The sequence below is a fragment of the Bradyrhizobium sp. AC87j1 genome, from assembly GCF_002936975.1.
Lineage (GTDB): Bacteria > Pseudomonadota > Alphaproteobacteria > Rhizobiales > Xanthobacteraceae > Bradyrhizobium > Bradyrhizobium shewense.
Genome location: NZ_PTFE01000015.1, coordinates 57672 through 104017 on the forward strand (window position 1 = coordinate 57672; position 46346 = coordinate 104017).

At 65.0% G+C, this 46346-nt stretch carries 39 protein-coding genes (1 of these 39 only partly in view); 17 read left to right on the plus strand and 22 right to left on the minus strand.

Annotated features, from left to right (window positions below; translation table 11 throughout):
- The 8 genes from CV770_RS11005 to hpaR form a co-directional block, all read right to left on the minus strand.
- Positions 1-70, minus strand: partial view of an alpha/beta fold hydrolase gene (locus CV770_RS11005; protein ID WP_091953403.1) — the 5' end (the start) only. Its footprint begins 821 nt before the window's first position; only the first 70 of its 891 coding nucleotides appear in the window; it begins with the start codon at positions 68-70; the stop codon falls past the left edge of the window.
- A gap of 113 nt (positions 71-183) precedes the next feature.
- Positions 184-1011, minus strand: coding sequence for an HD domain-containing protein (locus CV770_RS11010; RefSeq protein WP_091953406.1), 828 nt, complete (start codon positions 1009-1011; stop codon positions 184-186).
- Between the two features lie 214 nt (positions 1012-1225).
- Positions 1226-2104, minus strand: coding sequence for a transglutaminase family protein (locus tag CV770_RS11015; protein ID WP_104462342.1), 879 nt, complete (start codon positions 2102-2104; stop codon positions 1226-1228).
- Positions 2101-4623, minus strand: coding sequence for a circularly permuted type 2 ATP-grasp protein (locus CV770_RS11020; RefSeq protein ID WP_104462343.1), 2523 nt, complete (start codon positions 4621-4623; stop codon positions 2101-2103). The genes CV770_RS11015 and CV770_RS11020 overlap by 4 nt, the downstream gene beginning before the upstream one ends.
- 27 nt (positions 4624-4650) lie before the next feature.
- The gene (locus tag CV770_RS11025; RefSeq protein WP_104462344.1) at positions 4651-7920 is read right to left on the minus strand and encodes a transglutaminase family protein; all 3270 of its coding nucleotides are present in this window, start codon (positions 7918-7920) and stop codon (positions 4651-4653) included.
- A gap of 252 nt (positions 7921-8172) precedes the next feature.
- Positions 8173-9696, minus strand: coding sequence for a UxaA family hydrolase (locus tag CV770_RS11030; RefSeq protein ID WP_104462345.1), 1524 nt, complete (start codon positions 9694-9696; stop codon positions 8173-8175).
- A gap of 96 nt (positions 9697-9792) precedes the next feature.
- The gene (locus tag CV770_RS11035) at positions 9793-10569 is read right to left on the minus strand and encodes an HpcH/HpaI aldolase family protein (protein ID WP_008549964.1); all 777 of its coding nucleotides are present in this window, start codon (positions 10567-10569) and stop codon (positions 9793-9795) included.
- A gap of 396 nt (positions 10570-10965) precedes the next feature.
- Positions 10966-11484: a homoprotocatechuate degradation operon regulator HpaR gene (hpaR, locus tag CV770_RS11045; protein WP_104462346.1), complete on the minus strand. Its 519-nt coding sequence runs from the start codon at positions 11482-11484 to the stop codon at positions 10966-10968.
- Positions 11485-11595: 111 nt separating this feature from the next.
- Between hpaR and hpaH the strand changes: the two genes are divergently transcribed.
- The 6 genes from hpaH (at position 11596) to CV770_RS11075 (ending at position 17986) form a co-directional block, all read left to right on the plus strand.
- On the plus strand, positions 11596-12402 hold the full coding sequence (gene hpaH / locus CV770_RS11050) for a 2-oxo-hept-4-ene-1,7-dioate hydratase (RefSeq protein WP_104462347.1): 807 nt from the start codon (positions 11596-11598) through the stop codon (positions 12400-12402).
- Between the two features lie 30 nt (positions 12403-12432).
- Complete coding sequence (locus CV770_RS11055; RefSeq protein ID WP_104462348.1) at positions 12433-12831, plus strand: 5-carboxymethyl-2-hydroxymuconate Delta-isomerase; 399 nt, start codon at positions 12433-12435, stop codon at positions 12829-12831.
- Positions 12824-14362: a 5-carboxymethyl-2-hydroxymuconate semialdehyde dehydrogenase gene (hpaE, locus tag CV770_RS11060; RefSeq protein ID WP_104462349.1), complete on the plus strand. Its 1539-nt coding sequence runs from the start codon at positions 12824-12826 to the stop codon at positions 14360-14362. Before CV770_RS11055 ends, hpaE begins: the two co-directional genes overlap by 8 nt.
- 123 nt (positions 14363-14485) lie before the next feature.
- On the plus strand, positions 14486-15469 hold the full coding sequence (gene hpaD, locus CV770_RS11065; protein WP_104462350.1) for a 3,4-dihydroxyphenylacetate 2,3-dioxygenase: 984 nt from the start codon (positions 14486-14488) through the stop codon (positions 15467-15469).
- Entirely contained in the window at positions 15469-16338 is an 870-nt protein-coding gene (locus CV770_RS11070; protein WP_104462351.1) for a fumarylacetoacetate hydrolase family protein, read from the plus strand. The genes hpaD and CV770_RS11070 overlap by 1 nt, the downstream gene beginning before the upstream one ends.
- A 19-nt stretch (positions 16339-16357) precedes the next feature.
- Positions 16358-17986: a thiamine pyrophosphate-dependent enzyme gene (locus CV770_RS11075; protein ID WP_104462352.1), complete on the plus strand. Its 1629-nt coding sequence runs from the start codon at positions 16358-16360 to the stop codon at positions 17984-17986.
- Between the two features lie 86 nt (positions 17987-18072).
- Here CV770_RS11075 and alkB read toward each other — a convergent pair whose 3' ends face one another.
- The 4 genes from alkB to CV770_RS11095 form a co-directional block, all read right to left on the minus strand.
- Positions 18073-18726, minus strand: a complete 654-nt coding sequence (alkB, locus tag CV770_RS11080) for a DNA oxidative demethylase AlkB (RefSeq protein ID WP_091953938.1) — start codon at positions 18724-18726, stop codon at positions 18073-18075.
- Between the two features lie 8 nt (positions 18727-18734).
- A complete protein-coding gene (locus tag CV770_RS11085) occupies positions 18735-19481 on the minus strand; it encodes a 2OG-Fe(II) oxygenase (protein ID WP_104462372.1) in 747 nt (248 codons plus the stop codon).
- 329 nt (positions 19482-19810) lie between these two features.
- Positions 19811-20497, minus strand: coding sequence for a DUF2848 domain-containing protein (locus CV770_RS11090; RefSeq protein WP_104462353.1), 687 nt, complete (start codon positions 20495-20497; stop codon positions 19811-19813).
- Positions 20490-21839 carry an amidase gene (locus CV770_RS11095; protein WP_104462354.1) on the minus strand — a complete coding sequence of 450 codons (1350 nt, stop codon included), beginning with the start codon at positions 21837-21839 and terminating at the stop codon, positions 20490-20492. Before CV770_RS11095 ends, CV770_RS11090 begins: the two co-directional genes overlap by 8 nt.
- A gap of 193 nt (positions 21840-22032) precedes the next feature.
- On the opposite strand from CV770_RS11095, the gene CV770_RS11100 reads away from it, so the two are divergent.
- The 4 genes from CV770_RS11100 to CV770_RS11115 all read left to right on the plus strand — a co-directional run bounded on the left by CV770_RS11100 (position 22033) and on the right by CV770_RS11115 (position 25860).
- Entirely contained in the window at positions 22033-22446 is a 414-nt protein-coding gene (locus tag CV770_RS11100) for a Zn-ribbon domain-containing OB-fold protein (protein ID WP_038957112.1), read from the plus strand.
- A 3-nt stretch (positions 22447-22449) separates the two neighbouring features.
- Positions 22450-23589 (plus strand): thiolase C-terminal domain-containing protein, encoded by a 1140-nt coding sequence (locus CV770_RS11105; protein WP_104462355.1) that lies wholly within the window; start codon positions 22450-22452, stop codon positions 23587-23589.
- A gap of 127 nt (positions 23590-23716) precedes the next feature.
- The gene (locus CV770_RS11110; protein ID WP_104462356.1) at positions 23717-24631 is read left to right on the plus strand and encodes an SDR family oxidoreductase; all 915 of its coding nucleotides are present in this window, start codon (positions 23717-23719) and stop codon (positions 24629-24631) included.
- Positions 24632-24747: 116 nt separating this feature from the next.
- The gene (locus CV770_RS11115; RefSeq protein WP_104462357.1) at positions 24748-25860 is read left to right on the plus strand and encodes an SMP-30/gluconolactonase/LRE family protein; all 1113 of its coding nucleotides are present in this window, start codon (positions 24748-24750) and stop codon (positions 25858-25860) included.
- Positions 25861-25979: 119 nt separating this feature from the next.
- On the opposite strand, the gene ppc is transcribed toward CV770_RS11115, so the two are convergent.
- Complete coding sequence (gene ppc / locus CV770_RS11120) at positions 25980-28772, minus strand: phosphoenolpyruvate carboxylase (RefSeq protein WP_104462358.1); 2793 nt, start codon at positions 28770-28772, stop codon at positions 25980-25982.
- Between the two features lie 1322 nt (positions 28773-30094).
- Between ppc and CV770_RS11125 the strand changes: the two genes are divergently transcribed.
- Positions 30095-31012, plus strand: coding sequence for an NADP-dependent oxidoreductase (locus tag CV770_RS11125; protein WP_104462359.1), 918 nt, complete (start codon positions 30095-30097; stop codon positions 31010-31012).
- A gap of 79 nt (positions 31013-31091) precedes the next feature.
- Here the strand turns inward: CV770_RS11125 and CV770_RS11130 are convergent, their stop codons facing one another.
- From CV770_RS11130 to CV770_RS11145, 4 genes are all read right to left on the minus strand, one after another.
- Positions 31092-31496: a YccF domain-containing protein gene (locus CV770_RS11130; RefSeq protein WP_104462360.1), complete on the minus strand. Its 405-nt coding sequence runs from the start codon at positions 31494-31496 to the stop codon at positions 31092-31094.
- A 159-nt stretch (positions 31497-31655) separates the two neighbouring features.
- A complete protein-coding gene (locus CV770_RS11135) occupies positions 31656-32450 on the minus strand; it encodes an enoyl-CoA hydratase/isomerase family protein (RefSeq protein WP_201759797.1) in 795 nt (264 codons plus the stop codon).
- A gap of 133 nt (positions 32451-32583) precedes the next feature.
- Positions 32584-34128 (minus strand): acyl-CoA synthetase, encoded by a 1545-nt coding sequence (locus CV770_RS11140; RefSeq protein WP_104462361.1) that lies wholly within the window; start codon positions 34126-34128, stop codon positions 32584-32586.
- Between the two features lie 135 nt (positions 34129-34263).
- The gene (locus tag CV770_RS11145; protein WP_104462362.1) at positions 34264-35073 is read right to left on the minus strand and encodes a crotonase/enoyl-CoA hydratase family protein; all 810 of its coding nucleotides are present in this window, start codon (positions 35071-35073) and stop codon (positions 34264-34266) included.
- A 116-nt stretch (positions 35074-35189) separates the two neighbouring features.
- Here CV770_RS11145 and CV770_RS11150 point away from each other — a divergent pair, with 116 nt between their 5' ends.
- Positions 35190-36062, plus strand: a complete 873-nt coding sequence (locus CV770_RS11150; RefSeq protein WP_104462363.1) for an SDR family oxidoreductase — start codon at positions 35190-35192, stop codon at positions 36060-36062.
- A gap of 278 nt (positions 36063-36340) precedes the next feature.
- Positions 36341-37918 carry a fatty acid--CoA ligase gene (locus CV770_RS11155; protein WP_104462364.1) on the plus strand — a complete coding sequence of 526 codons (1578 nt, stop codon included), beginning with the start codon at positions 36341-36343 and terminating at the stop codon, positions 37916-37918.
- A gap of 120 nt (positions 37919-38038) precedes the next feature.
- Here the strand turns inward: CV770_RS11155 and CV770_RS11160 are convergent, their stop codons facing one another.
- On the minus strand, positions 38039-39313 hold the full coding sequence (locus CV770_RS11160) for an acyl-CoA dehydrogenase family protein (RefSeq protein WP_091953479.1): 1275 nt from the start codon (positions 39311-39313) through the stop codon (positions 38039-38041).
- A 213-nt stretch (positions 39314-39526) separates the two neighbouring features.
- On the opposite strand from CV770_RS11160, the gene CV770_RS11165 reads away from it, so the two are divergent.
- Positions 39527-40306 carry an enoyl-CoA hydratase-related protein gene (locus tag CV770_RS11165; RefSeq protein ID WP_104462365.1) on the plus strand — a complete coding sequence of 260 codons (780 nt, stop codon included), beginning with the start codon at positions 39527-39529 and terminating at the stop codon, positions 40304-40306.
- Positions 40307-40519: 213 nt separating this feature from the next.
- Here CV770_RS11165 and CV770_RS11170 read toward each other — a convergent pair whose 3' ends face one another.
- From CV770_RS11170 to CV770_RS11180, 3 genes are read right to left on the minus strand one after another with little or no spacing between them, the layout of a single operon-like run.
- Positions 40520-40897, minus strand: a complete 378-nt coding sequence (locus tag CV770_RS11170; protein WP_091953486.1) for a DUF6285 domain-containing protein — start codon at positions 40895-40897, stop codon at positions 40520-40522.
- A 3-nt stretch (positions 40898-40900) separates the two neighbouring features.
- Complete coding sequence (locus CV770_RS11175; RefSeq protein ID WP_104462366.1) at positions 40901-41887, minus strand: phosphotransferase family protein; 987 nt, start codon at positions 41885-41887, stop codon at positions 40901-40903.
- Positions 41884-42672: an enoyl-CoA hydratase/isomerase gene (locus tag CV770_RS11180; RefSeq protein ID WP_104462367.1), complete on the minus strand. Its 789-nt coding sequence runs from the start codon at positions 42670-42672 to the stop codon at positions 41884-41886. The genes CV770_RS11175 and CV770_RS11180 overlap by 4 nt, the downstream gene beginning before the upstream one ends.
- Before the next feature lie 167 nt (positions 42673-42839).
- Between CV770_RS11180 and CV770_RS11185 the strand changes: the two genes are divergently transcribed.
- From CV770_RS11185 to CV770_RS11195, 3 genes are all read left to right on the plus strand, one after another.
- Positions 42840-43619, plus strand: coding sequence for an SDR family NAD(P)-dependent oxidoreductase (locus CV770_RS11185; RefSeq protein WP_201759798.1), 780 nt, complete (start codon positions 42840-42842; stop codon positions 43617-43619).
- Positions 43620-43749: 130 nt separating this feature from the next.
- Entirely contained in the window at positions 43750-44130 is a 381-nt protein-coding gene (locus tag CV770_RS11190; RefSeq protein WP_201759799.1) for a VOC family protein, read from the plus strand.
- Positions 44131-44428: 298 nt separating this feature from the next.
- Entirely contained in the window at positions 44429-45706 is a 1278-nt protein-coding gene (locus CV770_RS11195; protein ID WP_091953501.1) for an acyl-CoA dehydrogenase family protein, read from the plus strand.
- A 112-nt stretch (positions 45707-45818) separates the two neighbouring features.
- On the opposite strand, the gene CV770_RS11200 is transcribed toward CV770_RS11195, so the two are convergent.
- The coding region (locus CV770_RS11200) for a glutathione S-transferase C-terminal domain-containing protein (RefSeq protein ID WP_201759800.1) at positions 45819-46346 on the minus strand (528 nt) is incomplete at its 5' end.

Here is a 46346-nt window from a genome sequence, read left to right on the forward strand (position 1 = left end):
AGCCGTCGGGCGCGCCGTATTCGCGATAGGCGATGTCGAGGATGTCCGTGGTGATCGTTTTTTGTTGCATGATTGTTTCACGGATTGGGGATTTCGTAGCCCGGATGGAGCGTAGCGCAATCCGGGAACGCCAGCACCCGAGAATCCCGGATTTCGCTGCGCTCCATCCGGGCTACAGGAGGTCTACCTCTGCGGCCCCGACAGCGAGATGTCGCGCTCGGCGCGGAACACGTTGCTGTAGAGATTGGCGATCCACTGCCGGCCGATCTCGGTCTTGTTGAGATAGCCGATCTCGGTCTGGATGTGCGGTGCGACGCTATTCCAATAGAATTGTGGATAGCGGTTCACGATGTCGGCGGGCGAATCGTAGCCGAGCTGGCGGTTCATGCCGACCTCTTCGAACTCGTAATAGAGCGCGTTGGCCTTGCGCAGATAATTGGGATCGCCGAGCTGGCCGATGAAATCGGCGGCGCGCAGGATCGAGGCTTCGTCGTCATAGTCCTGGCCTTCGCGCGCCGGAAAGCGCGTCCCCTCGATGGCGCGGGCAACTCGCTCCGGATCGACTCCGGGAATATGCCGCAGCCGCCGGGTCACGTAGAGCTTCGAGCGATCGACGTGATACATCATCAGACTTGCATCCGATGCACCGCGCGGTAACGAGACCTTGGTGTCGGCCGCGTCGATGACGAAGCCGTCCGCATCGTCCTCCTCGAACAGCCCGCGCACATAGCCGATGTCGTGGGCGAGGCAGGCAATCAGGACATGGACATAATCCTCAGCCGACAGATGGGTATGAAGACTTCGGCCGCCGAGGATGGCCTGAGCTGCCAGCGTCACCAGCATCGTATGTTCGATGTTGTGGTAGAGCGCGTCGCTGTTGCCGATGCATTCCATCGCGGTGCGGGTCGCACTTTCGATGATGTTGGCAGAAGTCTCATCGTACCGGCGACGCATGAACTTACCGAGGAAGCCCTCGAGGGATTCAGCCGCCAGTCTCGGTAAGGTTATCATGGCTGCAGCCCCGTCCGCCGCTGGTGTCCCATGCCATCTCCCGACGTCTCATTCTTGTCCGCGACGCAAGGACCAGCATAGCCCATCTTGGGCCGGCTGACCAAACCCTTGGGAAAGCGATTACGGAAATATGTTACCGTTGTGCTATGCAAGATCACGGTTGCGGTGAAGAGGCGGCACACCCGGGCGGCGAGCCCGGCCGACGAGGCCGCGTTTATTCCACCATCACCACGTCCACGGCGACGCCGAGCTTCTGCTTGGGCGAGCCGACGATGATGCCGTCGACCGGCGAGACGTCGGAAAAGTCGCGCCCGACCGCAAGCACGATATGGTCGTTGGCAATCAGCAGATCGTTGGTCGGGTCGAAATCGACCCAGCCAAGCTCTGCCCCGCACCACAGCGACACCCAGGCATGGGTGGCATCGGCGCCTTGCAGGCGGGCCTGGCCCGGCGCCGGGATGGTGCGTAAGTAGCCGCTGACATAGGCCGCCGGCAGACCGAGCCCGCGCAGCCCTGCGATCATCACATGGGCAAAGTCCTGGCAGACGCCGTGTCGCTTGTCGAAGACCTCGTTCAGCGGCGTCGAGATCACCGTCGCCTTGGGGTCGTAGCGAAACTCGGTGCGAATGCGATGCATGAGATCGACCGCGCCCTCGAGGATGCCCGCGCCCGGCGCAAAGCTCATCCCCGCATAGGCGCTGACCGGACGCAGCACCGGCACCAGCGGGCTCGCGAAGACATAACCGACCGGCGAAGACGGCCCGAGGCTGGTCGCCTCGAAGGCGATGTCGCGGATGGTCTCCCAGCTTGGGCTGTCGGCATCGCGCGCCGGCGGCTTGCGTGACACGGAGACACGCGAACGCGAGTCGATGCGCAAATTGCGATGCGCGGCCTCGATCACGATGCTTTCGGTCAGCGTGCCGAAGAAATCGCGCCGGACGTTGCGCTCGGACGGCCGCGGACGGATCTCGACCTTGTGCGAGATCAGCTCCTGGCCGTTGCCGCTCCTCGGCTCCAGCCGCAGCGTGCAGCGGGCGAAGCTGACCGGATTCTCGTACTCGTAGGTGGTGACGTGACGGATGTCGTAGATCACGCCAGCCCCGTCAGCTTTTCCGGCCGGGCGGCATTGGGGCCGTGCGGGAAGTAGTGCTGACCGATCGCCTCGGCGAGGCTGAGCAGGTCCTGCTCGAGTGCGAACAGCGTCTTGACCTCGAGCTTCTCGGCTTCCGCGGTCGCAAGCATCGCCTGCATCGCCACCGCAAGGCGCTGCGGCTTCTCGATCAGGCCGTGCTCCTTCAGGCTGGGCAGCGCGGCGATGTGCTCGTTCAGCGTCGTCACCTGGAACGCCACCGAACGCGGATTGTAGCCGTCGAGCACGGCAAGGTCGCGCACCGGCGCCAGGATCGGCGCCAGCAGATAGCGCGAGCGGTAGGTGATCTGGCAATCCACCAGCGTCAGCAGGATGTCGAGATCCTCATCGCCAGCCTCGTCATAGGCGAACTGACGGGTGAAGCGCGTGGTGTTGATGGCGCGCTCGGTGCGGCGGCCGATGTCGAGAAAGCGCCAGCCGGCGGCGCGGTTCATGTTCTCCTGCGCCAGCCCTGCGAGGCTGGCGAGTTCCTGCAAGGTCAGCTCGGCCGCGCTCAGCACGCCGTCGTCGCCCTCGACCTGGTAGGCCAGGCGCTCGGCCATCTCGGTGATGACCTGCCAGGCATCGGGCGACAGCCGCTCGCGCAAGGAGGTCGCCGTGCGCTGCGCCGCGCGCACCAGCGACAGCGCCGAGCCGAAACGTTCCGCGCTCTGCAACGCTTCGGCGGTGATCCGCCAGGGCGCGGCGCGCGAAGTCTGCGAGATCGCGCCCCAGGCCACCAGCAGGCGCTGGATGCGTTCGCCCGATTGCAGCGAAGCCGCGGTGCCCTTGTTGGGCCCGCTCGGCGAGCCCAAAGCGCGCACCAGCCGCAGCGTCGCCTCGGCGCGTTCGAGATAGCGGCCGAGCCAGAACAGATTGTCGGCGGCGCGGCTCGGCAGCACGCCGGCGATACGGCGGATGCGGACCTTGTCGGTCGCCGGCAGCAGCGTCGCGGTGGAAACTTGCTTGTCGGAAACGACCCAGACGTCGGCGGCACGCGCGCCGTCGCCCATCGACACCGCGCGCGCATCCGCCTGCTCGGCGATGCGGCAGAAGCCGCCGGGCATGATGGCCCAGCCGTCGGGCGTCGCCGCCGCGAACACGCGCAGCACGAAGGGGCGCGGCGTGATCTGGCCCTGCTCCCACACCGGCATGGTCGACAGCCGCACCACCTCCTGGCCGACATAGTCCATGCCGCGCGCGGCGATGGCGTCGATCAGGCGCTGGCGGTCGCTCGTATCCAGCTCGCTCGCGAGCACCGGTCCCGCGCTGTCGAAACCGGGCACGCCGCGCCGATAGGCGCCTTCGATCGCGACCTCGTCGAGCCGCGACAGCACCTCCTCGCGCGCGCTGCGCTGGCCGCACCACCAGGTCGCGATATGCGGCATCTTCAGCTCTTCGCCGAGCAGGCGCCGGCTGAGCGCCGGCAGGAAGCCGAGCAGCGCCCGCGCCTCCAGCACGCCCGAGCCCGGCATGTTGGCGACGACGACGCCGTCCTTGCGCAGCACGTCGATCAGGCCGGGCACACCGAGATGCGAGGAGGCATCGAGCTCGAGCGGATCGAGCGAATTGGAATCGACCCGGCGCAAGAGCACGTCGAGCCGCTTGAGGCCCGCAACGGTGCGGATGTGGATGCGGTTGTCGCTGACCGCGAGATCGTCGCCCTCGACCAGCAGGAAGCCGAGATAGCGCGCCAGCGTCGCGTGCTCGAAATAGGTCTCGCTGAAGCTGCCGGGCGTCAGCACGCCGATCCTGGGCTCGTCGCGGTCGGCGCGCGCGCGAAGACTGTCGCGGAAGGCCTCGAAGAACGGCGCGACGCGCGGCACGTTCATCGACTTGTAGAGGTCGGAGAAGGCGCGCGAGAGCACCAGACGATTCTCAAGCGCGTAGCCCGCCCCCGACGGCGCCTGGGTGCGGTCGCCGAGCACCCACCAGCGGCCATCGGGTCCGCGGCCGACATCGGCGGCATAGATCGACAGATAGCGCCCGCCCGGCGGCGGCACGCCGCAGACGGGACGGAGATATTCGGGACTGCCGGCAATCGCGGCCGCCGGCAGCGCGCCTTCCGCGACCAACCGGCCCTCGCCATAGATGTCGGCCAGCACGAGCTCGAGCAGCTCGGCGCGCTGGGTGATGCCGGCGCAAAGCTGCTGCCAGTCGGCCTCGTCGATCAGGAGCGGCAGATGGCTGATCGACCATGGCCGGTCGGCGCTGTCGCCGGGCGCACGGTAGGTGACGCCGGCCTCGCGCAGATGGCGGTCGGCCATGCCGAAGCGACGCTCGATCTCGTCGGGCGCGAGCGTGCCGAAGGCATCGAAGAAGCGGCTCCAGACCGCGCGGGGGGCGCCGTCGGGCCCCAGGAACTCGTCGGGAATGCCGGGCAGGCGGCGATAGTCGCGGACCCATTGGGCAAGGCGGCGCTGGCCTTCACGCTGGCCTTGCGCCCTACCCGCCTTGTCCTGCTCGGCTGCGCCCTCGCTCATGCGCCTCTCCCTGCCCCACCATCATACTCATTGCAGGAGCGGGGTCCGCAAGTCGAGGGTCAGCGGAAACTCATTTGTGCGTTCCTCAGGCGGTGGCTGGACCGGCCCCGGCGTATGGCCGTGGTCCTGGAAGCGCGCCAGCCGCCGCGCCTCGGCCTCATAGGTGTTGACCGGCTTGGTGTCGTAGCTGCGGCCGCCGGGATGGGCGACGTGGTAGACGCAGCCGCCGAGCGAGCGGCCGTTCCAGGTATCAATGAGATCAATGGTCAGGGGCGCATGCACCGGAATGGTCGGGTGCAGGCCGGAGGCCGGCTGCCAGGCCTTGAAACGGACGCCGGCGACAGCCTCGGCGGAGCGGCCGGTCGAGGTCATCGGCAGGCGGCGGCCGTTGCAGGTGACGATGTGGCGGCCCTCGACAAAACCCTCCGCCTTGACCTGAAGCCGCTCGACCGATGAATCGACATAGCGCACGGTGCCGCCGGCCGACCCCTCCTCGCCCAGCACGTGCCAGGGCTCCAGCGCCTGACGCAGCTCCAGCGTCACGCCGCCATGATGGACGCGGCCGAAAGCGGGAAAGCGGAATTCGAGCTGGGCCAGATACCATTCCGGCTCGAACGGATAGCCGAACTGCTTCAGCTCAGTGAGAACGTCGAGAAAATCCTCCCAGATGAAATGCGGCAGCATGAAGCGGTCGTGCAGCGCCGTGCCCCAGCGCACGAACTTGCCGGCCTGCGGCTCGCGCCACATCTTCGCGATCAGCGCGCGGATCAAGAGCTGCTGCGCCAGCGACATGCGCGGATCGGGCGGCATCTCGAGGGCGCGGAATTCGACGAGGCCGAGCCGGCCGGTCGAGCCCTCCGGCGAATAGAGCTTGTCGATGCAGATCTCGGCGCGATGGGTGTTGCCGGTGATGTCGACCAGCAGATGCCGGAACAGCCGGTCGACCAGCCACAGCGGCGTCTGGTAGCCCGGCGGCGGCACGTGCGAGAGCGCGATCTCGAGCTCGTAGATGCTGTCGTGGCGGGCCTCGTCGATGCGCGGCGCCTGGCTGGTCGGGCCGATGAACAGGCCGGAGAAGAAATAGGACAGCGACGGATGCCGCTGCCAGTACAAGACCAGACTCTTGAGCAGATCGGGCCGGCGCAGGAACGGTGAGTCCTGCGGCGAGGAGCCGCCGACCACGACGTGGTTGCCCCCGCCGGTGCCGGTGTGGCGGCCGTCGACCAGGAAGCGGTTGGCGCCGAGGCGAATCTTGGCGGCATCCTCATAGAGCCCGACGGTGATGTCGACCGCCTCACGCCAATTCTTTGCCGGCTGGACGTTGACCTCGATCACGCCGGGATCGGGCGTCACCTTGATGACCTCGACGCGCGGATCGAATGGCGGCGGATAGCCCTCGACATGGACCTGGAGCTGCATCTCCTCCGCTGTGGCTTCGAGCGCCGTGATCATTTCGAGATAATCCTCGATCCGCTCGACCGGCGGCATGAAGGCGCAGAGCACGCCGTCGCGGACTTCGATCGACAGCGCAGTACGCACCGGAACAGACGTGTTGAGATGCTCGGGCTCGACCCGCGGCGGCGATTCCGGGCGCGCCGGTAGGCTGAACACCGGCAGCTTGCCCCGCGCCTCCATCGGATCCCGCTCGATAATGTAGGGATATTGATTGGGCGGGACGTAGCCGAGCGAGCCGAGCGGCAAGCGCAGGCCCAGCGGGGAATCGCCGGGCATCAGGAACAGATGATTGCGCCGGAGAGCCCAACGCTCGCTGCGCCAGCGTGGCGGCGCGTTCCAGCGCTGCACCGGCAGCACGAAGCCGCGCGGCGTGTTGAGGCCGTCGTCGAACACGCGCGCCATCCGCGCGCGCGCTTCCGGATCGGACAATTTCGGGTCGGACGGATCGACGTTGACGGGCAGATCGGCTTCCTTCTGGAGCCAGTAGGCAGTGTCCTCGTAAGCCGGGATGATGTAGCCGGGATCGAGCCCGAGCCGCGCCACCGTGCCCTCCATGAAGGCCTCAGCATCCTTCGTCTCGGCGCGCCGCGGATTCTCGATCTTGGCGATGAGGTCGGCGTTCTTCCAGATCGGCACGCCATCCTTGCGCCAATACAAGCCAAAGGCCCAGCGCGGCAAGGTTTCGCCGGGATACCATTTGCCCTGGCCGTAATGCAGAAGGCCGCCGGATGCGAAGCGCGTGCGCAGGCGGCGGATCAGATCGTCGCCCAGTGCGCGCTTGGTCGGGCCGACGGCCTCCGTATTCCACTCCGCAGCTTCCAGATCGTCGACCGAGACGAAGGTGGGCTCGCCCCCCATGGTGAGCCGCACGTCCTGCGCGGCGAGATCGCCGTCGACCTGCTCGCCGAGATCGTTGAGCCGCGCCCAGGATTCGTCGGAGAAAGGCTTGGTGATGCGCGGCGCTTCGCGGATGCGGCGGACGCTCATATCGAAAGCGAACTCGACCTCGGCAAAGCCGGCGCTGCCGGAAATCGGCGCAGCCGAGCGATAATGCGGCGTGGCGGCGACCGGGATGTGACCCTCGCCCGCGAGCATGCCGGAGGTCGCGTCAAAACCGATCCAGCCGGCGCCGGGCAGATAGACCTCGGCCCAGGCATGCAGGTCGGTGAAGTCGTTCTCCACTTCCGGCGGCCCCTCGATCGGGTCGATGTCGGGACGGATCTGGATGAGATAGCCGGAGACGAAACGCGCGGCGAGGCCGAGATGACGGAAGGTCTGGATCAGGAGCCAGGCGGAGTCGCGGCACGAGCCTGCGCCCGAGGCGAGCGTCTCCTCCGGCGTCTGCACGCCGGGCTCCATGCGGATGATGTAGCGGATCTTGTTCGAAAGCTCGCGGTTGAGATCGACCAGGTAGTTGACCGTGTTCGGAGCGTCCTGGGGGATCGAATCGAGATATTTCGCAAACAGGCGATCGGGCTTGATGGTCTCCAGATAAGGCGCCAGTTCGGTCTTCAGGTCGTTCGGATAGTCGAACGGAAAACTGTCGGCATAGGGCTCGACGAAGAAGTCGAACGGGTTGACCACGGTCATCTGCGCCGTGAAGTCGACCTCGATCTTCAATTCGGTCGTCTTCTCCGGGAAGACGTAGCGGGCGAGCCAGTTGCCTTGCGGATCCTGCTGCCAGTTCACGAAATGGTTGGATGGCGTGACCTTGAGCGAATAGCTCATGATCGGCGTGCGCGTATGCGGCGCCGGCCGCAGGCGGATGGTCTGCGGGCCGACATCGATCGGGCGATCGTATTTGTAGTGCGTGACGTGGTGTAATGCGACGTAGATCGACACGGGATGCGATGCTCCAGCAGCTTTTTTGAGCAGAACACCTGATGTGGATGCGATCAAGCACTAACAACGGGCAGGCCGTGCCTAGGTAAGATGCGGGCCGAGTGCTTTCTTCCTTCTCCCCTTGTGGGAGAAGGTGGCGCGAAGCGCCGGATGAGGGGTATGTCTCCGCAAACCCGATGCAGGAGCGTCTCGACTTCGCCGTGGACGCGTTCGGAGGCGCTGTTGACGCGCTGCCTCGCGCGCGAAGCGCGGCTACATTGTCGCGCCGAGCACCCAGGGCGCGAACTCGGCACCGCCGAAATCAAAGCTCTCGCTCTTGGTCGGCTGTCCCGAGGCCGTCTTGAGGATGAGATCGAAGATGCGCTGGCCGCATTGCTCGACGCTCTCCTCGCCTTCGAGGATAGTGCCGCAATTGACGTCCATGTCCTCTTCCATGCGCTTGTACATCGGGGTGTTGGTCGCGAGCTTGATCGAGGGCGCCGGCTTGCAGCCGAACACGCTGCCGCGGCCCGTGGTGAAGCAGACGAGATTGGCACCGCCGGCGACCTGCCCGGTTGCCGCAACAGGGTCGTAGCCGGGCGTGTCCATGAAGACAAAACCCTTCTTGGTGATGGGCTCGGCGTAACGCAGCACCTCGACGAGATTGGTGGTGCCGGCCTTCGCCATCGCGCCGAGCGACTTCTCCAGAATGGTGGTGAGGCCGCCGGCCTTGTTGCCGGGGCTCGGATTGGCGTTCATCTCGGCGCCTTCGCGCTCCGTGTATTCGTCCCACCAGCGCATCAGGTCGACCAGCTTCTCGCCGACCTCGCGGCTGACGGCGCGGCGCGTCAGCAGATGCTCGGCGCCGTAGGTCTCCGGCGTCTCCGACAGGATCACGGTGCCGCCGTGACGCACGATGAGATCGCTCGCGGCGCCAAGCGCCGGATTGGCGGATACGCCGGAATAGCCGTCCGAGCCGCCGCATTGTAGAGCGACCGTCAGCTCGCTCGCCGGCACCGTCTCGCGCTTAACCTTATTGGCGTCGGCCAGCGCTTCGCGCACGAAGGCGATGCCCGCCTCCACCGTCTTGCGGGTGCCGCCGACCTCCTGGATGTCCATCGCGCGCAGGCGTCCCGCGAGCTTCTGCTCCTCCATCAGACCACCGATCTGGTTCACCTCGCAGCCGAGGCCGAGCACGATGACGTGGGAGAAATTGACGTGGCGCGCGTAGCCGCCGAGCGTGCGGCGGAGCAGCGCCAAGGGCTCGTTCTGCGTCATGCCGCAGCCGGTCTTGTGGGTCAGCGCGACCACGCCGTCGACATTGGGGAAGTCAGCGAGCGGATTGTCGCCGGTGAAGGGATTCTTCTTGAAGACGTCGGCAACGAGGCTTGCGACATGCGCACTGCAATTCACCGAGGTGAGGATGCCGATATAGTTGCGCGTGGCGACGCGGCCGTCCGGACGGCGGATGCCTTCGAAGGTCGCCGGCAGGTCGAAATTCGGCGTCGGCTTGACGTCGGCGCAATAGGCATAGTCTTTTGAAAAGTCGCCCATGCCGATGTTCTGCACGTGCACGTGCTGGCCCGGCGCGATCGGAATGGTCGCAAAGCCGATGATCTGGCCGTAGCGGATGACAGGCTCGCCCACAGCGATCGGCTTGATCGCGACCTTGTGCCCGGAGGGGATGCGCTCGACCGTGGTCACGCCGTCGGCAACGACGGTGCCGGGCGGCAGGCTGGCGCGCGCGATCAGCACGCCATCATCGGGATGCAGGCGGATGACGGGGCTGATGGTCATGGCAGGTCTCCTTGGGCGAATAGTGAGTAGCGAGTGGCGAATGGAAAGTGGGGAGCAGCACCTATTCGCTACCCCCCATTCGCCATTCGCGAGTTCTTAGGCCTTCCCGCCCGAGTCCTTGCGGGTCGCATTGACCTGCATCTTGGCGTAGGTCGTCATCAGGCCGACCTCGTTCGACAGCGTCACCAGCTTGAAGCCCATGTTGATGGCGCGCGCTGCGCCTTCGGCGCCGCTGCAATGGATGCCCGGGTTGAGGCCGCGCTTGCCGCATTCCTTGATGATCTTCTCATAGATCGCGAGGATCTCGGGCTCGCTGCGGTCGAGCTTGGGCTCAAGGCCGTAGGAGAAGCCGAGGTCGGACGGTCCGATATAGACGCCGTCGATGCCTTCGACGTCGAGGATCGCTTCCATGTTCTCGACCGCGGTCTTGGTCTCCATCATCGGCAGCAGGATGGTGTCGGCATTCGCGGTCTTCTGATACGAGCCCGCGGTGCCGTACATGCCGGCGCGGATCGGGCCGTTGGAGCGCACGCCCTGCGGCGGATATTTGGAATAGGAGACCAGGTTCCTGGCTTCCTGCGGCGTGTTGACCATCGGGCAGATCACGCCATAGGCGCCGCCGTCGAGCACCTTGCCAATGATGCCGGGCTCGTTCCAGGGCACGCGGACCATCGGGGTCACGGGGTGCTTGTCCATGGCCTGGAAGCACTGCACCATCGAGAGATAGTCCTGCACGCCATGCTGCATGTCGACGGTGACGCTGTCGAAGCCGCATTGCGCGATCATCTCGGCCGAGAAGCCGGAGGGTATAGCGAGCCACGCGTTGACCACGGCCTTGCCCGACTTCCAGATTTCCTTGACCTTGTTCGCCACGTTGCCTTCCTTCTTTGTTGTTTGGACCTTCGTCACCATGACGAGCGCCGCGACAGCACGACCCGCTGTTAGCGCGAACCGGAGCGCCGCGCTACGCTCGCAATGACGCAACGCCTATGCGCTCGCGCTGGATACTGACTTCGCTGACACCGACCTCGCAGGCGGCGCCCACTATTGCCGCCCGGGGTGTCATCCGGCAAGGGACGCCCTTTCGGGTCCGCGCTGTCACGATTTTCCGCCCCGGATCGCCCGGAATCGGCACCTCCCGATCCCCGCATCGGCCTGGCGGTGTGCATGGGCAGTTTAACCTCCCCGGCATCGACACGGCCAGCGTCAACCACCTTCGAATCGACGTCAAACCATCGCCCGACGCCCCCGGTTCCGGCCATCACGCGCTCACTCCTCCGCACTTGCCTCCTCGCTTGCGCCAAGCTCTGCAAGACTCTGCTCGAGCGCGCCGAGCATCTCCTGCAATTCGGCGAGCTTGCGTGCGCCGAAGCGTCGCGTGATCTCGGCATAAATCGCTTCCGACGTCGGCGCCACCAAGGCCATCAGCTTCACGCCCTCTTTCGAGATCGAGACCATGCTGCGGCGCTGGTCCGCCTTTGCCGTCTTGCGCTCGATCAGATTGCGCGCCTCGAGATCGCGCAGGATGCGCGACAGGCTCGGGCCGAGCAGGAACGCCGTGCGCGCGAGTTCCGTCACCTCGACCGCCTCGATCGCCGCCAGTGCACGCAGGATGCGCCATTGCTGCTCGGTCAAGCCGTGCTCGCGCAGCGAGGGACGAAACTGCCGCATCACCGCTTCGCGGGCCCGCAGCAGCGACATTGGCAGCGAGCGGGAGAAATCGCGCATCGGCACCTGCCGGGCGGCAAGCGCGTTTCCGTTGGCTGGATCAGCCGGTCTCTTCACCATGATGCCCTTTCAAACCGCAAAACGTTTGCAGTGCAGCAAGCCGAAATTGTGTTTGACGCATTAACTTAACATGTTAAGTATCTCCCGGCACCCCAATTTGTAAGATCACAAATGGCGCTTTCCAACGACGATATCCAAGCTTGCGCGAGGCGTCTGCACGAGGCGGAGAAGACCCGCGTGCAGATCCGGCAGCTGTCGCAGGATTTCCCCGGCATCACCATTACCGATGCCTACGCGATTCAGAAGGCCTGGGTCGACGTCAAGATCGCCGAGGGGCGCATCGTCAAGGGCCACAAGATCGGCCTGACCTCGAAGGCGATGCAGAGCGCGCTCAATATCGACGAGCCCGATTCCGGCGTGCTGCTCGACGACATGTTCTTCGCCGATGGCGGGATCATTCCGACCGAGCGCTTCATCGCGACACGCGTCGAGGCCGAGCTCGCCTTCGTCATGAGCAAGCGGCTCGCGGGGCCCGACTGCACGCTGTTCGACGTGCTCAACGCCACCGACTTCGTCGTGCCGGCACTGGAAATCCTGGACACGCGGATCGAGCGCGTCGATCCCCAGACCAAAGCGACGCGAAAGATTTTCGACACCGTCGCCGACAATGCGGCGAATGCCGGCATCGTGCTCGGCGGACGGCCGATCCGCCCGCTCGACGCAGACTTGCGCTGGATCGGCGCGCTGTGCTTTCGGAACGGCCAGCTCGAAGAGACCGGCCTTGCCGCCGGCGTGCTCAATCATCCGGCGACCGCCGTCGCCTGGCTCGCCAACAAGATCGCGCCGCTCGGCCTTGCGCTGGAGCCTGGACAGGTCGTGCTTGCGGGCTCCTTCATCCGTCCGATCGAGACCCGCAAGGGCGACACAATTCAAGCCGATTATGGCGCCTACGGCTCGGTCAGCTGCTACTTCGCTTAGGCGCATAAGAATAGAGGGAGTGAAACCGCGATGCCGCATTTCACGATTGAATATTCGGCCAATCTCGATGGCCGCCTCGATATCGCGGCGGTGTGCGAGATCGTGCGCAAGGCGGCGGTCGAGACCGGCATCTTCCCGCTCGGCGGCATCCGCGTCCGCGCCATCAGGTGCGAGCACTATGCGATCGCCGATAACAGGCAGGACTACGGCTTCCTCGACATGGTCCTGCGCATCGGCGAGGGCCGCGATCTCAAGACGCGGCAGCAGGCCGGCGAGCACGTCTTCCAGGCACTCTCCCGACATCTCGATCCCGTCTTCGCTGCCAGCAAGTTCGCTTTGTCGTTCGACATGCAGATCAACGACAAGGACACCAGCTGGAAGCGCAACAACATCCACGACGCCCTGAAAGCGGAAGCCGCCCATGGATAAGCCCAGCCCGAAAGCCGATGTATTCCAGGCCAACCGCGACCGCGTCGCACCGCTGCTGAACAAGCTGCGAGCCGACGGCATCGGTCACATGATCGACGGCAAGACCGTTGCCTCGATCTCCGGCGAGACGTTCGAGACGAAGTCACCGGTCGACGGCACAACGCTCGCAAGCGTCGCGCGCGGCACAGCCGAGGACATCGACCGCGCCGCAACGGCCGCTTCGCTTGCCTTCAAGTCCTGGCGCGACATGGGCCCGGCGATGCGGAAGAAGCTGCTGCATCGCGTCGCCGACGCTATCGAGGACAATGCCGACGACATCGCGGTGCTCGAATGCATCGACACCGGCCAGGCCTATCGCTTCATGGCGAAGGCCGCGATCCGCGCCGCCGAGAACTTCCGCTTCTTCGCCGACAAATGCGCGGAGGCGCGCGACGGCCTCAATACGCCGAGCGACGAGCACTGGAATATCTCGACGCGCGTGCCGATCGGCCCGGTCGGTGTGATCACGCCGTGGAATACGCCGTTCATGCTCTCGACCTGGAAGATCGCCCCTGCCCTCGCTGCCGGCTGCACGGTCGTGCACAAGCCGGCCGAATGGTCGCCGGTCACCGCGGACATGCTCAGCAAGCTCGTCAAGCAGGCCGGCGTTCCCGACGGCGTGCTCAACACCGTCCACGGCTTTGGTGAAGAGGCCGGCAAGGCGCTGACCGAGCATCCCGCGATCAAGGCGATCGGCTTCGTCGGCGAGAGCGCGACGGGCTCGGCGATCATGGTGCAGGGTGCGCCGACGCTGAAGCGCGTGCATTTCGAGCTCGGCGGCAAGAACCCCGTGATCGTGTTCGACGACGCCGATCTCGACCGCGCGCTCGATGCCGTCGTGCTCATGATCTACTCGCTCAACGGCGAACGCTGCACGTCATCGAGCCGCCTCCTGGTTCAGGCCGGCATTGCGGACAAGTTCACGGAGAAGCTCACCGCGCGCGTGAAGGCGCTTAAGGTCGGCCATCCGCTCGATCCCGCCACCGAGATCGGGCCGCTGATCCATGAGCGGCATCTGGCAAAAGTCTGCTCCTATTTCGACGTCGCGCGGCAGGACGGCGCTGTGATCGCCGTCGGCGGCAAGGCCCATGACGGCCCGGGCGGCGGGCATTATGTCGAGCCCACCTTGGTCACCGGCGCGCATGGAAAGATGCGCGTGGCGCAGGAGGAGGTGTTCGGCCCGTTCCTCACCGTGCTGCCCTTCAAGGACGAAGCTGAAGCCATCGAGATCGCCAACGACATCCGCTATGGCCTGACCGGCTATGTCTGGACCAACGATGTCGGCCGCGCACTGCGTGTCGCCGATGCGCTGGAGGCCGGCATGATCTGGCTGAACTCGGAGAATGTCCGCCATCTGCCGACGCCGTTCGGCGGCATGAAAGCCTCCGGCATCGGCCGCGACGGCGGCGATTACTCGTTCGATTTCTACATGGAAACCAAGCACGTCTCGCTGGCGCGGGGCACGCACAAGATTCAGAAACTGGGAATTTAACGCTTCGTCGTTCCGGAGCGCGAAGCGAATCCGGAACCTCGAGATTCTCAGGTGCGCAATTGCGCACCATAGTTCGGCTCTTCGAGCCGCCCGGAATGACGACCGAGCCGAGGGGAAACGCAAATGCCCGTACCGCAACACATCTTCGAGCCGCCGTTCAACATCATCCGCTCCAGCCACGTCGTGCTTGACGTGACCGACCTGAAGCTGAGCCGCGAGTTCTATGAGACCATTGTCGGTCTGCATGTCGAGGACGCCGACGACAAGGTCGTGTACTTGCGCGCCGCCGAAGAGCATCAGCATCACTCCCTGGTGCTGCGGAAAGCAGCAGCGCCGGCGTGCGCGCGGCTCGGTTTCAAGCTCGGCAACGACGGGGATCTCGACAAGGCCGCCGCGTTCCTGTCCGAGAACGGCCTCGCCTACGCTTTCGTCGACCAGCCGTTCCAAGGCCGGACCCTGCAGTTCACAGATCCCTTCGGCTTCCAGATCGAGCTCTATGCGTCGATGGACCGCCGGCCGCATCTGCTCCGCCGCTACGATCTCTACCGGGGCTGCCATCCACAGCGGCTCGATCATTTCAACGTCTTCGCCGCCGAGGTGCAGGACACCGTCGAGTTCTACGCCCGGCTCGGCTTCCGTCTCACCGAATACGCCGAGGAGGATGGACCGAACGGCCGCATCGCCGCAGCCTGGATGCATCGCAAGGGCAATGTCCACGACTTCGCGATCACCAACGGCAAGGGCCCTCGCCTGCACCATTTCGCCTACTGGACGCCGACGGCGATGAACATCATCCATCTCTGCGACGTCATGGCGTCCCAAGGCTTCGTCAAGAACATCGAGCGCGGCCCCGGACGCCACGGCATCTCGAATGCATTCTTCCTCTATGTGCGCGATCCCGACGGACACCGGCTCGAGCTCTATACCAGCGACTATTTCACGGGGGATCACGACCACGAGCCGCTGCGCTGGTCGCTGCGCGATCCGCGCCGCCAGACGCTGTGGGGCGCACCCGCGCCGCGCTCCTGGTTCGAGCAGGGCTCGCTGTTTAGCGGGCAAGCCGTGCGCGAGCCGAAATTTGTCGCGGACGTGCTGGTGGCCGACTGATGAAACTTCCTCGCCTCGCCACCTATTCCGTCAAGGGTGATGTCAGCTACGGTGCTGTCCTGCAGGGCGGCATCGTCGACCTCTCCGCGCGCTACGCAAAACACTATCCGACGCTGCGCGAGGTGATCGCGGCCGGAAAGCTCGCGAGCTTTGCCGAGGAAGCCGCCGGCCGCACGCCGGATCACGCGCTCGCCGACATCACCTGGCTGCCGCCAGTGCCCGCGCCGGAAAAGATCATCTGCATCGGCGTCAACTATCCCGACCGCAACGCCGAGTATAAGGACGGTCAGGACGCGCCGAAATATCCGAGCATGTTCATGCGCTCGCCCCGCTCCTTCGTCGGCCATGACGCGCCGCTGGTGCGCCCGCGGGCGTCCGCGCAGCTCGATTATGAGGGCGAGATCGTGCTGGTGATCGGCAAGCAAGGCCGGCATATTCCGGAAAGCGCAGCGCTCGATCATATCGCCGCGCTGACGCTGTGCAACGAAGGCTCGGTGCGCGACTGGCTGCGCCACGCCAAGTTCAACGTCACGCAGGGCAAGAACTTTGATTCCAGCGGCAGCCTCGGCCCATGGCTCGTGCCCTACGTGCAGGAATCGCAGATCGCCGATGTCAGGCTCACCACGCATGTCAACGGCGAGCTCAGGCAGGACGATCGCACCAGCCGGCTGATGTTCTCCTTCCGCTATCTCATCAACTATATCTCCACCTTCGCAACGCTCGTCCCCGGCGATATCATCGTCACGGGCACGCCGACCGGCGCCGGTGCCCGGTTCGATCCCCCGCGGTACCTGAAGCCCGGCGATGTCATCGAGGTCGCGGCCGAAGGCATCGGCAGCTTGCGAAATGGCGTCGTCGACGAAGCCTGAACAAGATTGGAATGATGCAATGACCACCCTCACCGGCGGCGAAGCGATCGTAAGCGGCCTGGTCGCCCACGGCGTCGACACCGTGTTCGGCCTGCCTGGTGCGCAGGTTTACGGCCTGTTCGACGCCTTCCATCAGGCCCAGCTCAAGGTGATCGGCGCGCGGCACGAACAGGCCTGCGGCTACATGGCGTTCGGCTATGCGCGATCCAGCGGCAAGCCCGGCGTGTTCAGCGTGGTGCCCGGCCCCGGCGTGCTCAATGCCAGTGCGGCGCTGCTCACCGCGTTGGGCTGCAACGAGCCGGTGCTGTGCGTCACCGGCCAGGTGCCGACGCAGTTTCTGGGCAAGGGCCGCGGCCATCTGCACGAGATGCCGGACCAGCTCGCGACCTTGCGCACCTATGTGAAATGGGCGGACCGGATCGAATACCCCGGCAATGCGCCGACGGTCGTCGCGCGCGCCTTCCAGGAGATGATGTCGGGGCGGCGCGGCCCCGCCTCGGTCGAGATGCCTTGGGACGTCTTCACCCAGCGCGCGGACACCGCCGCTGCCCGGGTGCTGGAGCCGCTGCCCGCGCCGCAGCCCGATCCGGATCTCGTGAAGCAGGCGGCGGCGCTGATCAAGGCGAGCAAGGCGCCGATGATCTTCGTCGGCAGCGGCGCGATCGAGGCCGGCGACGAGATCCTCGAACTCGCCGAGATGATCGATGCGCCCGTGGTCGCCTTCCGCAGCGGCCGCGGCATCGTCTCCAATGCGCATGAGTTGGGCCTCACCATGGCCGCAGCCTACAAGCTGTGGCCGACGACCGACTTGATGATCGCAATCGGCACCCGCGCGGAGCTGCCGACATCGGGCTTCCGCTGGCCCTATCAACCGAAGGGGCTGAAATCCGTTCGGATCGACATCGACCCGACCGAGATGCGCCGGGTCCTCGCCGATGCTGCCATCGTCGCTGACGCCAAGGCCGGAACGGCCGATCTCGTCGCGGCCGTGAAGAAAGTCGGCTTTGCGCGGACCCGCGGCCGGCGGGAGGACATCCGCGAAGCGACCGCGACCGCGCAAGCCGAGATCCAGCGCATCCAGCCGCAGATGGCGTATCTCAACATCCTGCGCGAGGTGCTGCCGGCGAACGCGATCGTCACCGACGAATTGTCGCAAGTCGGCTTCGCCTCCTGGTACGGCCTTCCGATCTATCAGCCGCGCACCTTCATCACCTCGGGCTATCAGGGCACGCTCGGCTCGGGCTTCCCGACCGCGCTAGGTGCCAAGGTGGCGAACCCGGATAAGCCAGTGGTGGCGATCACCGGCGACGGCGGCTTCATGTTCGGCGTGCAGGAGCTGTCCACCGCCGTGCAGTTCAACATCGGCGTGGTGACGCTGGTGTTCAACAACAACGCCTATGGCAATGTCCGCCGCGACCAGCGCGAACGTTTCGACGGCCGCGTGGTGGCGTCCGACCTCGTCAATCCCGATTTCGTCAAGCTCGCGGAATCATTTGGCGTCGCGGCTACGCGTGTCACAGCGCCCGATCAGTTCAAGGCCGTGCTGGAGAAGGCGCTCGCACACGGCGGGCCGTATCTGATTTCGGTGGAAGTGACGCGCGATTCGGAAGTCAGCCCGTGGGCGTTCATCCATCCGCCGAAGCCGTGATGTCGTTCCGGGGCGGCTCGCAGAGCCGAACCCGGAACCTCGAGATTCCGGGTTCGCGCTAGTGCGCGCCCCGGAATGACGGGCCTCTATCCCGTCCTGCGAAACGTCAGATTGATCCGCTTCCGGCCCAGCAGCGCGTGCTCACCTTCCGCGAGCGGCGCGACGCCGTGATAGGCGAGCCTGCTGGCCCCACCCCAGACCACGACGTCGCCATGCACCAGGCGGAAGCGGCGCGGCTTGTCGGCGCGCGCCAGGCCACCGAACAGGAAGGTCGCGGGCAATCCGAGCGAGACCGAGACGATCGGCGCCGCATAATCCAGCTCGTCCTTGTCCTGATGCAGCGACAGCCGCGTGCCGGGCTCGTAGCGATTGACGAGGCAGGCATCGGGCGCGAAGTTTTGAAAGCCGCCCTGCTCTGCTGCATGCAAAGCTAGATCACGCAACACCGGCGGCATCGCCGGCCATGGCGCGCCGGTGCGCGGGTCGATCGGATCGTAGCGATAGCCGGTGTGATCGGTGATCCAGCCACGCTCGCCGCAATTGGTCATCGCCACCGACATCAAATGGCCGCCGGGCGTGGTCATCCGGCGGAACGGCGATTGCGCCACGATGGCGCGCACGGCGGCGATCAGCTCGGTTTCGATCGGCTTGACGAAGCCGCGCAACAACACGGCACCGTCCGCGATCTCTTCGCGCGACGGCTGCGCTTCGGCAACGCTATCGAACAAATCAGCCGTCAACGCTCCGCTCATTTGGCATCGTGAAAAATTACACCCAGTGTGTGGCGCTGGCCGGACCTGATGCGGCTGACGCCATGGCGCAGATTAACGCGGTAAGTGCCGCGTGTCCCCTGCACCGGGCGGTGATGCACAGCGAAGGCGACGGCGTCACCCTGCGCCAGCGGCACCACCTCGGCCCGCGACTGCATGCGCGGCCGTTGCTCGGTCAGCACGAATTCGCCGCCGATGAAATCGCGGCCCGGCTCGGAGAGCAGGATCGCGACTTGCAGCGGGAACACGTGCTCGCCATAGAGGTCCTGATGCAGGCAGTTGTAATCGCCCGCCTCATATTGCAGCAGCAGCGGCGTCGCCCGCGCCTGCCCCGCCTCGTGGCAACGCTTCAGGAACGCGGCATGCGCGGTGGGATAGCGGATGTCGATCCCCATCGCCTCGTTCCAGCGATTGGCGACGCCTTGCAGATGCGCGTAGAGCGCCGGGCGCAGCTGCGCGATCAGATCCGGCAGCGGATAGGAGAAATATTTGTATTCGCCGCGGCCAAAGCCGTGGCGGCCCATGACGATGCGGCTGCGGAAGTGCGCGTCGTCGGGGTAGAGCGCGGCAATCGCGCGGCACTGGTCCGGCGTCAACAGGCCCTTCAGGACGGCACAGCCCTGGGTGTCGAGTTCGGCCGTGATCTGAGGCCAGTCGAGGGCGTCGACATGGGTCGTGAGATCGGGAGCGGATCGTTGGTCTGATTTTCGTGCGGTCATTGTCATAGCAATCACCTTGGCAGTCCGACGTTCACCCCGCCACCCGATTTCCGATGACTGTCTCCCCGTCATTGCGAGCGAAGCGAAGCAATCCAGGATCCCGCCGCGGAACCAGTCTGGATTGCGTCGTCGCAAGGGCTACCTCGCAATGACGGCGGAGAGATCTCGTAGGGTGGGCAAAGGCGCGCTCTTGCGCCGTGCCCACGTCTTCGCAAGACGTGGGCACGCTTCCGCCGTCGCTCTTCGAGCTATGGCGGACAAGTCGCTTTGCTCACCCTACCGGACCCGTCGCTTATGGACCGACTATCCTCCACCCCCACTGGGTGTGGAGCGAGTCAGCCCCTCACCGGCAGCGTCGCCACGTCGTACCCATGCTTGATCGTCCGCTTCAGCACGGGGTCTTCCAGCTCGAACTCGAACCGGTCGGCGGGGCGGATGCCGCCCTTGGCTGCGAACGTGCCACCGAACATGACGCAGCCGTCGGGGAATTTTCCTCCTTCGAAGCCGCGTGCGATCAGGTCGTTCACCGGCAGCATCGCGTCCAGCGTGCCCTCCTGGTAGAGCACGCGCTCGCCCTTGATGGTGGCGTAGGAGCGCAGGATCATCCTGTCCCAATGGCCGATGACGTCCTCGAGTTCCCACAGCGTCGCGGCGATCGGCTTGTCGCACATCTGCTTGGACACGGTGACGTTGTAGGCCTCGACCTTGCGGTCGGTGTGGTCGGAGCCGCAGCCGACGAAGATGCGGCCCTGCCAGCCGACCAGCACGAACTCGACCTCGCCGGAGGAATCCCCGCCGGTGCATTCGATGCTGTCTTCCTGGGTCAGCCGCCGCGCCGAGGCGCGGTAGTAAATCGGCGTCGAGGCCGGCGGGGCGATGCCCATCTCCTGCAGCTCGGCTATGTGCTTGTCGCGCGCGACGGGGTCGCGGCCGGTCCATCCGGCGATGACCATCTGGTCGATCGCGAGCGTCAGCGGCGTGGTGGTGTCCTGGGCATCGACGGTGAAAGTCAGGTCAAACACGAATGACGGCCTCCATGCCGGCAGCAAGTTCAAAGATACGACGGTCGGAGCCGCCCGCGCCCGCCAGCATCAGGCCGACGGGAACGTCGCCCTGGCGATGTGCGGGCAGCGAGATGGCGCAGCCGTCGATCATGTTGATCAGGGTGCAGTTGCGCAGTGCGCGGATGTTCTCGCGCGTGAATGCCTTGTCATCGGCAAGGTCGGCGATCTTCGGCGGCGCGTTGGGCGTGGTCGGCAGCACCAGCGCATCATAGGGCGCAATGCGCACGTTGACGCGGGCGATCAGCGAGCGGCGCTCGTTGAGGAGATCGATGTAATCGGCCGCGCTCTGCGCTTCGCCGCGCATGATCCGTACGGAGACGCGGGGATCATAGACATCGCCCTTGGAGGTGATGAGATAGCGGTGCCAGGCGTAGCTCTCGGAAGCCGCAAAGCCGCCCTTGGCGTTCATCGGACCGATGTCGTGGAATTCCGCCATCTCGATGCGCTCGATGATGGCGCCATGATCGGAAAGCGTCTTCAGGGCGCGCTCGAACGTCCCGGCTACCTCAGCATCGAGGTCGTCGAGCGCGATCGTGGTCGGCACCGCGAGTCGCATGCCCTGGATCGGACGCGGCTTCAGCGGGGCGATTGGCTCGTTCGCGAGCACGGCGTCCAGTATGGCACAGCAACTGACTGATCGTGCCAGCGGCCCGATGCTGTCGAGCGAGAACGACAGGGGCACGGAGCCATCGAGCGGCACGCGCCGCTGCGTCGGCTTGTAGCCGACGATGCCGTTGAAGGCGGCCGGAATCCGGCAGGAGCCGCCGGTGTCGGTGCCGAGCGCGCCGTGTGCCATGCCATCGAGCACGGATACCGCCGCGCCCGAGGACGAGCCGCCGGGCACATGGCCCACGGCCCGGTTCCAGCCGCCCTTCGGCGTGCCGTAATGCGGATTGATGCCGATGCCGGAATAGGCGAACTCGGTCATGTTGGTGCGCCCGATCACGACGAAGCCGGCCCTGCGCAGCCGCGCCACCGTCGCCGCATCCTGCTCGGCCGGCGGCGAATCGTCGAGCGCGCGCGAGCCGGCGCGCGTCACCTGGCCCTTGATGTCGAACAGATCCTTGATCGAGATCGGGATGCCGGCATAGCGCGATGGCGCCGCCTTGGCCTCGCGCAAGCCGTCCATCGCGTCCGCCGCGGCGAGCGCGGCGTCCTTGTCGACATGGAGGAAGGTGCGCTGGCCCTCCCCGGCGGGATCGGCGATCCTGGCGATGCAGGCCTCGACCAGCTTGCGGGCGGTCGTGCGGCCGCTTTCGAGGTCTTCGGCGAGCTTCGCCAGCGTCGGAAATTCGGGCATGTCTGTCTCACGGAATATTGTCGCGCGCAATCTATAGCGCTGCCTCAGTTCGACACAAGCATTGTGCGCATGATGGCATGCATGCGTATTGCTGGACCGTTGACGCACCATGGTCGATTGTCGCATCAAGATCGAAACGGGCGGGCGTGAAGCCTGCCCTATCAAGATTTGCTTTCTGGGAGGGCGTTCCGACATGGCCGAACCGCAGCGCGCGCGACCGAAACCGACGCCGGAGACCCAGCATTTCTGGGACGGCACGAAGGCGGGCGAATTGCGCCTGCAGCGCTGCGACGCCTGCGCGCATGTCTACTTCCCGCCGCGCCCGTTCTGCCCGTCCTGCGCCTCGCGCAAGGTCAGCATCTTCAAGGCGAGCGGCAAGGGCTTCCTCTACAGCTACGTGATCAATCACCGTCCCGCCGCGCCCGGCTTCACGCCGCCTTACGCGATCGCCGTGGTCGAGCTCGCCGAGGGACCGCGAATGATGAGCAACATCATCGACTGTCCGCAAACACCCGAGGCGCTCGAGCTCGACATGAAGCTCGAGGTCGCCTTCCAGGCGCTCGACGACAAGATCACCCTTCCCGTGTTTCGTCCGGCGAAGGGATAAGCCATGCGCAAAAACCAGGTTGCCGTCGTCGGCGCGGCCGAGACCACTGAGCTTGGCGTCATTCCGAACGCCTCGCAGCTCCAGCTGCACGCGGATGCCGCGCTCAATGCCATCGCCGATGCCGGACTGAAGCTCTCCGACATCGACGGCTTTGCCACCGCGGTCGAGACGCCGCAGCAGGTCTGCCACTATCTCGGCATCAAGCCGACCTGGGTGGATGGCACCTCGGTCGGCGGCTGCTCGTTCATGCTGCACGTTCGTCATGCCGCGGCGGCGATCGAGGCCGGGCTGTGCAAGACGGTGCTGATCACCCATGCCGAAAGCGGCAAGTCGATGATCGGCAAGGCGCCGCGCTCGATCCCCGCCGACAGCTTGCAGGGCCAGTTCGAGGCGCCCTACGGCGTCTACGGTCCGCCCAGCATGTTTCCGATCCCCGTGCTGCGCTTCATGAAGACCTACGGCATCACGCACGAGCAGCTCGCCTCCGTGGCGGTGGTGCAGCGGGAATGGGCCGCGAAGAATCCGCGCGCGATGATGAAGGACCCGATCACGGTCGCCGACGTCCTCAACTCCCGCATGATCGCCTATCCGTTCCGCCTGCTGCAGTGCTGCCTCGTCACCGACGGCGGCGGCGCGCTGATCCTGACCTCGGCCGATCGCGCCAAGGATTTTCCGAGGAAGCCCGTCTACATCATGGGCACCGGCGAGAGCGTGGAGACGCCGATGGTCAGCCAGATGGAGACGTTCAATTCCTCGCGCGCGTTCAAGACCGCAGGCCCCCTCGCGTTCAAGGAGGCCGGCATCGCCCACAAGGACGTCGATCACCTCATGATCTACGATGCGTTCGCGCATCTGCCGCTGTTCGGTCTCGGCGATCTCGGCTTCATGCCGCATGAGGAGACGGGCAAGTTCATCGCCGACGGCAATACGCGTCCCGGCGGGAAGCTGCCGCTCAACACCAATGGCGGCGGCCTCTCGTACATGCACTCCGGGATGTACGGCATGTACGCGCTGCAGGAGAGCGTGCGCCAGATGCGCGGCATCGCGCCGGCGCAGGTCCCGAACGCGAAGATTTCGGTGTGCCATGGCGTCGGCGGCATGTTCGCGGCGAGTGGCACGATCGTGTTTACGAACGAGAGGTAGCGCACCGTCATTCCGGGGCGCGCGCAGCGCGAACTATGGTGCGCAATTGCGCACCTGAGAATCTCGAGATCCCGGGTCTGGTGCTTCGCACCATCCCGGAATGACGGGCACAACAGGAGGCATCCACATGACGAAATCACTGCAAGACAAGGTCATCATCGTCACCGGCGCAGGCCGCGGCATCGGGCGCGAGATCGCGCTGCTCTGTGCGGCGGAAGGCGCCAAGGTCGTGGTCAACGATCCCGGTGGAGCCTCGGACGGTGCCGGTTCGAACGCGGCGCCTGCCGAGGAGGTGGTCGAGGAGATCAAGAAGCGCGGCGGCACCGCGGTCGCCAATTTCGAGTCGGTGGCCGAAGCGATCCCCGCCAGCAAGATCGTGAAGACCGCGACCGATCATTTCGGCCGGCTCGACGGTGTTGTCAACAATGCCGGCATCCTGCGCGACATGATCTTCCACAAGATGAGCGTGGAAGCGTTCGAGGCCGTCATCAAGGTGCATCTGATGGGCTCGTTCTATGTCAGCCACGCCGCCGCGCGGATCTTCCGCGAGCAGGAGTCGGGCTCCTTCGTGCACTTCACCTCGACCTCGGGCCTGATTGGCAATTTCGGCCAGGCCAATTACGCCGCCGCCAAGCTCGGCATCGTCGGGCTGTCCAAGTCCATCGCGCTCGACATGGGCCGCTTCAACGTCCGCTCCAACTGCGTCTCGCCGTTCGCCTGGACGCGCATGATCGGCACCATCCCGACCGAGACTGAGGCCGAGAAGGCGCGGGTCGAGAAGATCAAGCAGATGGGACCGGAGAAGATCGCCCCGCTCTGCGGCTATCTGATCTCCGATGCCGCCAAGGACGTCACCGGCCAGATCTTCGGCGTGCGCATGAACGAGATCTTCCTGTTCAGCCAGAACCGTCCGATCCGCTCGGTGCAGCGGAGCGAGGGCTGGACACCGCAGTCGATCGCGGAACACGGCATGCCGGCGCTGAAGGGCTCGTTCTACAAGCTCGACCGCTCCGCCGACATCTTCACCTGGGATCCCGTCTAGCCGCATTTCCGGCATCCCTGCCCTGCGATCTCCGGTTGTCTTGGTCAGAGATCGCTCCGGTTTACGCCCGAATGCAGGCGAATGGTGTCCTCCCAACGCAACTTTGGGAGGAAACCATGACAAGAACACTGACCAAGTCCGACGATACCTCTGTAACGGGCGGCCTCGGCCGCCGCACCTTGCTCCAAGGCGCGGCGGCACTCGCCGCCTCCACCATCCTCGCCTCGCGAGCCGACGCCCGCGACTTCGGCGCCAATGCCGAGCCGCAGCGCTATCCCGACCCCGACATCATCGCCATCGACCCCAAGCGCTTCAAGGCCAAGGTCGGCAACACCGCGATCAAGCGGCTCTACACCGGCTGCCTGTGGGCGGAAGGGCCGGCGTGGAATTCGCAGGGACAATATCTCGTCTGGAGCGACATCCCCGCCAACCGGCAGCTGCGTTATCTCGACGATGACGGCCATATCTCCGAGCAGTTCCACAAGCCGTCAAACGAGGCCAACGGCAATTCGTTCGACACCGAGGGCCGCCAGCTCAGTGCCGAGCGCACCCGCCTCGTCCGCTACGAGCACGACGGCTCGGTGACGGCGCTGGCCGAGCAGGCCGGTGGCAAGCCGCTCAACGGCCCGAACGACATGGTGGTGCATCCCAACGACAAGGCGATCTGGTTCACCGATCCCGGCTACGGGGCGATCAGCATCTACGAGGGCAAGCTCGCCAATACCGGCTCGCTGCAGCCGCACCAGAAGGAAGCCGTCTATCGCCTGGACACCCAGACCGGACAGGTTGCGAAGGTCGCGGACGAGCCGTTCAAGCCGAACGGCATCGCCTTCAGCCACGACTACAAGAAGCTCTATGTCTGCGACACCGGCATCACGCATTACCCTGAGGCCAAGAACGTGGTGTGGTCCTACGACATCGACGGCGCGAAACTGTCGAACCCGAAGAAGCTGATCGACATGACGCTCGACGGCAAGTCGGGCTTCCCCGACGGATTGCGCGTCGACACCGAGGGCAACATCTGGGTCGGCGCCGGCTGGGTCGGTCCCGGCTATGACGGCGTGCAGGTGTTCGCGCCGACCGACGGCGCACGGATCGGCCAGATCCTGCTGCCCGAGACCTGCGCCAATGTCTGCTTCGGCGGCAAGAAGCGCAACCGCCTGTTCATGACCGCAAGCCAGTCGCTCTACGCGGTCTATGTGGAGACGCAAGGCGCGCATTTCTGTTGAGTGCCCTGCTCTCTCCTCGTCATGCCCGGGCTTGACCCGGGCATCCACGTCTGTCCGCGATTGCTGAAGCGCGTGGATGGCCGGGTCAAGCCCGGCCATGACGACCGAAGGTGTAGCCCCTACCCCGTATTCCTCAGCCCCGCCGAAATCCCGTTGATGGTCAGCTGAATCCCGCGCAGCACCTGCTCGTCCGGGTTCTGCGCGCGGTGCTCTTTCAACAACTCGACCTGCACGTGGTTGAGCGGATCGAGATAGGGGAAGCGGTGGCGCACGGAGCGCTCCAGCAGCGGATTGCCCTGCAGCAAGCGGTCCTGCCCCATGATGTCCAGGAGCGTCTCGATGCAGGAATGCCATTCGCGGCGGATGCGCCCAAAAATCTTCTCGCGCAACGCTTCGTCCGGCACCAGCTCGGCATAGCGCGAGGCGATCGCGATCGAGCTTTTGGCGAGCACCATGTCCATGTTCGAGAGCAGCATGCGGAAGAACGGCCATTCCCTGTAGAGCTCTTTCAGGAACGGCATGCCCTTGTCGGGATGCTCCGCGATCCACTGCTCGACCGCGCTGCCAAAACCGTACCAGCCCGGCAGCATCAGGCGGCACTGCGCCCAGGAGAACACCCAGGGGATGGCGCGAAGATCCTCGATCGCACGGGTCTTCTTGCGCGAGGCCGGACGGCTGCCGATGTTGAGCGTCGCGATCTCGTTGATGACGGTCGAGGCCCAGAAATAATCGACGAAGCCGTCGGTCTCGTAGACGAGGCCGCGATAGGCTTTGAAGGCGAGGTTCGACAATTCGTCCATCGCGGTCAGGTATTCGCGGCGCGGCGCGCTCTGGCGCGGATTAAGCAGGCTCGCCTCCAGCGTTGCGGCGGCGAGGATCTCCAGATTGTTGCGGCCGACTTCGGCGTTGGAATATTTCGACGAGATGATCTCGCCCTGCTCGGTGATGCGGATCTGGCCGTTCACGGCGCCGCCGGGCTGCGCGATGATGGCGTCATAGCTCGGACCACCGCCGCGGCCGACCGAGCCGCCGCGGCCGTGGAACAGGCGCAGCCGCACGTGATGCCGCTCGAACACTTCGACGAGACCGATCTCGGCCTTGTAGAGCTCCCAGCCCGAGGTGACGAAGCCGCCGTCCTTGTTGCTGTCGGAATAGCCGAGCATGACCTCCTGCACGCTGCCGCGGCTGTCGATGAGGCGGCGGTAATCGTGCAGCGACAGCATGCGGTCCATGATGCCGCTGGAGGCCTGCAGATCCTCGATGGTCTCGAACAACGGCACGATGTTGATGGCGCTGCGGCCGGAGGGATGGACGAGGCCGACCTCTTTCAAGAGCACCGCGACCTCGAGCATGTCGGACATGCCCTTGCACATCGAGATGATGCATTGGGGAATTGCGTCCGAGCCGAACATCGCATGCGCTTCCGCGGCGGCATGGAAGACGTTGAGCTCGCCCATGGTCTCGTCGCTGTACTTGACGAAGGGCGAGACCAGCGCGCGCGTCGAGCGCAGCTCGTTGGTGAGCAGCGAGATGCGCGCCTCTTCGCCGAGCGCGAGATAGGACATGCCGGGATTGGCGGCATCCATCAGCTCGGCGATGGTGCGTTCGTGCACCGCCGAGTTCTGACGGATGTCGAGCCGGGCGAGATGGAAGCCGAAGCAATCCACCGCGCGCCGCAGCAGCCGCAGCCGGCCGCGGGCGATGACGCGGGCATTGTTGGAGATCAGCGAACGGTGCAGCACATCGAGATCGGCCTGCAGCTCCTTCACGCTCGCATATGGCGCGCCCTTGCCGACCGGCCGGCGCGTGATCTCGACCGCGAGCTTTTCGGCCGTCGCGGTCAGGCGCGCGTAGATGCCGGAGACCGCCAGACGATAAGGCTCGCCGCTCCGGTGCGGCGAGGTATCCGGCGAGCGTTCCGCCAAATTGCGCAGCTCTTCGGAGACGTCGGCGAGATGCGCCGCGATCGACAGTTCCGAGCCGAGCACGTGCAGCTCGTTCAGATAGAACTGCATCACCCGGCTCGACTGCAATCGCAGCGTGCCGCGCATGACGTCGGCGGTGACGAAGGGATTGCCGTCGCGGTCGCCGCCGATCCAGCTGCCCATGCGCAGGAACGAGGCGAGCTCGGAGGCGGCCTGCTCGCCGCCCTCCTCCAGCCGGTCTTCGAGCGCGTTGACCAGCCGCGGCACCTCGCGCAGGAAGGTGTAATCATAGAACGACAGGCCGTTGGCGACCTCGTCGAGCACGTTGAGCTTGGTCCGGCGGAGCAGATTGGTCTGCCATAGCGTCAGCACCTCGCGGCGAAGCTGCTCGTCACTGGCATCGGCCTCCTCCGCAGTCAGCGCGACGCGCTCGCGGCGGTCGAGCAGGCCGGCGACCTCCATCTCGCGATCCATGGTGCTCTTGCGGCGGACCTCGGTCGGGTGCGCGGTCAGGACCGGGCTGACCAGCGCGGACTTGAAGAAGCTGCGCAAGGCATCGGCACCGATGCCCGCCGCCTTGGCATGGGCCAGCGTCTCGGCCAGCACGCCGGTGCTCTTGCCCGCGCTGCGGGCGCGCATCTGGCGGATGTTGTTCTGGTCCTCGGCGATGTTGGCGAGGTGGGAGAAATAGCTGAAGGCGCGGACGATCCGCACGGTTTCCGACGTCGACATACCGTCGAGGATCTGCTCGAGCTCGCGGCGGGCGAGCCGGTCCTCGTCGCGGTGGAACCGGATCGAGGTCTGGCGGATGCGCTCGACCAGGTCGAACAATTCGGCGCCCTCTTGGTCCCGCACGGTGTCGCCGAGGATACGCCCGAGCAGGCGGATATCGTCCCGCAGGCGGGCTTCCGCTTCCGTCACCTGAACGTCCTCGGGACGGTTGGGGCGATGCTCAGTGGCGTCGGATGGTATGGTCTGGAGGGACATGGCTCGCTCCTCTTCAAGAGCTCCCTACGGCTCCTCAGTCTGGTGGAGTGTGCGATATTTTTCTGCCGCAGTGCAAGACGAAGTTGGCGGCGGTGCAAACTGCCGGCCACGCTCGTGTCCCGGACGCGCTGCAACGCCCTTAGCGTTGCTGCGCAGAGCTGGGACCCAGGAGCCGCCGAGCACGTTGCCGCATTCTGGGCCCCGGCTCAGCAGCGCACCGCTGAACCGGACGATGCTTCGCATCGCCGGGAGAGCGCTGCGCTGCGTCCGGGGCACGAGAGCTCTCCCATTTATCTCTATTGACACGCCTTCGCCTTCCCGCGGCGTATTCCGCCCGAGCTTTGCTGTCCGTTTCGCCCTCATCGAAGAGAAAGGGCGCAGGGAAGGCCGGGCGCCGGCTGGCACCCAGGGTCCGCACGCGGAAGACGCACGCGGGGTGACCACAGGTGACGCCGGGACATCCCGGCCTTCCCTGCGCAATGGTTTTACGGCTTATGGCGCGCTCTCCCCGGGGAGCGATGCACTATTGCCCCCGTCGCCTTGCAGATCACCGATGCGCGCACCCGGTCGGGCCGCTCCATCACCGCAAGCCTTGACGCACAGACCCCGGGCGTCAGGACCACACGCTTTTGCCGTCCGCGGACGTCCCTCCCCGGACAGTGAAAGCTCGCGCGTGCTCGCTTCCAACGCCGTAAAGAAACGCTGTGACCGCGCCGTGTCGTGCCGCGGATCGCGATGGCTCACAGGGGTCGCCCGCCCTGCCATCCCGTCACGCGCCGGCGCTGCCGCGTCCATCGCATCCCGGCCTACGTATCGTGACGATCGCGAAACGTCCCTTTGACGGGCCGGAATGTCTTGCGGTTTACCCGAAAGAGCGAATTCGGTCAATCAGAATATTTTGCGACCCTGTCCCTTGACCTGCATGGGGCGTGTTTTGCCCGTCGGCACCGCGAGGGATTGGGGGCGAAGGCGGCTGAGCTGCGCGTAGAATGGGTAGAGCCCTTGCGAAACCCATCATGCCTCGTCAACGGTCGGGTTGATGGGTTTCGCTCGCGCTCTACCATCCTGCGAGCTCAATCTGTTCGCCGTCTCAATGGCTCTTGGTACAGCCGAATTTTGCAATCTTGGTACTGGTTTCATGACCGGGCGTAACGCATCTAACTGCTAGCACCACGACCGAAGCGATCCCGATCGGCTCAGTGGGAGCCCGGTCAATGCAGATCGCGGACACTTGCACACTGTCTGGCAGTTTGTGGATAGCCGTCGCGCTCACGCTGACTGCAATCGTTGCATCAAGAGACAATGACTGAGGAGATGATCCAATGAAGGCGATCGTTGTAACGGAACAGGCCGCGGGAACGGCGGGGATGAAGCTGGTGGACCGGCCCGAGCCGCAGGCTGCGATAAACGACGTGGTGGTTCAGGTTCATGCGTCGGGATTTGTCCCGACTGAGCTGACGTGGCCTTCGACCTGGACTGATCGCCTCGATCGCAACCGAACACCATCGATCCCTGGACACGAGCTGGCCGGAGTGGTCACTGCTCTTGGCTATGGAACGACAGGGCTGGTGTTGGGACAGCGGGTGTTCGGCCTGGCGGACTGGTATCGCGACGGCACGCTGGCCGAGTATGTGGCGATCGAGGCGCGCAATCTTGCGCCGCTGCCGGGCGACGTCGAGTTCACAGTGGGGGCGAGCCTGCCGATCTCGGGGCTGACCGCATGGCAAGGGCTGTTCCAGCATGGCCGTCTCAAATCGGGGCAGAGCATCCTCGCACACGGCGCGGCCGGCGCGGTCGGATCGATGGTGACGCAACTCGCACGAGAGGCCGGCGCCTACGTCATCGGCACCGGACGCGCCGCCGACCGTCAAACGGTGCTCGACCTGGGCGCAAACGAGTTCGTCGACCTCGACAAAGCCTCGCTGCAAGACGTCGGCAAGGTCGATCTGGTGTTCGATGTCATCGGCGGTGACATACAGAAGCGGTCGGTAGAACGCATTCGAGCCGGAGGAACATTGGTGACCATCGTCGGGCCGGCCGAGGCGCGGCCCTCCGATGGATTGGCGGTCGACTTCGTCGTCGAGTCGGATCGCGCCCAACTCAGTGAGATCGTCCAGCGGGTGCGGGATGGACGACTGCGGACGAACATCGGCAAGGTCTCGACCTTCGACGATGCGGTCGCCGCCTTAAATCCGACCGGGCGACGCAAGGGAAATACGATCATTCGCATTCGTCCCTGAGGGAGCATGCTCATTGATGTCCGCAGCGCGAAGGATGAGGTGCACTTGCGAAACCCATCCTACGAGCCACGAGTTGGCCTCACGCCGGCACGATCACCTTGCCGATCGGCCAGAGCGCGATGCCTGCGAGCTTGAGATGGGCCCAGGCGAAAGGAATGCCGACGATCGTGATCGCGAGCGCCAGTGCGGTCAACAAGTGGCCGAGCGCCAGCCACCAGCCGGCGAGCACGAACCAGATGATGTTGCCGATCACCCCGAGTGGGCCGGTGCCGATGTCCTCAATACCGGTGACGTCGTAGCGGTTGACCGCACGCGAGCCGAACGGCAGCAGCGTGTAGACGGCGATGTTGAACGCCGCCCGCGCCCAGGGCAGGCCGATGATGGTGACGGCCATGATGACCGCGGCGATCACCCAGCCGAACGCCATCCAGGCGCCGCCGAAGAGGATCCAGAGCAGGTTGAGCAGGATGGAAACGGGAGCCATGGGATGATCCGCAGGTGGATGGTCCCGTCTATATAGGCACGAAATCTGTCTCTGCTAAGACGGTAAGGTAGCCCGGATGGAGCGCCGCGCAATCCGGGATTCTGTCACAAGCACCGTCCCGGATTACGCTTGCGCTCCATCCGGGCTACGAACCGGCGGCTACCGCCCCTCGAATTTCGGCTCGCGCTTTTCCATGAAGGCCTTCATACCCTCGGCCATGTCCTGGGTTTTGAACAACGGCAGGAGCTGGAGATAGACGTGGTGGACATGGTCGTGGAAGTTCTCGTTGAGACCCATCCGCATCATGCGCTTGGAGGCCTGCACCGCCAGCGGCGCGTTGGCGGCGATCTCGCGGGCGACCGCCGTGGCGCGGTTCATCAGCTTGGCATCCGGCACGACCTCGTTGGCGAGGCCCCATTCCAGGCACTCGCGCGCGCCGAGCGTGCGGCCGGTGAAGATCAGCTCGGAGGCCTTGGCCCAGCCGAGCATGCGCGGCAGCAGCCAGGTGCCGCCGGATTCCGGCACCACGCCGCGCTTGACGAAGGCGGCGGCGAGCTTTGCGGTTTCCGCCATGATGCGGATGTCGCAGCCGAGCGCGGTGTCCATGCCGTAGCCGGCGGCACCGCCGTTGACGGCGCAGATGGTCGGCTTGTCCATTGCCTGCAACACCGTCGGCGGCGTGTTGCGCAGATTAATCGTGGTCGGCGAGGACGCGGCGCTGAGGCCGTTGCCGTCGCGCTCCTTGCGCAAGTCGAGGCCCGCGCAGAACGCCCTGCCCTTACCGGTGAGGATCACGACGCGGACGTCCTTGTCCTCGTTGGCTTCGGTCAGGAGCCGCGCCAGCTCGTTGAGCATCGGGCCGGAGATCGTGTTCATCCGCTCCGGCGCGTTCAGCGTGATGGTCGCGATGTGATCGGCGACTGTGTAGAGGACTTCGTTCGCGGCGTCGCTCATGACAAATGTTTCCTTGTCCCTGATCTCGTAGGGTGGGCAAAGGCGCGTTTGCGCCGTGCCCACGATCTGTCTCCGTAAGCGAATTTCGTGGGCACGCTTCGCTTTGCCCACCCTACAGGTCCTCGTGGAATTGTCAGATCTTCCGCCCCGCCTGCTCCCAATAGGGATCGCGCAGGCGGCGCTTGAAGATTTTGCCGGAGTCCTCGCGCGGCAGGCCGGTGCGGATCTCGATGTGCTTGGGCACCTTGTAGTCCGCCAGATGCGTCTTCAGCGCGGCGCGAACACCTGCGGCCTCGAGCATGACGCCGGCTTGCGGCTCGACCACGGCCATCAGCGCCTCGCCGAACTCGGCATCGGGGATGCCGAACACGGCGCAATCGTGCACGCCTGATACGGCGTGGAGCACCGACTCGATCTCGGCCGGATAGATGTTGACACCGCCCGAGATCACCATGTCGCGCTTGCGGTCGCAGATGAAGACGTAGCCATCCGCGTCGATGTAACCGACATCGCCCGAGGTGATGAAGCCGTCGCGGTCGATCTCCGCGCGCTTCTCGGGCTTGTTGTGGTAGGTGAAATCGGCAAGCTCGGCCATACGGGAATAGATCTCGCCGATCTCGCCGACGCCGAGCACGCGGCCGTCCTCACCGAGGAAGCGCAGCTCCGCACCGGGCGAGATTTTGCCGACGGTGCCGGGCTTCTTCAGCGCGTCCTCGGACGTCGCGAAAGTGACGGCGCTGGATTCGGTCGAGCCGTAGAATTCGTAGATCACCGGCCCCCACCATTCGATCATGGCGCGCTTGACGTCGGCCGGACAGGGGGCGGCGGCGTGAATGACGTGGCGCAGCGAGGAGACGTCGTACTTCTTGCGCACCGCCTCCGGCAGCTTCATCAAGCGGATGAACATTGTCGGCACCATGAAGATGGTGTCGATCCTGTAGCGTTCGATCACTTCCAGAAATTCTTCGGCTTCGAACCGCGGCATCAGCACCAGGACGCCGCCGAGCGTTCCGGCGCGGATGCCGAACGAGTTCGGCGCGGAGTGATAGAGCGGCCCCGGCAGGATCGCGCGGGCGCCGGGCTTGAGGCCATAGATCATCGCGCGCATGCGCTCGCCAGCGGCCTGCTGCTCCGGCGTCGGCGCATTGCGCCGCACGCCCTTGGGATGGCCTGTGGTGCCCGACGTATAGATCATGTTCATCGGCTGCGGCACGACCGGGCCGTCATAGGGCTGGAATTGCGCGAGCCAGGATTCGAAATCGATGGCGAAGTCCGGCGTCTTCAGATGATCGGGATCGATCTTGTAGTTGGACAGGATCTCCGGCGGCGTCGGCACGCTGAGCACGGCGACGCCCTCAGGGATCGCATCGCGCAAGGCGTGCAGCATATCGGCATGTCCGATCAGGACGGAGGTGCCGGTGTCGTTCAGGATGTAGGTGATCTCTTCCGGCTTGAAGTGCCAGTTGATGGGAACGCCATAGGCCCCGAGGCGCATCGCGGCGTAGGCGGCCTCCAGGAAGGCGATGTCGTTGCGCATCAGCATGCAGACGCAATCACCTTGGCGGACGCCGATCTTGGCGAGGCCTGAGGCGATGCGGTCGGCGCGGGCTACGACCTCAGTGTGGGTGCGGCGGCGCTCGCCGGAGACGATGCCGAGGAATTGGGACGTTTCGCTCATTGTTGTTTTTCTTTGTTGCTTGGCGACGATGCCAGTTAGTCGTCGTCACCGGGCTCGTCCCGGTGATCCACGTTCTATTCGTCGCCTCGGCAAGAACGTGGATGGCCGGGACAGGCCCGGCCATGACGGAGAACGTTAGTCAACATACTTTGCCGCGCGCTTCTCCAGATTCGAGCGCACCGCTTCGGTCTGGTTCGCGCTGCCGATCAGCTTCTGCTGCTCCACCGACTCCGCCAACAATGCCGGACCCGGATCGACCGAGAGATTGTTAAGCAGCCGTTTTGCCGCGCGGATCGCATCGGGGCTCTTACCGGCGATCTCGCGCGCGACTTCGAGCGCCGCGGCGCGCGGGTCGTCGCAGATGCGCGTGGCGAGGCCGTAACTCATCGCCTCCTGCGCGGAGAAGATGCGGCCGGTGTAGGTGAGATCGCGCAAAATGTCGTCGCGCACGAGGCTTGCAAGGATCGGCGTCCCCGCCATGTCAGGCACGAGACCCCATTTGATCTCCATGATCGACATCCGCGCGTCCGCGGAGAGGAAGCGCATGTCGGCGCCGAGCGAGAGCTGGAAGCCGCCGCCAAAGGCGACGCCGTGCACGGCCGCGATCACGGGAACCGGAAGCTGACGCCAGCCCCACACCGCCTGCTGCGGAAAATTCGCCTGGCCGTGGGTCCGCTTGGTGAGATCGCGATTTTCGCCACCCGGAATTCCGTTGCCGCCCTTCTCCTTCATGGCGGCAAAACGCCCCATGTCGAGACCGGCGCAGAAGGCGCGGCCTTCGCCTGACAGCACGACGACGCGCACGCTCTTGTCCTTCGAAAGCCGGTCGGTCGCGGCGACAAGGGCCTCGAACATCGCCTGATCCAGCGCGTTCATCTTGTCGGCGCGCATCAGGCGCACATCGGCGACGCCTTCCGAGATCGAGATCGAGACGCGCTCTTCCATGGATGAATTCTCCCCTAGTTCTTGCCTGTTCTTGTTCAGTGCCGCTTTACAGGAAGCCGGCGGCCGGATTTAGTCAATCGACCAATTAACTGACAATCCGTACGGGAGAAACAGCCATGTTCAAGGAAAATCTTCTGGCCGGACGGCGCATTCTCGTGACCGGCGGCGGTACTGGGCTCGGCAAGTCGATGGCGGCGCGCTTCCTCCAGCTCGGCGCCGAGTTGCATATCTGCGGCCGGCGCAAGATCGTCTGCGACGAGACCGCGACCGAGCTGATGGCCGAGTATGGCGGCCGCGTCACCAGTCACGGTGTCGACATCCGCAACGCGCTCGCGGTCGAGGAGATGGTGGAGACCATCTTCCGCGACGCGCCGCTGACCGACCTCATCAACAACGCCGCCGGCAATTTCATCTCGCGCAGCGAGGACCTGTCGCCGCGCGGCTTCGATGCCGTCGCCAACATCGTCATGCACGGAACGTTCTACGTGACCCAGGCGATCGGCAAGCGCTGGATCGCGGCCAGGCAACCCGGCAACGTGGTCTCGATCACCACGACCTGGGTGCGCAACGGCTCGCCCTACGTCGTGCCGTCGGCGATGAGCAAGTCGGCGATCCACGCCATGACGATGTCGCTCGCGGCCGAATGGGGCCGATACGGCATCCGCCTCAACACCATCGCGCCCGGCGAAATCCCGACCGAGGGCATGAGCAAGCGCATCAAGCCCGGTGACGAGGCTGGCGCGCGCACCAAGGCGATGAACCCGATGGGCCGCGTCGGCACAATGGAGGAATTGCAAAACGTCGCCGTGTTCCTGATCTCCGGCGGCTGCGACTGGATCAACGGCGAGACCATCGCCATGGACGGCGCACAGGCGCTGGCCATGGGCGGAAATTTCTACCAGCTCCGCGACTGGAGCGACGACGACTGGAAAACCGCGCGCGAGAGCATCATGGCGCAGAACGAGAAGGATCGGGCGAAGCGGGGGTGATGGCGCCTTGCCAGGGCGAGGACGTGTAAGGGGCTGACGCTTTCGCCCCACCCTCACCTGTCGTCCCCGCGAACGCGGGGACCCATAACCACAGGGAGAAGTGTGGGGCGAGACGGTAACTCCGAGTTATCGTAAAACTTCTCCCTGTGGTTATGGGTCCCGGATCTACGCGCGCTTGAGGCGCGCTTGTCCGGGACGACCGCGAGGCTCCCACCTTGTCTTCCCCCGCGGATGACGCCACACTCCCGGGCATAAAAACAAGACGCCACGGGAGAAACATGTTCACACAGCCATTGGCAACTCTCGCCGACATGGTGCGCGAACGCGCCAAAAGCCGCGGCAACGCCATCGCCTACGAGTTCGAGGGCCGCCTCACCAGCTTTGCCGAATTCGACGCGAGGACCAACAAGGTCGCCAACGCGCTGATTGCGATGGGCGTGAAGAAGGGAGACCGCATCGCCTATCTCGGCAAGAACAGCGACCTCTATTTCGAGCTGCTGATGGGCGCGATGAAGGCCGGCGTCGTGACGGCGCCGGTGAACTGGCGGCTCGCGGGGCCCGAGGTCGCCTTCATCGTCGAAGATTGCAAAGCCGCGGTGCTGTTCGTCGGGCCGGAGTTCATCACGCAGGTCCGCCAGATCAGGGATCAGCTGCCGGGCGTGCGCACGGTTATCACCACGGAAGGCGGCGCGCCGGGATGGCAGGATTTTGCGGCCTGGCGCAATGCGCAGAGCGGCGACGATCCCGGGGTGCCGATCAACACGAAAGACATCGCGATCCAGCTCTACACATCGGGCACCACGGGCAAGCCGAAGGGCGCGATGCTGAGCCACGCCAACTTCCTCAACCTCGTGCAATCCGGCAATGCCGAGGACAAGCCGGAGTGGAACCGGTGGTCGACCGACGACGTCTCGCTGGTGGCGATGCCGGTCTTCCACATCGGCGGTTCCGGCTGGGGCGTGATGGGCCTCTATCACGGCGCCCGCGGCGTCATCGCGCGCGAGTTCGACCCGACCAAGATTTTGGATTTCTTCGAGCTATCAGGCATCACAAAGCTGTTCATGGTGCCGGCGGCGATGCAGTTCGTGGTGCGGCAGCCGCGCGCCAGGACGGTGGACTTTTCGCGATTGAAATACATGCTCTATGGCGCCTCACCGATACCGGCGGCGCTGCTGAAGGAGTGCATCGAGGTCTTCAAATGCGGCTTCGTGCAGCTGTATGGCATGACCGAAACCACGGGCACCATCGTCGCGCTGCCGCCGGAGGATCACGTCGAGGGGCTGGAGCGGATGCGCTCGGCCGGCAAGGCGCTGCCCGGCATCGAGCTGGCGATCCTGGATGTGGACGGCAAGCCGTTGCCGCCGCGGCAGGTCGGCGAGATCGCGACGCGCTCGGGCTCCAACATGGCCGGCTATTGGAACCTGCCGGAGGCGACCGCCGCGACGCTGCGCAGCGACGGCTGGTTGCGCACCGGCGATGCCGGCTACATGGACGAGGACGGCTATCTCTACATCCACGACCGCATCAAGGACATGATCATCTCGGGCGGCGAGAACATCTACCCCGCCGAGGTCGAGAGCGCGCTGTGCGATCATCCTGACGTCGCCGAAGCCGCCGTGATCGGCGTGCCCGACGACAAATGGGGCGAGGCGGTGAAAGCGGTTGTGGTGATGAAGCCCGGCAAACAGGCGAGCGCCACCGACATCATCAACTTCACCCGGACGCGGATCGCCGGCTACAAGACGCCGAAGAGCGTGGAGTTCTTGCCGGCGCTGCCGCGGAATCCGAGCGGCAAGATCTTACGGCGGCAATTGCGGGAGCCGTATTGGGCGGGGAAGGACCGGCGGGTGAATTGATCCGCAGTGCCGTAGGGTGGGCAAAGGCGCGAAGCGCCGTGCCCACCATTCTTCAACAGTCGCGAGCGAGGTGGTGGGCACGCTTCCGCTTTGCCCACCCTACGAGAGCGGTGCAGGCCGCTAGTGCTTCCCCGGGCCCATATAGCCGAACAGGAACCCCGCGACCTTCCGCATCTGGATCTCTTCGCTGCCCTCCGTGATACGATAACGGCGGTGGTGGCGGTAGATGTGCTCGAACGGCTTGTGGCGCGAATAGCCCATGCCGCCATGGACCTGCATGGCGCGATCGGCGGATTCGCAGCAGAGGCGGTTTGCCCAGTAATTGCACATCGAGACGCGGTCCGAGAGCGTACGCTCGATCTGCTCCTCGGTGAGCTGATCCATCTCCCAGGCGGTCTTGCGGATCAGAAGGCGCAGCATCTCGGCCTGCGTCGCAAGCTCGACCAGTGGGAACTGGATCGCCTGGTTCTCGGCGAGCGCCCGGCCGAAAGGCTTTCGGTCGCGCGCGTATTTCACACTCTCGTTGATGCAATAGACCGCCGCGCCGAGCGAGCTCGCAGCCTGACGGATGCGGTTCTGATGGACAAAACACTGCGCCAGCGACAGGCCGCGGCCGACCTCGCCGAACAGCGCATCCTCAGGCACGAACACGTCGGTAAAGCTGACGCGGGGGTGGTCGGTCGGCATGTTGAAGGTCCACATGTATTCCTCGACCTTGACGCCATGGCTCTTGGCCGGAACCAGGAAGCAGGTGATGCCGCGGGCATCGCCGTCATTACCGCTGGTACGCGCGAACAGCGCACAATGCGTCGCGACGTGCATGCCTGTGGTCCACATCTTCTCGCCGTTGATGATCCAGCCCTTGACGTTGTCGCGGGTGGCCGGCACCGCGCGTGTCTCCATGTGGGTGGCGTCCGAGCCGTGATGCGGCTCGGTGAGACCGAAGGTGATGCGGTACTTGCCCTTGATCGAGCCGTCGATCATCGCCTTCTGGTCGTCGCGGCCGTAGCGGTCGAGCATGGTGACAACGGGGAAGTTTCCGACGACGGAGTGCTCGTTCTGCAGATCGTTGTGCAGGCCGAGACCCTTCGCGGCAAAGTGCTCGCGGATCACGGCCATCCAGAGGTTGGAGCCATCCTTGCCGCCATATTGCTTCGGCACCGGAAAGCGCAGGTGGCCGGCGGCGTCGGCGAGATCCTTGGCCTTGCGCAGCAGCGCTTCCCATTCATGGCGCGGCAGGCCGCCATTCTCGAAATCGGTGCGCGCCCATTCGCGGCGATGATCGAAGAAGCGGATGTTGTCGTCGGCCTCTTCCAGCGGCTTGATCTCGCGTTCGATGAAACGATCGAGCTCTCCGAGATAGGCGACGAGATCGGCTGGCAATGAGAAATCCACAGGTTCTCTCCCGGATTGATTTTATCGTTTTGCGTTAAGGCGCTAGGCGCGTTTTTGCTTCGCACGATTAAGCGGAGAAGAGCGCGTGCAAGTCAAGCAAAGCGAGGCGTGTGAGGCACGCAAGGCGCACCAGCGCAATTCGATGGTGCTCCAGCGCCGACGCGCGGTACTATGCCGGCAATATTCCTTCGGAAGAAAATGCGGGAGCGCGCGATGGAGCTGAAATTCTCAAAGGTGGAACGCAAGGGGCCGATCACGATCGTCACGCTGTCGCGTCCCGAGGTCTACAACGCGCTGCACACCGATGCGCATTTCGAGCTGCAGAAAGTGTTCGACGATTTCTCGGCGGATGCCGAGCAGTGGGTCGCGATCGTCACCGGCGCCGGCGACAAGGCGTTCTGCGCCGGCAACGATCTGAAGTGGCAGGCAGCGGGAGGAAAACGCGGCTGGGACAAGGGCGGCTTTGCCGGCCTCACCGCGCGCTTCGACTGCGACAAGCCGATCATCGCAGCGGTGAACGGCGTCGCCATGGGCGGCGGCTTCGAGATCGCGCTCGCGTGCGACCTCATCATTGCCTCGGAGACTGCGACCTTCGCCCTGCCCGAGCCGCGCGTCGGCCTTGCCGCGCTCGCCGGCGGCCTGCACCGGTTGCCGCGGCAGATCGGGCTGAAGCGCGCCATGGGCATGATCCTCACCGCACGCCATGTCAGCGCCAAGGAAGGCCATGAGCTCGGCTTCGTCAACGAGGTGGTGCCGCAGGGCGAGGCGCTCGCCGGCGCGCTGCGCTGGGCGGAGATGATCACCAAGAACTCGCCGATGTCGATCCGCGCCTCGAAGCAGGCCATCCAGAAGGGGCTCGGCGTCTCGCTGGAGCAGGCGATCGAGGAGCAACGGGATTATCCGGCGGTGAAGGCGATGGTGGCCTCGCAGGACTACATCGAGGGCCCGAAGGCGTTCTCGGAGAAACGGCCGCCGAAATGGGTGGGGAAGTAGGCGGTCTTTCCGCCGTCATTGCGAGCGCAGCGAAGCAATCCAGAAATGCATCCGCGGAAAGGCTCTGGATTGCTTCGTCGCAAGAGCTCCTCGCAATGACGGGGAGAGGTCTGGCCGCCTCGCGACAGCTGCGTAGGATGGGTAGAGCGCAGCGAAACCCATCGATGGCAGAGCGAAACCTGAGATGATGGGTTTCGCTGCGCTCTACCCATCCTACGAATCGCGCCCCAGCTCCCTTTTGTACGACGCGTAGTTCGGCTGATCGACGGCGAGCTTGTCCATCGTGGTCGCCCACAGGTGCTCGGCTAGGCCCGGCGTTGCGAGGTCAACCTCGTCGTTGGCGATGCGCTCGGCGAGCGCGTGGTTGAGTTCGGTTACCGATCCGTCCATGCCGAGCAGCGCGCGCAGGCGCACCACTTCCGCAGCATCACTCCCCTCCTCCCGCGTCAGCTGCCGCGTCACGAGATCGAGAATGTTGACGGCTACCCGCAGCTTGAAGGCCTGGTGGCCGGAGATCAGCGGCGTGATGTCATTGCGCAAGAAATCGGCGACCGATTTGGTCAGCTCGATCGGCGTCGGTTCGTCCTGCATGTTTCAGCTCCCGCGCGGCGCCAGCAGCCGCAACAGATCGATTTCGGTTTCGCTCGCACGGCGGCCGATCATGGCGCGTTCCATGGAATGGTCAGGGCCCTCGCGAAAGCGCTGCATCATGCCGCCGCACATGATGCCCCAGCGCAGCGTGCCCATGACTTCCCAGAATTTCACGCGCGCGGGATCGACCTGGCGGCCCGCGGCCTCATAACCCGCGAACAACTCCTCGCGCGAGCCAAAGCCGCCGACGGGCTTGTCGATTTCGCCGAACCGCCAGGAGTTGACGCAGACCCAGCCGAGATCCTCCATGGGATCGCCGAGATGGGCGAGCTCCCAATCGAGCACCGCGCGCACGCCATCGCGGCCGATGATAAGATTGCCGTTGCGGAAATCGCCGTGCACCAGCGTCTCCTCGGCCGACGGACCCGGATCGTTGTCGCGCAGCCAGCGCAGCGCCAGCTCGAACACCGGCTTGGGCCAGTTCAGGCTGCGATAATCGCGCTCGAACTCGGAAATCTCCTGGGTCGCCGACCTGCTGCGAAGCTCAGGCAGCTTGTCTTTTGGCAGTCGATGCAGGCCAGCGAGAATGCAGCCGATCTGCCGCGCCAGATGCGGCCGCGCCGCCGCATATTCGTCATCGCGAAGAATCTTGCGCGCGATGGTCTCGCCTTCGACCCTTTGCATGATGAAGCCGGTGCCGAGATCATCCTCCGGCACCAGCACATGCATCACACGCGGCGATGGCACGCCGGCCTCATAAGCGAGCTGCATCAGCTGCGCTTCTGCGGCAAGGCCGGCCGCGCGCGTGGGCGCCGCGCCATAACCCTTCGGCGAGCGGCGCAGGATCGCGCCGATCACACCATCGGAATGCGTGATGTCGAAGCGCCAGGTTTCCTGACTGGCACCGCCCGACAGTTTGGCCGCGCCAGTGACGCCGGTCGCGCCCTTGCACCAGCGCCGGACGCTGCGTGAAAGCTCGGCCTCGATCATTTGCCTTTGAACTGCGCGGGCCGCTTTTCCAGGAACGCGCCGACGCCCTCTCGGAAATCCTGGGTGTCGCCGGCGCGGAGCTGGCACTGGAATTCGAGGTTGAGCTGATCCTCGAAGGAATTTTCCGGGCTGTCCCAATAGAGCTTGCGGATCAGCGACAGCGCCACCGTCGGGCCGCTGGCGAGGTCGCGCGCGAGCTTCATCGCCTCCTCCATCAGCACGCCGTCATCGTAGACGCGGTTGACGAGGCCCCATTCCAGCGCCTTCTCGGCCGGCAGCCGCTCGCCCATCAACGACAATTCGATCGAGCGCGCCCGGCCGACGAGGCGCGGCAACAGCCAGGTCGAGCCGCAATCCGGTACGAGGCCGATGCGTCGGAAAGCCTGCAGGAAATAGGAGGACCGCGCGCACAAAATCATGTCGCCGAGCAGCGCGAAGCTCATGCCGGCGCCTGCGGCCGGGCCATTGACCGCGGTGACGATCGGGCAATGCAGGTTGCGGATGCGGCGCAGGAACGGGTGAAAGCCGGTCTCCAGCGTCAGGCCTGCCTTGGTCTTCTTCGACTGGTTGTTGCGGCCCTGCAGATTGGCGCCGGTGCAGAACGCCCGGCCCGCGCCGGTCAGCACCACGCAACGCACCTCGTCCTTCTTCTCCTCGATCGTATCGAGCGCTTCGGCGAGACCGCCCAGCATGTCCACGGAGACCGCGTTCATCACCTCCTGATGGTCGAGCCTGAGGATCGCGACCGAGCCATCGAAATCGAGCGTGACGTGTTTGAACTGCATGGTTTCCTCGTGAGTTGCGGCCTGCGTCAGTTTCGCAGACCGGAATTACTTTTGCCGGGGCGCATATTTGATTTTTGGCGCGGTCTTGTCCATGGTGATCAGAGCATAGCAAGCAATCTTGCGCGCAGCGGCTGATGCGCCGCATACCCAAAAACAGGAAACGCGCCATGAACCTTTTCGACCTCTCCGGCCGCGTGGCCGTGATCACCGGAGGCAATGGCGGCATCGGCCTCGGCATCGCGCAGGCGCTCGCCGGCCAGGGCTGCAACGTCTCGATCTGGGGCCGCAATCCCGACAAGAACAAGGCTGCTACCGCGAGCTTGGCGGGGCTATCAGGCAAGGTCGACAGCCGCGTCTGCGACGTCACCGATCCGGCCTCGGTCAACGCCGCGATGAAGGCCACGCTCGACATTTTCGGCCGGGTCGACGGCTGCTTCGCCAATGCCGGCATCGGCGGCGGTGGCCGGCGTTCCTTCATCGAGCGCACCGAGGAGGAATGGCGCACGATGTTTGCGACCAATCTCGACGGCGTGTTCCACGCCTTCCAGGCCGCGGCGAGACACATGACCGATCGCGCCAATGCGGGCGACCCCTTCGGCCGGCTGGTCGCGACCTCGAGCCTCGCCTCGATCTTCGGCACCGCGCGCAACGAGCATTATGCCGCGACCAAGGCCGCGATCAACGCGCTGGTCCGCGCGCTCGGCGTCGAACTCGCCCGCCACGGCGTCACCGCGAACGCGATCCTGCCTGGCTGGATCAAGAGCGACATGACCGCGGGCATCATGGCCAACGAGAAGTTCGTCGCCAACGTCATGCCCCGCATTCCGGTGCGCCGCTTCGGCGAGGCCAGCGATTTCGGCGGCATCGCGGTGTATCTGATGAGCAAGGCGTCGTCGTATCACACCGCCGACACCTTCGTGATCGACGGCGGCTATACGGCGTTTTGAGTCTCGTAGGGTGGGCAAAGGCGCTCTTGCGCCGTGCCCACGGTTAGCATTTTCGAATGTCGTGGTGGGCACGCTGCGCTTTGCCCACCCTACGGCTTCTCGTTTTGTCAGCGCAGAAGGGAATGGGCAAATGTTCTCACACATCATGATCGGCACCAACGATCTCGACAAGGCCAAGACGTTCTACGACGACCTGCTGAGCACGCTCGAAGTGCGGCCGGCCAGGGTCGACGGCCACCGCATCTTCTACATCACCAAGACCGGCGTGTTCTCGGTGTCGAAGCCGATCAACGGCGAGCCGGCGACGTGCGCGAATGGCGGCACCATCGGCTTTGCCTGCAATTCGCCGGAGCAGGTCGATGCGTGGCACGCGGCGGGCCTCGCGGCCGGCGCAAAATCGATCGAGGATCCACCCGGCATCCGCCAGGGTCCGGGCGGCAAGCTCTATCTCGCCTATTTGCGCGACCTCGACGGCAACAAGATCTGCGCGATGCATCGGATGCCGGCGTGATCTAGCCACACCCTCGATGTCATTCCCCGCGAAAGCGGGGAATCCAGTACGCCGCGGCTTTCTCGATTCAATCACTGCCGCCTCTGGGATACTGGATCGCCCGATCAAGTCGGGCGATGACGGCGGAGAGTGAGGCGCGCACCTGCCGCCTCGCCACCCCCATTCAAACAACATTTCAAACGCCCTCGCGATATTCCATCGCGTGGCATGGCTGCGCGTGAAAAATGCGCGCTCGCACTTTGGTCGCGCTGCGACTATTCTTGCGCCCAGAACGATCTCAGCGTCCCCGGGAGGAACAATGACAAAACACACCTATATTCCCCGCACCACCAACTACACCCTCAATCCCGGCGACGAGCTCAACGACCTCCGGATGTCGGACCAGGTCCGGCCGCTCTACGATCACGTCAAGAAGTTCATTCGCGACACCGTCGAGCCGATGTCGATCGAGTTCGCCAAGGCGGGCGAAGGCAAGGAAGATCGCTGGAGCTTCACGCCGAAGCAGCTCGAGGTGCTGGAAAAGGCCAAGAACAAGGCCAAGCAGGAAGGCCTCTGGAACTTCTTCCTGCCCGATGACGAGACCGGCCAGGGCCTGAAGAATCTCGACTACGCCTATATCGCCTCCGAGCTCGGCAAGAGCCCGCTGGCGTCGGAGAGCATGAACTGCTCGGCGCCCGACACCGGCAACATGGAGGTGCTGGAGCGCGTCGGCACCAAGGAGCAGAAGGAGAAGTGGCTGAAGCCGCTGATGAACGGCGAGATCCGCTCGGCCTATGTCATGACAGAGCCGAACGTCGCTTCCTCCGACGCCAAGAACATCTCGACGACGGCCAAGCTCGTCGGCGACGAATGGGTGATCAACGGCGAGAAGTATTACATCTCCGGCGTCGGCGATCCCCGCTGCAAGATCCTGATCGTGATGGTGAAGACCAATCCGGATGCCGCGCCGAGCAAGCAGCAGTCGCAGATCCTCGTGCCGCGCGACACGCCCGGCGTCGAGGTGCTCGGGCCCATGTATGTGTTCGGCCAGGACCACGCCCCGCGCGGCCACATGCACATGCGCTTCAACAATGTCCGCGTCCCCAAGGAGAACATGCTGCTCGGCGAAGGCCGCGGCTTCGAGATCTCGCAGCTCCGCCTTGGCCCCGGCCGTATCCATCACTGCATGCGCACCATCGGCAAGGCCGAGAAGGCGCTCGACCTCATGGTGCAGCGTGGCCTCACCCGCGAAGCCTTCGGCAAGAAGATCGCCCATCTCGGTGGCAACATGCAGATCATCGCGCAGGCCCGCTGCGAGATCGAGGCCATGCGGCTGATGGTGCTGAAGGCGGCCAAGGCGATGGACGTGCTCGGCAACAAGGAGGCCCGCGTCTGGGTCTCCATGGTCAAGGCCATGGTGCCGGAGCGCGCCTGCAAGATCATCGACCAGGCGATCCAGATGCACGGCGCCACCGGCATCTCGCACTGGACCCCGCTCGCGGAGATGTACCAGGACGTCCGCCATCTGCGCTTTGCCGACGGTCCGGACGAGGTGCACTGGATGGTGGTCGGACGCCACGAACTGAGCATGGCGTGATCAGATGCCGTAGGGTGGGCAAAGGCGCGCTCTTCGCGCGCCGTGCCCACCATCGCGACCTCGCAAGGAATGGTGGGCACGCTTTCGCTTTGCCCACCCTACGAAGATCGAACTACGTCGCCGCCTCGACCTTGTCCTGCGTCTTCGTCTCGAAATCACTCGCATCATGCCGCTCGTGGAGCTGGCTGGCGGGATCGCCGGAGACGCGGTTGACCATCCGGCCGCGCTTCACGGCGGGGCGCTGCGCGATCTGGTCGGTCCAGCGCTGCACGTTCTTGTAATCCTGCACCGAGAGGAATTCGCCGGCGCCATAGACCAGCCCCTTGGCGAGCGCGCCGTACCAGGGCCACACCGCCATGTCGGCGATCGTATACTCCTTGCCCGCGAGATATTCGTTGTCGGCAAGGCGCCGGTCGAGCACGTCGAGCTGGCGCTTGGTCTCCATCGCGAAACGGTCGATGGCGTATTCGATCTTGAACGGCGCATAGGCGTAGAAATGGCCAAAGCCGCCGCCGAGATAGGGCGCGCTGCCCATCTGCCAGAACAGCCAGGACATCGCCTCGGTGCGGCTCTTGATGTCCTTCGGCAGGAAGGCGCCGAACTTCTCGGCGAGATAAAGCAGGATCGAGCCGGACTCGAA

Coding starts and splice junctions, on each gene's coding strand:
- CV770_RS11010 (WP_091953406.1), bottom strand. CDS start 1,011: ATGATAACCTTACCGAGACTGGCGGCTGAATCCCTCGAGGGCTTCCTC.
- CV770_RS11020 (WP_104462343.1), bottom strand. CDS start 4,623: ATGAGCGAGGGCGCAGCCGAGCAGGACAAGGCGGGTAGGGCGCAAGGC.
- CV770_RS11030 (WP_104462345.1), bottom strand. CDS start 9,696: ATGACCATCAGCCCCGTCATCCGCCTGCATCCCGATGATGGCGTGCTG.
- hpaR (WP_104462346.1), bottom strand. CDS start 11,484: ATGGTGAAGAGACCGGCTGATCCAGCCAACGGAAACGCGCTTGCCGCC.
- hpaH (WP_104462347.1), top strand. CDS start 11,596: ATGGCGCTTTCCAACGACGATATCCAAGCTTGCGCGAGGCGTCTGCAC.
- CV770_RS11055 (WP_104462348.1), top strand. CDS start 12,433: ATGCCGCATTTCACGATTGAATATTCGGCCAATCTCGATGGCCGCCTC.
- hpaE (WP_104462349.1), top strand. CDS start 12,824: ATGGATAAGCCCAGCCCGAAAGCCGATGTATTCCAGGCCAACCGCGAC.
- hpaD (WP_104462350.1), top strand. CDS start 14,486: ATGCCCGTACCGCAACACATCTTCGAGCCGCCGTTCAACATCATCCGC.
- CV770_RS11070 (WP_104462351.1), top strand. CDS start 15,469: ATGAAACTTCCTCGCCTCGCCACCTATTCCGTCAAGGGTGATGTCAGC.
- CV770_RS11075 (WP_104462352.1), top strand. CDS start 16,358: ATGACCACCCTCACCGGCGGCGAAGCGATCGTAAGCGGCCTGGTCGCC.
- CV770_RS11085 (WP_104462372.1), bottom strand. CDS start 19,481: ATGACAATGACCGCACGAAAATCAGACCAACGATCCGCTCCCGATCTC.
- CV770_RS11095 (WP_104462354.1), bottom strand. CDS start 21,839: ATGCCCGAATTTCCGACGCTGGCGAAGCTCGCCGAAGACCTCGAAAGC.
- CV770_RS11100 (WP_038957112.1), top strand. CDS start 22,033: ATGGCCGAACCGCAGCGCGCGCGACCGAAACCGACGCCGGAGACCCAG.
- CV770_RS11105 (WP_104462355.1), top strand. CDS start 22,450: ATGCGCAAAAACCAGGTTGCCGTCGTCGGCGCGGCCGAGACCACTGAG.
- CV770_RS11110 (WP_104462356.1), top strand. CDS start 23,717: ATGACGAAATCACTGCAAGACAAGGTCATCATCGTCACCGGCGCAGGC.
- CV770_RS11115 (WP_104462357.1), top strand. CDS start 24,748: ATGACAAGAACACTGACCAAGTCCGACGATACCTCTGTAACGGGCGGC.
- ppc (WP_104462358.1), bottom strand. CDS start 28,772: ATGTCCCTCCAGACCATACCATCCGACGCCACTGAGCATCGCCCCAAC.
- CV770_RS11125 (WP_104462359.1), top strand. CDS start 30,095: ATGAAGGCGATCGTTGTAACGGAACAGGCCGCGGGAACGGCGGGGATG.
- CV770_RS11130 (WP_104462360.1), bottom strand. CDS start 31,496: ATGGCTCCCGTTTCCATCCTGCTCAACCTGCTCTGGATCCTCTTCGGC.
- CV770_RS11135 (WP_201759797.1), bottom strand. CDS start 32,450: ATGAGCGACGCCGCGAACGAAGTCCTCTACACAGTCGCCGATCACATC.
- CV770_RS11140 (WP_104462361.1), bottom strand. CDS start 34,128: ATGAGCGAAACGTCCCAATTCCTCGGCATCGTCTCCGGCGAGCGCCGC.
- CV770_RS11145 (WP_104462362.1), bottom strand. CDS start 35,073: ATGGAAGAGCGCGTCTCGATCTCGATCTCGGAAGGCGTCGCCGATGTG.
- CV770_RS11150 (WP_104462363.1), top strand. CDS start 35,190: ATGTTCAAGGAAAATCTTCTGGCCGGACGGCGCATTCTCGTGACCGGC.
- CV770_RS11155 (WP_104462364.1), top strand. CDS start 36,341: ATGTTCACACAGCCATTGGCAACTCTCGCCGACATGGTGCGCGAACGC.
- CV770_RS11165 (WP_104462365.1), top strand. CDS start 39,527: ATGGAGCTGAAATTCTCAAAGGTGGAACGCAAGGGGCCGATCACGATC.
- CV770_RS11170 (WP_091953486.1), bottom strand. CDS start 40,897: ATGCAGGACGAACCGACGCCGATCGAGCTGACCAAATCGGTCGCCGAT.
- CV770_RS11175 (WP_104462366.1), bottom strand. CDS start 41,887: ATGATCGAGGCCGAGCTTTCACGCAGCGTCCGGCGCTGGTGCAAGGGC.
- CV770_RS11180 (WP_104462367.1), bottom strand. CDS start 42,672: ATGCAGTTCAAACACGTCACGCTCGATTTCGATGGCTCGGTCGCGATC.
- CV770_RS11185 (WP_201759798.1), top strand. CDS start 42,840: ATGAACCTTTTCGACCTCTCCGGCCGCGTGGCCGTGATCACCGGAGGC.
- CV770_RS11190 (WP_201759799.1), top strand. CDS start 43,750: ATGTTCTCACACATCATGATCGGCACCAACGATCTCGACAAGGCCAAG.
- CV770_RS11195 (WP_091953501.1), top strand. CDS start 44,429: ATGACAAAACACACCTATATTCCCCGCACCACCAACTACACCCTCAAT.